The 42,874-nt window shown below is 68.1% G+C and carries 39 protein-coding genes and 2 pseudogenes (1 of these 41 only partly in view); 26 read left to right on the top strand and 15 right to left on the bottom strand.

Annotated elements, in window-relative coordinates:
* The 4 genes from ACH438_RS36180 to ACH438_RS36195 all read left to right on the top strand — a co-directional run.
* Positions 1 to 65, top strand: partial view of a hypothetical protein gene (locus tag ACH438_RS36180; protein ID WP_397013782.1) — the final stretch only. Its footprint begins 448 nt before the window's first position; the window shows 65 of its 513 coding nt (coding positions 449-513); the start codon falls outside the window, past its left edge; the stop codon is at positions 63 to 65.
* A gap of 147 nt (positions 66 to 212) precedes the next feature.
* Positions 213 to 1,736: an NCS1 family nucleobase:cation symporter-1 gene (locus ACH438_RS36185; RefSeq protein ID WP_397013784.1), complete on the top strand. Its 1,524-nt coding sequence runs from the start codon at positions 213 to 215 to the stop codon at positions 1,734 to 1,736.
* Positions 1,737 to 1,812: 76 nt separating this feature from the next.
* Positions 1,813 to 2,271 carry an RrF2 family transcriptional regulator gene (locus ACH438_RS36190; protein ID WP_397013786.1) on the top strand — a complete coding sequence of 153 codons (459 nt, stop codon included), beginning with the start codon at positions 1,813 to 1,815 and terminating at the stop codon, positions 2,269 to 2,271.
* A 9-nt stretch (positions 2,272 to 2,280) separates the two neighbouring features.
* Positions 2,281 to 3,501: a globin domain-containing protein gene (locus ACH438_RS36195; RefSeq protein ID WP_397013788.1), complete on the top strand. Its 1,221-nt coding sequence runs from the start codon at positions 2,281 to 2,283 to the stop codon at positions 3,499 to 3,501.
* 166 nt (positions 3,502 to 3,667) lie between these two features.
* On the opposite strand, the gene idi is transcribed toward ACH438_RS36195, so the two are convergent.
* The 4 genes from idi to ACH438_RS36215 are packed head-to-tail and all read right to left on the bottom strand — an operon-like array spanning position 3,668 to position 8,454.
* Entirely contained in the window at positions 3,668 to 4,270 is a 603-nt protein-coding gene (gene idi / locus ACH438_RS36200; RefSeq protein WP_397013790.1) for an isopentenyl-diphosphate Delta-isomerase, read from the bottom strand.
* Positions 4,267 to 5,172, bottom strand: a complete 906-nt coding sequence (locus tag ACH438_RS36205; RefSeq protein WP_397013792.1) for a geranyl diphosphate 2-C-methyltransferase — start codon at positions 5,170 to 5,172, stop codon at positions 4,267 to 4,269. The genes idi and ACH438_RS36205 overlap by 4 nt, the downstream gene beginning before the upstream one ends.
* 51 nt (positions 5,173 to 5,223) lie before the next feature.
* Positions 5,224 to 7,035 carry a family 2 encapsulin nanocompartment cargo protein terpene cyclase gene (locus tag ACH438_RS36210; RefSeq protein ID WP_397013794.1) on the bottom strand — a complete coding sequence of 604 codons (1,812 nt, stop codon included), beginning with the start codon at positions 7,033 to 7,035 and terminating at the stop codon, positions 5,224 to 5,226.
* 12 nt (positions 7,036 to 7,047) lie between these two features.
* Positions 7,048 to 8,454: a family 2B encapsulin nanocompartment shell protein gene (locus tag ACH438_RS36215; RefSeq protein WP_397013796.1), complete on the bottom strand. Its 1,407-nt coding sequence runs from the start codon at positions 8,452 to 8,454 to the stop codon at positions 7,048 to 7,050.
* A 561-nt stretch (positions 8,455 to 9,015) separates the two neighbouring features.
* On the opposite strand from ACH438_RS36215, the gene ACH438_RS36220 reads away from it, so the two are divergent.
* Both ACH438_RS36220 and ACH438_RS36225 read left to right on the top strand, forming a co-directional pair.
* Positions 9,016 to 11,937, top strand: a complete 2,922-nt coding sequence (locus tag ACH438_RS36220) for an AMP-binding protein (protein WP_397013875.1) — start codon at positions 9,016 to 9,018, stop codon at positions 11,935 to 11,937.
* Positions 11,938 to 12,049: 112 nt separating this feature from the next.
* Positions 12,050 to 12,808: an aquaporin gene (locus ACH438_RS36225; RefSeq protein ID WP_397013798.1), complete on the top strand. Its 759-nt coding sequence runs from the start codon at positions 12,050 to 12,052 to the stop codon at positions 12,806 to 12,808.
* On the opposite strand, the gene rffA is transcribed toward ACH438_RS36225, so the two are convergent.
* Both rffA and ACH438_RS36235 read right to left on the bottom strand, forming a co-directional pair.
* The gene (rffA, locus tag ACH438_RS36230) at positions 12,798 to 13,937 is read right to left on the bottom strand and encodes a dTDP-4-amino-4,6-dideoxygalactose transaminase (protein ID WP_397013800.1); all 1,140 of its coding nucleotides are present in this window, start codon (positions 13,935 to 13,937) and stop codon (positions 12,798 to 12,800) included. The genes ACH438_RS36225 and rffA overlap by 11 nt on opposite strands.
* A complete protein-coding gene (locus ACH438_RS36235; RefSeq protein ID WP_397013877.1) occupies positions 13,927 to 14,958 on the bottom strand; it encodes a glycosyltransferase in 1,032 nt (343 codons plus the stop codon). The genes rffA and ACH438_RS36235 overlap by 11 nt, the downstream gene beginning before the upstream one ends.
* 362 nt (positions 14,959 to 15,320) lie before the next feature.
* Here ACH438_RS36235 and ACH438_RS36240 point away from each other — a divergent pair, with 362 nt between their 5' ends.
* The 3 genes from ACH438_RS36240 to ACH438_RS36250 are packed head-to-tail and all read left to right on the top strand — an operon-like array spanning position 15,321 to position 18,260.
* The gene (locus ACH438_RS36240; RefSeq protein ID WP_397013879.1) at positions 15,321 to 17,513 is read left to right on the top strand and encodes a hypothetical protein; all 2,193 of its coding nucleotides are present in this window, start codon (positions 15,321 to 15,323) and stop codon (positions 17,511 to 17,513) included.
* Positions 17,510 to 18,028, top strand: a complete 519-nt coding sequence (locus ACH438_RS36245) for a GtrA family protein (protein WP_397013802.1) — start codon at positions 17,510 to 17,512, stop codon at positions 18,026 to 18,028. The genes ACH438_RS36240 and ACH438_RS36245 overlap by 4 nt, the downstream gene beginning before the upstream one ends.
* Before the next feature lie 10 nt (positions 18,029 to 18,038).
* Positions 18,039 to 18,260, top strand: a complete 222-nt coding sequence (locus tag ACH438_RS36250; RefSeq protein ID WP_397013804.1) for a Trm112 family protein — start codon at positions 18,039 to 18,041, stop codon at positions 18,258 to 18,260.
* Here ACH438_RS36250 and ACH438_RS36255 read toward each other — a convergent pair.
* From ACH438_RS36255 to ACH438_RS36265, 3 genes are read right to left on the bottom strand one after another with little or no spacing between them, the layout of a single operon-like run.
* Complete coding sequence (locus tag ACH438_RS36255) at positions 18,251 to 18,862, bottom strand: TetR family transcriptional regulator (protein WP_397013806.1); 612 nt, start codon at positions 18,860 to 18,862, stop codon at positions 18,251 to 18,253. The two genes, ACH438_RS36250 and ACH438_RS36255, sit on opposite strands and share 10 nt — an antisense overlap.
* Complete coding sequence (locus ACH438_RS36260) at positions 18,859 to 19,647, bottom strand: ABC transporter permease (protein ID WP_397013808.1); 789 nt, start codon at positions 19,645 to 19,647, stop codon at positions 18,859 to 18,861. The genes ACH438_RS36255 and ACH438_RS36260 overlap by 4 nt, the downstream gene beginning before the upstream one ends.
* Complete coding sequence (locus ACH438_RS36265; protein ID WP_397013881.1) at positions 19,644 to 20,378, bottom strand: ABC transporter ATP-binding protein; 735 nt, start codon at positions 20,376 to 20,378, stop codon at positions 19,644 to 19,646. The genes ACH438_RS36260 and ACH438_RS36265 overlap by 4 nt, the downstream gene beginning before the upstream one ends.
* 296 nt (positions 20,379 to 20,674) lie before the next feature.
* On the opposite strand from ACH438_RS36265, the gene ACH438_RS36270 reads away from it, so the two are divergent.
* Entirely contained in the window at positions 20,675 to 21,733 is a 1,059-nt protein-coding gene (locus ACH438_RS36270; protein WP_397013810.1) for an NAD-dependent epimerase/dehydratase family protein, read from the top strand.
* A gap of 3 nt (positions 21,734 to 21,736) precedes the next feature.
* On the opposite strand, the gene ACH438_RS36275 is transcribed toward ACH438_RS36270, so the two are convergent.
* Positions 21,737 to 22,354, bottom strand: a complete 618-nt coding sequence (locus tag ACH438_RS36275; RefSeq protein ID WP_397013812.1) for a TetR/AcrR family transcriptional regulator — start codon at positions 22,352 to 22,354, stop codon at positions 21,737 to 21,739.
* A gap of 98 nt (positions 22,355 to 22,452) precedes the next feature.
* Here ACH438_RS36275 and ACH438_RS36280 point away from each other — a divergent pair, with 98 nt between their 5' ends.
* On the top strand, positions 22,453 to 23,943 hold the full coding sequence (locus tag ACH438_RS36280) for an amidase (protein WP_397013814.1): 1,491 nt from the start codon (positions 22,453 to 22,455) through the stop codon (positions 23,941 to 23,943).
* A 334-nt stretch (positions 23,944 to 24,277) separates the two neighbouring features.
* On the opposite strand, the gene ACH438_RS36285 is transcribed toward ACH438_RS36280, so the two are convergent.
* Genes ACH438_RS36285 through ACH438_RS36295 form a run of 3 tightly spaced genes read right to left on the bottom strand, consistent with a single transcriptional unit; the run spans position 24,278 to position 27,631 of the window.
* On the bottom strand, positions 24,278 to 25,312 hold the full coding sequence (locus ACH438_RS36285) for a sensor histidine kinase (RefSeq protein ID WP_397013816.1): 1,035 nt from the start codon (positions 25,310 to 25,312) through the stop codon (positions 24,278 to 24,280).
* Positions 25,302 to 26,006 carry a response regulator transcription factor gene (locus ACH438_RS36290; protein WP_397013883.1) on the bottom strand — a complete coding sequence of 235 codons (705 nt, stop codon included), beginning with the start codon at positions 26,004 to 26,006 and terminating at the stop codon, positions 25,302 to 25,304. Before ACH438_RS36290 ends, ACH438_RS36285 begins: the two co-directional genes overlap by 11 nt.
* Complete coding sequence (locus tag ACH438_RS36295) at positions 26,006 to 27,631, bottom strand: hypothetical protein (protein ID WP_397013818.1); 1,626 nt, start codon at positions 27,629 to 27,631, stop codon at positions 26,006 to 26,008. The genes ACH438_RS36290 and ACH438_RS36295 overlap by 1 nt, the downstream gene beginning before the upstream one ends.
* A gap of 125 nt (positions 27,632 to 27,756) precedes the next feature.
* Between ACH438_RS36295 and ACH438_RS36300 the strand changes: the two genes are divergently transcribed.
* Genes ACH438_RS36300 through ACH438_RS36325 form a run of 6 tightly spaced genes read left to right on the top strand, consistent with a single transcriptional unit; the run spans position 27,757 to position 32,790 of the window.
* Positions 27,757 to 28,422 (top strand): glycosyltransferase family 2 protein, encoded by a 666-nt coding sequence (locus tag ACH438_RS36300; protein WP_397013820.1) that lies wholly within the window; start codon positions 27,757 to 27,759, stop codon positions 28,420 to 28,422.
* The gene (locus ACH438_RS36305; RefSeq protein ID WP_397013822.1) at positions 28,419 to 29,099 is read left to right on the top strand and encodes a DUF2064 domain-containing protein; all 681 of its coding nucleotides are present in this window, start codon (positions 28,419 to 28,421) and stop codon (positions 29,097 to 29,099) included. The genes ACH438_RS36300 and ACH438_RS36305 overlap by 4 nt, the downstream gene beginning before the upstream one ends.
* A complete protein-coding gene (locus tag ACH438_RS36310) occupies positions 29,096 to 29,809 on the top strand; it encodes a methyltransferase domain-containing protein (protein WP_397013824.1) in 714 nt (237 codons plus the stop codon). The genes ACH438_RS36305 and ACH438_RS36310 overlap by 4 nt, the downstream gene beginning before the upstream one ends.
* Before the next feature lie 17 nt (positions 29,810 to 29,826).
* Positions 29,827 to 31,041 carry a molybdopterin-dependent oxidoreductase gene (locus ACH438_RS36315; protein ID WP_397013826.1) on the top strand — a complete coding sequence of 405 codons (1,215 nt, stop codon included), beginning with the start codon at positions 29,827 to 29,829 and terminating at the stop codon, positions 31,039 to 31,041.
* Complete coding sequence (locus ACH438_RS36320; RefSeq protein WP_397013828.1) at positions 31,041 to 31,550, top strand: hypothetical protein; 510 nt, start codon at positions 31,041 to 31,043, stop codon at positions 31,548 to 31,550. Before ACH438_RS36315 ends, ACH438_RS36320 begins: the two co-directional genes overlap by 1 nt.
* A gap of 25 nt (positions 31,551 to 31,575) precedes the next feature.
* On the top strand, positions 31,576 to 32,790 hold the full coding sequence (locus ACH438_RS36325) for a low temperature requirement protein A (protein WP_397013830.1): 1,215 nt from the start codon (positions 31,576 to 31,578) through the stop codon (positions 32,788 to 32,790).
* 58 nt (positions 32,791 to 32,848) lie between these two features.
* Here the strand turns inward: ACH438_RS36325 and ACH438_RS36330 are convergent, their stop codons facing one another.
* Positions 32,849 to 33,568 (bottom strand): DsbA family oxidoreductase, encoded by a 720-nt coding sequence (locus ACH438_RS36330; protein WP_397013832.1) that lies wholly within the window; start codon positions 33,566 to 33,568, stop codon positions 32,849 to 32,851.
* Positions 33,569 to 33,750: 182 nt separating this feature from the next.
* Between ACH438_RS36330 and ACH438_RS36335 the strand changes: the two genes are divergently transcribed.
* The 6 genes and pseudogenes from ACH438_RS36335 to ACH438_RS36360 all read left to right on the top strand — a co-directional run.
* Entirely contained in the window at positions 33,751 to 34,932 is a 1,182-nt protein-coding gene (locus tag ACH438_RS36335) for an NAD(P)/FAD-dependent oxidoreductase (RefSeq protein WP_397013834.1), read from the top strand.
* 62 nt (positions 34,933 to 34,994) lie between these two features.
* Positions 34,995 to 35,924, top strand: coding sequence for an RNA polymerase sigma-70 factor (locus ACH438_RS36340; protein WP_397013836.1), 930 nt, complete (start codon positions 34,995 to 34,997; stop codon positions 35,922 to 35,924).
* Between the two features lie 146 nt (positions 35,925 to 36,070).
* Positions 36,071 to 36,403 carry a DUF3761 domain-containing protein gene (locus tag ACH438_RS36345; RefSeq protein WP_397013838.1) on the top strand — a complete coding sequence of 111 codons (333 nt, stop codon included), beginning with the start codon at positions 36,071 to 36,073 and terminating at the stop codon, positions 36,401 to 36,403.
* 30 nt (positions 36,404 to 36,433) lie between these two features.
* Positions 36,434 to 37,054, top strand: a complete 621-nt coding sequence (locus tag ACH438_RS36350) for a DNA-3-methyladenine glycosylase (RefSeq protein WP_397013840.1) — start codon at positions 36,434 to 36,436, stop codon at positions 37,052 to 37,054.
* A 68-nt stretch (positions 37,055 to 37,122) separates the two neighbouring features.
* Positions 37,123 to 37,251 (top strand): annotated as a pseudogene (locus ACH438_RS36355) (Clp protease N-terminal domain-containing protein); the annotation flags it as partial.
* An 87-nt stretch (positions 37,252 to 37,338) separates the two neighbouring features.
* Positions 37,339 to 37,779: pseudogene (locus ACH438_RS36360) on the top strand (Clp protease N-terminal domain-containing protein); the annotation flags it as partial.
* A gap of 25 nt (positions 37,780 to 37,804) precedes the next feature.
* Here ACH438_RS36360 and ACH438_RS36365 read toward each other — a convergent pair.
* A complete protein-coding gene (locus ACH438_RS36365; RefSeq protein WP_397013842.1) occupies positions 37,805 to 39,490 on the bottom strand; it encodes a 2-isopropylmalate synthase in 1,686 nt (561 codons plus the stop codon).
* Between the two features lie 177 nt (positions 39,491 to 39,667).
* Between ACH438_RS36365 and ACH438_RS36370 the strand changes: the two genes are divergently transcribed.
* The 3 genes from ACH438_RS36370 to tyrS all read left to right on the top strand — a co-directional run bounded on the left by ACH438_RS36370 (position 39,668) and on the right by tyrS (position 42,418).
* Complete coding sequence (locus ACH438_RS36370; protein ID WP_397013844.1) at positions 39,668 to 40,339, top strand: FadR/GntR family transcriptional regulator; 672 nt, start codon at positions 39,668 to 39,670, stop codon at positions 40,337 to 40,339.
* Between the two features lie 117 nt (positions 40,340 to 40,456).
* Positions 40,457 to 40,885 carry a DoxX family protein gene (locus ACH438_RS36375; protein ID WP_397013846.1) on the top strand — a complete coding sequence of 143 codons (429 nt, stop codon included), beginning with the start codon at positions 40,457 to 40,459 and terminating at the stop codon, positions 40,883 to 40,885.
* 246 nt (positions 40,886 to 41,131) lie between these two features.
* Positions 41,132 to 42,418 (top strand): tyrosine--tRNA ligase, encoded by a 1,287-nt coding sequence (tyrS, locus tag ACH438_RS36380; RefSeq protein ID WP_397013848.1) that lies wholly within the window; start codon positions 41,132 to 41,134, stop codon positions 42,416 to 42,418.
* Positions 42,419 to 42,874 lie beyond the last annotated feature (456 nt).

Raw genomic sequence — 42,874 nt, forward strand, 5'->3', positions numbered from 1 at the left:
TGATGGGGTGTATCGGCCCCGGATTGACCACCGGGACAGGCCATCTCAGCGCCGAGATGATGTGACCGGAAGCCACCCGGAACCGGCCCGTGTGAACCCCCGGAAAACGATATACGGATTCCGCAATGGGCGGGCAATGGTCGTGCAACGGAGGGGCAATAGCCTCTCCCTATGGTGATCCGGACATCACTGGAATTCGGATCGGATGCACCATGACCGATATCGTCACCCCCGCCGCAGCGTCGACCTCGGCGGACACGAAGGCCGCGGCCCCACCGCCGGCCTACGACCCACGCCTCACCAATGACGATCTGGCTCCCCTGAAGGAGCAGCGGTGGGGTTCATATCACATTTTCGCGTTCTGGATGTCGGATGTGCACAGCGTCGGCGGATACGTCACCGCCGGTAGCCTTTTCGCGCTCGGCCTGGCGGGCTGGCAGGTGCTGGCCGCCCTGCTGATCGGCATCACGATCGTATATTTCCTCTGCAATCTGGTGGCCGCGCCCAGTCAGCGGGCCGGTGTCCCGTACCCGGTCGTGTGCCGCAGCGCCTTCGGGGTGATCGGCGCGAACATCCCGGCCATCATCCGCGGCCTGATCGCGGTGGCCTGGTACGGAATTCAGACCTACCTCGCCTCGGCGGCGCTGATAGTGGTTGCGATCAAACTGTTTCCGGGTCTCGCGCCCTACGCGGTGGCGAGCCATTACGGATTCCTGGGCCTGTCGCTGCTGGGCTGGTGCGCCTACCTCGTGCTGTGGGTGATCCAGGCGGCGGTGTTCTGGCAGGGCATGGAGTCGATCCGCAAGTTCATCGACTTCTGCGGTCCCGCCGTCTATGTCGTCATGTTCGCGTTGTGCGGATACCTGATCCACAAGGCCGGCTGGGGTGCGATCAATCTGCAGCTCGGTTCGGTGAAGTACCACGGCTGGGATGCGCTGCCGGTGGTGCTGGGCGCCATCGCGCTGGTGGTGTCGTACTTCTCCGGTCCCATGCTGAACTTCGGTGACTTCTCGCGGTACGCCAAGTCGCTGGGGGCGGTGCGGCGCGGGAACCTGCTCGGCCTGCCGGTGAACTTCCTCGCGTTCTCGCTGCTGGTGGTGATCACCGCGTCGCTGACCATTCCGGTATACGGGCAGCTCATCACCGATCCGGTGGAGACCGTGGCGCGCATCGACTCCACCTTCGCGATCGTGCTGGGCGCCCTGACCTTCACCATCGCGACGGTCGGCATCAATATCGTCGCCAACTTCATTTCGCCGGCCTTCGATTTCTCGCATGTGAGCCCGCAGCGGATCAGCTGGCGCATGGGCGGCATGATCGCCGCGATCGGGTCGGTGCTGATCACGCCGTGGAATCTGTACAACAATCCGGATGTCATCCATTACACGCTGGAAGTCCTCGGGGCTTTCATCGGCCCGCTGTTCGGGGTGCTGATCGCGGACTACTACCTGGTGCGCAAGCGGACCATCGTGGTGGACGACCTGTTCACCATGTCGGAGTCCGGAAGGTACTGGTACCGCAAGGGATTCAATCCGGTGGCGGTCATCGCGACCGTGGTGGGCGCGGCCTTCGCGGTCTTCCCGGTGCTGGCGACGAGCCTGTACGGGATGAACACCGCCGCGCAATACAGCTGGTTCATCGGATGCGGGCTGGCGCTGGTGACATATGTCGTGATCGCCAAATATTTGCCGGGTATGAATTCGCAGTCGAATAAGACTGTGGCGCCGGTTACATAATCCGCACGGGGGCGCGTATTAAAACGCACACCGCCGAAATCTGCTTTTCCCAGTCGGAATTAGTACCGTAGGAGACATGCAGCTCTCCCGGTTCACAGATCTCGGATTGCGCGCCCTCATGCGACTGGCCGTCAGTAGTGGCGCCGAGGAACGAGTCACCGTCAAACTCATTGCCAGACAGGTGAACGCCTCGGAGAACTACGTGGCCAAGGCGGTCTCCAAACTCGCCGAACTCGGGTTCGTGGAGTCCCAGCGCGGACGTACCGGCGGCATCTTCCTCACTGCCGCCGGCCGCACCACCACCCTCGGAAAGATCACGCGCGCCCTCGAGGGCGACTGCGAGGTCATCGAATGCGCCGGCGACAATCCCTGCCCGCTCGCGGGTGCCTGCAATTTGCGGGGCGCCCTCGGGCGGGCCCAGGAGGCCTTCTACGCCGAGCTCGATCGCTACACGATCATCGACGTGGTGGATCAGCGGACCGTGGATTTGCTGTACCTGCCGCACATGCCGACGGCCGCATTCGCAAACGAATAGGAGATCCCCATGACGCTCGCACCGGATTCCGCGCTGCCCGCGGCCTTCGAATTGGAAGCCGAGCACGCCGAAGTCATCCGGGCGACGCTACCGCTCGTCGGGGCCCGGATCGACGACATCACTCCGCTCTTCTATCGCAAGCTGTTCACGGCGCACCCGGAGCTGCTGCGCGACCGCTTCAATCGCGGCAACCAGCAGCAGGGCGCACAGCAGCGGGCGCTCGCCGCGTCCATCGCCACCTATGCCACCCACCTGGTGGATCCGGCCCTGCCGCATCCGCGAGAGTTGTTGTCCCGCATCGGCCACAAGCACGCCTCGCTGGGCGTCACCGCCGCCGAATACCGGATCGTGCACGAGCATCTGTTCGCCGCGATCGTCGAGGTACTGGGCGCGGAGACGGTCACCGCGGCGGTCGCCGCCTGGGATCGTGTGTATTGGCTGATGGCAACCACTCTCATCGACTTCGAGCAGTCGCTCTACGCGGGGGCCGGCGTCGAGGCCGGGGACGTGTTCCGGGAAACCCGGGTGGTGCAGCGCATCGACGATCCGTCCGGGGTGGCGGTATTCGTGGTGGAATCCGCGGATGCCGAGCGGTCACTGCCGGAATTCGTGCCCGGCCAGTACGTCTCGGTCGGCGCGGACCTGCCCGACGGCGCCCGTCAGCTGCGGCAATACAGCCTCACCAACCGTTCCGGCGGCGGCCGGCTGGCCTTCGCGGTGCGAAAGGTGGTGGCGGAGGCCGGGACTCCGGCCGGGGAGGTCTCGACCTGGCTGCACGACACCGTCGGCGTCGGCGATCGGCTCCAGATCACCCTGCCGTTCGGTGATCTCACCATCGACCCGGCGGCCACTACGCCGCTGGTCCTGATCTCCGCGGGTATCGGCATCACCCCGATGGCCGGCATTCTCGAATACCTGGCCGCGGAGTCGCCCGCCCGGCCCGTTCTCATCCTGCATGCCGACCGGTCGGCCACCACGCACCCGCTGCGCGAACGCGTCACGGATCTGATTGCGGGCCTGGGCAATGCGGAAACGCACGCCTGGTACGAGGAGGACCTCACCGGCCTGATGGACCTGGCCGGAATCGAGCTCCCGGCGGACGCGGACTACTACCTGTGCGGTGGCAGCGGTTTCCTGCAGTCGGTCCGCACGCAGCTGAATGCCGCCGGAATCTCCGGCAACCGAGTGCATTTCGAGCTCTTCGCGCCCAATGACTGGCTGCTCGACTGACTGGCTGCCCGACGCGGCCGTCTGACCGGCAGGCGTCGCAGCTGTTCGAAACCCCTGTAGGCCGGGAGCCTGTGCGGCGCCCTTCATGGCGCATGCCCGTACAGGCTCCCGGCCTTCGTTCCGGGCAGTGGTCGCGGCCGCCCGGGACTGCTCGGGGTCCGGTGGATCAGGCCGGAGCGTGGCCCGTATTCGGGCGCGGGGTCCGGCCGGACGCGGCGATCACCCTCAGCACACCGCCCAGCCACGGGGTGTAGCGCTGCGGGTAGGCGGCCACCGCGGGGGCCAGCGAGGCGGGGTCGATCCAGGCGATCTCCTCGACCTCGGCCGGATCGGGTGCGGGAGTGGCGTCCGTCAGCCGGCCGATGAGCACGTGGTCGAATTCGTACTCGACACGGCCGGTGCTCAGGTCGTCGGCCTGATAGGTGAACTTGCCCACCTCGGTCAGTTCGGCGGACAGGCCCATCTCTTCCTGCAGGCGGATGGCGGCGGCCTCGGCGACATCCTGGCCGGGTGCGGGATGCCCGCAGCAGGTATTGGTCCACAGCAGCGGGAATCGGGTCTTCACGGCCGCGCGCTGCTGCAGCAGCACCCGGCCCTCGGGATCGAACAGCAGCACCGAGAACGCCCGGTGCAGGCGTCCCGGTGCGGTGTGCGCCGCCGCCACCGGCAGCGAGCCGACCGGTCGGCCCTGCTCGTCCACGAGCTCGACGAGCAGGGTTTCACGGTCGACCGCCGGGGTGGCGTCGGATGCGTCGATAGTGCCGGTCACTTGCCCACCTTATCGGCGGCGATCAACAGGTACTGGAAACTCCCCTCCTTGTAGGAGGTCAGGAAGGGCTTCTCCACACCCGTCGCGAGCTCGGACTTCGTGCGCATTTCCCAGTACGGGATGGTGGCCGCGGTGAGGTCGGTCACGGCGGCGGGCACCAGGCCGTTGGCGGCCAGTGCGGCGAAGTAGCGGCTGCGCGGATGGATATTGCAGCCGTAGTGGGCGTCGATCCAGCTCACCGAGGCCGAGCGGGCGCCGAACAGATCGTTCGAGCAACCGGTGATGCAGACGTACCGTCCGCCCGGTTCGAGCAGTCGCGAGAACTCCGCGAACAGCTCGAAAAGATCGACGTACATGGTGGTTTCATTGGTCCAGATGCCCCGCCGGGAACCCGTCTCGAAACCGGTGTCGAGCATGTTCGCGAAGTGGAACTTCACCTTGTCCGCCACCCCGCGGTCCGCCGCCTGCGCATTGGCGAAGTTCACCTGGTATTCGGAGATGGTGACGCCGTCCACGCCGCAGCCGAACCGCTGATTGGCCATGAAACTCGTTCCGCCGCGGCCGGATCCGCCGTCCATGAGCCGGTCGCCGGGGCGGACATCGCCGAGGCTGTCCAGCAGCAGATCGGCCTGTGCGGTCTCCAGCCGGTGCAGATCCGCGACGATGCGCTCCTGACGGGTCGCCTCGGGGCCTTCCAGGACCGACCAGTCCGGCTCGCCGATGCCGTAGTGATGGTGGTAGAGCCCGTCCACCTCACCGAGTTTGGTGTTCACCCGGTCGTCGTTGGGGTTGTTGTTCCAGTAGGCGGCGACCGACTTCTGATAGTCGGTCTTCAGGACGCCGCGGGCGGGGGCCTCGGTCGTGCCGGCTTCGGAAGTGCCGTCGGAGTGGAGCATGGTCATGCGAGATCATCCTCTCGATCGCGGATAGAGACAGCGGAACCCGGCCGGGGCTCAGGTCCGCTCGTTGTAGCGGCGGCTGTCGGCGTGCCAGGCGCGATTGCCGCCCATCCAGGCCCACAGGCCGCCGAGGAAGCGGCGTAGTTCGGGGGAGCCGGTGGCGGCGAGCACGCTCGCCTCGGCCTCGAAGCGGTGCACCAGTTCGTCGTGGACCTCGGCGGTGCGCTGCACGGCCTCGCGGCGTGAGCACTGTTCCTCGGCGGCCAGCACCGTCGGCAGATTGAATTCCCTGCCGTCGGAGAGGTCTTCGCGGGCCATCGAGTAGAGGTCGTTGACCATCTGGCTGGCGAGCGCGGCGGTGGTGGTCACCTTGCGCACCCGGGGATCGGTGTATTCGGCCGCCGGGAGTTCGTAGCCGCCCACCGCGTCGAGCGGGGCCATGCACGGCAGGAAGCTGTGCGGCTGCCGATTCAGCAGGTACTCCCAGACCGGTGGCATGCGGCCCGCGGTGCGCCAGCCGGCCTCCGCGCCGAGCGCGATGAACCAGCCGCCGATCTCGGTCCGCAGCCGCGCCACCTGGGTGGGCGAGGCGAACTGGGACAGATGCTCGAAGGAGGTCCGGAAGGCCCGCAGAATCGGATCGCTCTGCAGCGCCTTCTCCACCTGCGCCTGATACCGGGCCGGTAGGAACACGGGATCCATTGTCGCGGCGGCCAATTCGAGCCGGGGCCCGAGTTCCGCCGCCGCGGTGGACTTGCTCCCGTCCGGTGCGATATCGCTGGCATCCTCCTCGCAGTAGTAGTCGTCCACCGACCACTCCGACACCGCGCACTTGGCCACCGCCAGTAGCCGATCCGCGTCATCGCAGTCCGGATGCGCCAGCATGATCAACCGCCCGAAGTCGGCCTTCCGCAATTCGTCCAGCCGGCCCTCGTACAGCCCGATGGCCTGCGCCCAGGCCAGAATCCCCTCGTTCACCGCCGCCGCCAGCACCGGATCGTCCCGCACCGGCGGCGGGCAGTACAGCGTGGGAATGACCTGCTCCTTCGCCTTCCGCCGCGTGAAGGAGGTCCCGATCCCGCTGGGCCCGTGCGAAACCTGCCGCCCGGTCCCGTTCGCCGTACTCGGCGCCACCGCACTCGGCGCCCCCGGCGCGACGGCCACCGAGGTGGCGACCGCCGGAGCCGCAGCGTCCGCCTCGACCACCGTGTCGGCGCGGGCTGCCGGGGACGTCGGTGCAGCCGGCGCGTCCTGGATCGGCTGGTTGGGCCGCCGACAGTGCGCCGAGGTAGTTCCGAGACCGTTGGGCCCCTGCGGCATTCGCCCCGGCCGCCCGGGTGTGGCCGCACCGGTAGGGGATGCGGCGCTGCCCGGGACGGTCCGCCCGCCCTCGGAGCTACCGAGTCCGGTCGGTCCGGCGGGCGTCGAGCGCCGCGCCGCAGCACCCGATGATGCTGCGGGAGCAGAGTTTTCGGGCGGCGCCGCGGGTAGGCCACCGGAACCGAGGCCCCGGGGGATCGGGCCCTGGGGTCCGCGGGCGGGAGGTGCGGCGTGGACCGGTGCGACCGCGCCGCCGGAGGGGGAGGGAGGTTGGGCTGCCTGCTGGGCGATCTGAGCGATGGCCTCGAGAGTGGGGAGGGATGGGGTCACGGCGGGGGCGCCGAGACCTCTGGGGCCGAGCAGGCGGGGGCCGTGCGACTCGGTGGTATCGGACTCGCCGGGTCGTGAATCATCGAGTGCGGCAGGGCGTTTCGTACCGAAGAGCACTGCCGGGACGGTGGGATCCAGGTTGGTCAGGAGCGCGGCGACAGCCGCCGCCACCTCGTGGGTGGCGGGCGGCGCCGCGGCGCGGGAGAGCACCGACATGGCCTGCTCCGATCAGTCGGACTGCCGGGCGACCAGGACGTTGTCGAGGATGCCGAGCGCGTCGGGGACCAGGACGGCGGCCGAGTAGTAACAGGAGACCAGGTAGGAGATGATCGACTGGTCGTCGATGCCCTTGAACCGCACGTTCAGGCTGGGCTCGTACTCGTCCGGAATTCCGGTCTGCCGCAGGCCGATCACGCCCTGCTCCTTCTCGCCGGTGCGCATGGCGAGAATCGAGGTGGTCTGGGTATCGCTGACCGGGATCTTGCTGCACGGGTAGATGGGGACGCCGCGCCAGGCGGGCACGCGATGCCCGTCGATCTCCACCGGATCCGGGTAGAGGCCACGCTTGTTGCATTCGCGCCCGAACGCCGCGATCGCCTTGGGGTGGGCCAGGAACAGTTTGGTGCTGCGCCGCATGGCGAGCAGCTCGTCCATATCGTCCGGGGTCGGCGCACCGGACTCGGCGTAGATGCGCTGCTTGAGATCGCAGTTGTTGAGCAGCCCGAAGTCCTCGTTGTTCACCAGGTCGTATTCGCGGCGCTCGTAGAGGGCTTCGATGGTAAGCCGCAACTGCTGTTCGATCTGATCCATCGGGTCGTTGAACAGGTCCGCGACGCGGGTGTGCACCCGCAGCACGCTCTGCGCCAGGCTGAGCTCGTATTCGCGGGGCTGGGCGTCGTAGTCGACGAAGGTGCCTTCGAGCAGTGGTTCCCCGGAATGGCCGGAGGAGACCCGGATTTCGGCCTCGCCGTGTTTGTTCTGCGGCTTGGGCGGTGCGGCGGCGATGGCGTCCAGATGCCGCTGCAGTGGCGGAATGTCCTCCAGCAGCCTGTTGAGCGCCTCGCGGGGGAGCACGAGCATGGTGGTCGGGGTGACCGTCTTGACCGTCACCGGCCAGAGCACGTCGCCGTCGGTGAGGGTTTCATCGCCGAAGAAATCGCCGCCGGCCAGCATACCGAGCTTGGTGGTCTCACCGTATTCGCCGGTGCCGATCTTGGAGAGCTTGCCGTGCACGATCAGCATGACCTGGTCCATGGGGTTGCCGAATTCGGCGACCACGGTGCCGGGATCGAGGTCGCGCTGTTCGAAGCGCCGGGCCACGGTCGCCAGGATCTCTTCGTCGTCGAAGGTCCGCAGCTGCGGCAGTTCCTGCAGTTCCAGGGGAATGACCCGGGCATGCGGGCCGTCGATGATGAATTCCACCTCGCCGTTGCCGACCGTATGGGTGAGTCGCCGGTTGACGCGGTAGATACCACCTTTCACCTGGCTCCAGGGCAGCGCACGGGTCAGCCACCGGGAGGTGATGCCCTGCATCTGGGGTTCGGATTTGGTGGTGTGCGCCAGCTGATGGGCGGCGGCGGTACTGAGGGATTTGCGGTGATTGGTTTCGGTCTGGATGGGGGATTCGATGGTCATGCTGCGGTCCTCACCTCTAAGGGCCACCGCGATTATCAGCAAAAGCGGTGGAGTCCATGGCGAAACAGCAGGCCCGTCCGGGTCTGCAAGAGCTGAATGAGTGAGTGAAAGAACAAGCGCGACAGTGCGTTCCAGCGATACCGATGGTAGTTCCGCTCGTTGTACGGCCGCAGTAAAACGCATAAACATGATGGCCAGTACATTGCTGTGAGTCCCGCTGTGGACTTTGCCGCCTCGCACTCGCGGAATACCAAGGCGCGCGGTGGGTCTCGGCAACTCGATGATGACCGGGGGAATGTTGTCTCGGATGGGTGGATTCGCAGGTTCACACGATTTTCGCCGAACAACCGGACGGTCGGATCTGCTTGCTGATTGCTACGTTTGAGAAGGCCGATCGGTCTGTATCCGGTAGCCCTCATGGTGCTGGTCACAAGCCCCGCGAAGTAAGCTGGCCTTATGGCAAGCTCATCGGGACGCGTCGGGGCGGATGACGCTGGTCACGAGCAGGGTGAGGCTGGGAGCAAAGCCGTGAAATTCAATACGAGGTCCGTGGTGGGTCCGATGCAGCGCCTGGTGGCGACGGCCCAGAACGGACTGGAGGTGATCCGGTTCGGGGGACTGGCTCACGACATCGAGTCCTCGCCGTACGAGGTCACCGAGCGCAAGCGCATGTACCGCCTGCGGCACTATTTCCCGGACGACACCACCGCCGATCGGCCCGTCGTGGTGCTGGTCCCGCCCATCATGGTGAGCGCCGAGATCTGGGACGTGAATGCCGCGGACGGGGCCGTCGGCATGCTGCACAGCGCCGGAATCGATTGCTGGGTGGTCGATTTCGGCTCACCCGCCACCGAGGAGGGCGGCTGGGACCGCGACCTCGCCGACCATGTGCTCGCCGTCAGCAGCGCCGTCGACACCGTCACCGAGCTGACCGGGCGCGCCGTCCATCTCATGGGCTACTCGCAGGGCGGCATGTTCGCCTATCAGACCGCGGCCTACCGCTACGGCAAGGGCGTGGAATCCATCGTCACCTTCGGCAGCCCGGTGGACGCCGTCGCCGGCATGCCGTTCGGGCTGCCGCACGGCCTGGTCTCCGACGCCGCCGACTTCCTCACCGACCATGTGCTGAACCGGTTGCCGATCACCGATTCCATGGTGCGCCTGGGCTTCCAGGCCCTGGACCCGGTCAAGACCGCCCGCGCCCGGCTGGACTTCCTGCGCCAGCTGCACAACCGCGACGCCCTGCTGCCCAAGGAACGCCAGCGCCGCTTCCTGGAGGGCGAGGGCTGGCTCGGCTACCCCGGTCCCGCGCTCACCGATCTGCTGCAGCAGTTCGTGAAGCACAATCGAATGATGCTGGGCGGCTTCGTGATCCGCGATCAGCTCATCTCGCTGGCCGAGCTGAAGTGCCCGATCCTGGCCTTCGTCGGTGAGGTCGACGATATCGGCCAGCCCGCCGCCGTGCGCGGCATCGTGCGCGCCGCACCCAACGCCGAGGTGTACGAAGCCAGTTTGATCGCAGGGCATTTCGGCCTCGTCTCCGGTTCCACCGCCACCCGCCAGACCTGGCCGCTGGTGCGCGACTGGGTGAACTGGCAGTCCGGCCGCGGCGAGCTGCCCGAGCAGATCCAGCACATGAGCCTCGAGGTGGCGCGCAAGGGCCCCAGCTCCGGCTTCACCCGCGCGGTGCACGCGCTCGGCAGCCTGGCCGAGGCCGGCACCAGCCTGGGCAAGACCATCGAGGGCGTCGCGGGACAGACGCTGCGCGGCACAGTCGAACTCACCGGCGAGGCCGCCCGCGCGCTGCCCCGCCTCACCCGCCTCGGCATGATCCAGCCGCACACCCGGATCTCGCTGGGCCGGCTGCTCGGCGAGCACGCGCGGAACAATCCGTCGCGGGAATGCTTCCTGTTCGAGGATCGCGTGCATACCAACAAGGCGGTGAACCAGCGCATCGACAATGTGGTGCGCGGCCTCATCTCCGTCGGCGTGCGCCCGGCCACCCGGGTCGGCGTGGTCATGGAGACCCGGCCCAGTGCCCTGGTCGCCATCGCGGCCCTGTCCCGGCTGGGCGCGGTCGCGGTGCTGCTGGCGCCGGGCAGTGAACTGTCCAAGGTGGTCGAACTGACCGGGGCGCGACTGCTGCTCGCGGATCCGGAGAACCTGGCGGCCGCCGTGGCCACCGGGCATCGGGTGCTGGTGCTCGGCGGTGGATCGCGCGACGCGGGCACCGATCACCTCGGCATCCCGCACGGCAGCGATGTCGTCGATATGGAGCAGATCGACCCGGACGCGGTCAGCCTGCCCGCGTGGTACCGGCCCAATCCGGGCCTGGCGCGTGAGCTCGCGTTCATCCTGGTCACCGGGACGGGCGATCACTTCGACGTCAAATACATCACCAATCACCGGTGGGCGCTGTCCGCGTTCGGTACCGCGACCGCGGCCGACCTGGACCGCAACGACACCGTGTATTGCCTTGCGCCGCTGCACCATTCCTCTGGACTATTAGTCAGCTTGGGTGGCGCGGTGGCGGGTGGCAGCCGCATCGCGCTGGCGCGTTCGCTGGATCCGGCGCAGTTCGCCGAGGAGGTGCACCGGTACGGCGTCACGGTGGTCACCTACACCTGGACCATGATGCGCGACATCCTGGACGCCGACAACTTCCCGAACGGGCATCCGCATCCGATCCGGTTGTTCATCGGTTCCGGTATGCCCGCGGGATTGTGGCGGCGCACCCAGGAGCGGTTCGACGCCCGCGTGCTGGAGTTCTACGCCTCCATCGAGGGAGATGTGGTGCTGGCCAACGTGTCCGGCATCAAGATCGCCTGCAAGGGCCGGCCGGTGCCCGGCACCGCGCGCGTCGAGCTCATCGCCTACGACCCGACCACCGACGAGATCCTGGTCGACGATTCGGGTTTCGCGCGCCGCTGCGCCGACAACGAGGTGGGGTTGCTCATCGGCACCGCTTCCGACACCGTCGACCTCTCGGCCGGCGGCCTGCGCGGCGTCTTCGCGCCCGGCGACTCCTGGATGCCCACCGAGAACCTCTTCCGCCGCGACAGCGACGGGGACTACTGGCTGATGGACCGGCGCGACACCGTCATTCACACGCCGCGCGGGCCGGTCTACACCCAGCCCATCGTGGACCTGCTGAACGACATCACCGCCGTGGACATGGAGGTCGCCTTCGCGGTGCCGGTGCGCGACCGCATCCTCGCGGTGGCGGCGGTGAGCGTCCGTGACGGTTTCACCCTGGCGCCCAAGGATGTCAGCGAGGCCGTGCGCGCGCTGCCGCCGGCGCAGCGGCCGGACATCGTCTACGTGGTCGACGAGATCCCGCGCAGTTCCACCTTCCGTCCGTCCACGCGGGCGGTGCAGGCCGCGGGCCGCGCCGAACCCGACGACCGGACCTGGTGGTACAACCGGGAATCCGAGGCCTACGAGGTGCTCACCCCCGAACTGGTCACCCGCCTGTTCGCCTGATCCGGTTGAACCGGCGGGCCCGCCGATCCGTGTAGTGGTGTGTGGGTGAGGCTGAAAAGCCTTATCCAACATCATATTTCCGGATCGACTTACCTCGAAGGGGGTAGGCGGGATGACGCAGGGCACACGCACGGAAGTTGCGGAAGACGTCGATCGGGACGAGGTTCCGATCCTGCGCAGAGTACTGACCGAGGGGGTCGGTACTTTTGTGCTGGTATTCGCAGGTGTCGGGACGGCGGTACTGGCCGGCGGCAGGGTCGGGGCGCTCGGGGTCTCACTGGCATTCGGATTCACCCTGCTGTGCCTGGTCTACGCCATCGGCCGGGTGTCCGGGTGCCATATCAATCCGGCGGTGACGCTCGGTCACCTGGCGCTGGGCCGCATTTCGGTCGTGGCCGCGAGCCTGTACGTGGCCGCACAGGCGGCCGGCGCGCTCCTCGCCGGACTGCTCGTCTACGCGATAGCCGGTGGCCTGCCCGGATATCACCGCGCGGACGGATTGGCCGCCAACGGATTCGGCGAATACAGTCCAGCCGCGAAGGGCGGGCAGGACGGGTACGGGCTGTGGGCCACGATCACGGTCGAGGTGGTGCTGACCGCGCTACTGGTGTTCGTGGTGCTGTCGGTGACCGAACAGGTGGCCGATACCGCGCTCGCCGGGCTGGCCATCGGCATCACCCTGGCCGTGACCAATCTGGTCGCCATCCCGGTCGACAATGCCTCGATCAACCCGGCCCGCAGTCTCGCCTCGGCGCCGTTCCAGGACGACGCCCTCGGACAGTTGTGGGCCTTCATCGTCTTCCCGCTGGTCGGCGGGGTGATCGGCGCGCTGGTCTACGCCGCCGTGCACGGCCGCCCGGTCAGACGGTGAAGGAGGTCACCCCGTCCACCACGCGCGCCAGCTGCTCTGCGGTCAGTCCCGGCCAGAGCGGCAGGCGCACAACGGTTCCGGAGAACTCCGCGCTGCGCGTGCACGGCACCGGAGTACGACCCAGTTTCAGCCCTGCCGGGCTGGAATCCAGTGGTACGTAATGGAACGGGGCCACGATGCCGCGCTGCGCCAGATGCGTGATGAGGTCGTCGCGGCGGTGCTCGTCGGGCACCCGCAGGTAGTAGAGGTGCGCCGTGTGATCGCGATCCGCCGGCACCGTCATGAGCCGGACATCATTGCGGCGCGCCCACTCCGGGAGCGCGGCGGCGTAGGTGTTCCACACCCGGTGCCGGTTCTCCTGGATGGTGTCGAACTCGCTCAGCTGCGCGTCCAGCACCGCGGCGTTCAATTCGCTCGGCAGGTAGCTGGAGCCGATGTCCTGCCACGAGTACTTGTCCACCGCGCCGCGCAGGAACCGCGCCCGGTCGGTGCCCTTCTCGCGGATGATCTCCGCCCGCGCCATCAGGATCTCGTCGGTGAGCAGCACCGCGCCGCCCTCACCGCAGTGAATGTTCTTGGTGTCGTGGAAACTCAGCGCGCCGATGGTGCCGATGGTGCCCAGCGGGCGGCCCCGCCAGCGGCCACCCAGGCCGTGCGCGTTGTCCTCGATGATGGCGATGCCATTGGCGTCGGCGAGGCGCTGCAGGCCCTCCATGTCCGCCGCCACGCCGCCGTAGTGGATCACCATGATGGCCTTGGTGCGCGGCGTGATGAGCTGCGCCACCGACTCCGGGTCCAGATTGCCGGTGGATAGGTCGATATCGGCGAAAACCACTGTGGCGCCGCGCAGGGCCATGGCGGTGGCGCTGGAGGTGAACGCGAAGCTCGGGACGATGACCTCGTCGTCCGGGCCGAGTTCCAGCAGCAGCCCGGACATTTCGAGCGCGTGCGTGCACGAGGTGGTCAGCAGTGCGTACGGCGCCCCGGTGACCTCCCGCAGCTTCGCCGTCGCGGCCGCGGTGAACGGGCCGTCGCCGTGACTGTGGTCGGAGGACAGCACCGCTTCCACATTGGGCAGCTCACGCGCGGCACGGAACGGGCGGCTGAAGATGATGCGGTCAGTGCTCACCCGGGTCTGTCCCTCTCATTGCTGCGTCGTATTCGATTTCACGGTAGCGGTTTTCGCGCGGTTCGGGCCGCGGCGTGGGCGAATCCACTGTCAGGTATAGCGGTTTGCCCACCAGGACGTGCAACGCCACACCGAGATATTCGGCGATCAGGCCCAGCGAGAACAGCACCGCGCCCGAACACAACAGCAGCACCGTCATGAGCGAGGCCCAGCCCTCCGGATCGGAACTGCTGTCGGTCAGCGCCTGATACACCACCCACGCCGCCATGATCCCGCCGACCACGGCGAGCGTGACGCCCAGCAGGCTCACCAGGCGCAGGCCGCGAGTTCCGCTGCACAGCACCATCTTCCAGAACAGCGAGAACAACCGGCGGTAGTTGTAGCCGGAATCCTCGCGGCCCTCGGCGCGCAAGGTGACCGGCACCTGCGCGACATCGCCCACCACCCAGGTGAGCGCCACATCCAAATACACTCCGTTGGAGGCGACTCCGGCCAGCTGCCGCGCGATATCGCCGCGGATCAACCGGTAGGACTCGAAGCGGGTGGAGTCCGGGAACGCGAACAGCGTGGCCAGCACCACCTTCGCGCCGCGCGAGGTGATATTGCGCAGGAAGCCGTGCGGGCGGGTGTTGCTGGGCTTGGAATACACCAGGTCCGCGCGCTGGTCCAGTGCCGCGTCGAGGAATTCGCCGATGAACGCCGGATCGTGCTGCCCGTCCTCGTCCATGGTGACGGTCCAGTCGCCGTGCGCGGCGGCCATGCCGGCGATGGTGGCGGCGTCCTGCCCGTAGTTGCGGCTCATCCACACCACCCGCACCTGCGGATAGGTTTCGGCGAGCTCCTGCAGCACCACATCGGAGCGGTCGGGGCCGTGGTCGTGCACCAGCACGATGTCGTCCACTCCGAAGAGCACGCCGTCCGGTGTCGTGACCGGTCCGCCCAGTTTGTCCAGCTCGGCAACGAGCGCGGCAATGGTCTCCTCGCCCCGGTACACGGGCACGACAACGGACACGGCGTGCACCCGCCCGGGGACGGGGGCGCCGCGTCGATCGGTCTCGGACCGAGGGGTGCGGGCAGACGGAATCGGCATCAGCTCAATCGACTTTCGAGGACGGTGCGCGCCGGAACTCCTCGCTGAACAGCAGAGTTCGAGCCGCGGTGAACTTTAACACGCTGCAGGTCGCGACAATCGGGTCGCGGGCTGATCATGGCCACATCATTCCTTACGTCCGGAATCTCCCAACGGACTGGGACAATGCCATCCGGCGAAACGCACTGTAGGGTCTGGAACTCGTGGTGGAAAGCTCAATTTCCGAGGTGGTCGGGGCCACCGAATCCGAGGCCGATGAACGGGCGGCGCGGCGTGCAGTGAACCGCTGGGGCATGATCACCGTCGCCGGTGTCGCGCTCGGATACCTCGCGGTCGTGCTGGCAAATGCCCGGCACTTCTTCACCGATGACACTGAATCCCAGTACACCGGGCTCTGGGTGTTCTTCGGTCGTGCCTTCCGCGAGGGGCATTTCCCGCTGCTCATTCCCGAGCAGTGGATGACCGGCAATTACACCAATGAGGAAGCGGGACTTTTCAATCCGCCGCAGCTGCTGATCGACCTGATCACGCCCTCGGTGCCGAACCTGGCGGTGTACGCCACCCTCGTCAAACTCGTCTTCGCGATCATCGCCGGCCTCGGCGTGTACCGCGTCTGCCTCGTATACGGTTCCCGGCCCGAATGGGCCGCGGTCGCCGGTGTGGCCATGCCCTTCACCGGGTTCTTCCTCTTCTTCGACGAGGCCAGCTGGTACACGGCCATGACCGGCACCGCGTGGATGATCCACGCCTGGGCCTCCTCGGTGCGGTATGCCCGCGGCAAGGGCGGCCCGATCCCGGTCTTCCTCTACCTCTACCTCGCGATCACCGTGCAGTACGTGTTCCCGGCGGTGGAAGCGGTATTGATGCTGCTGGCCGTCGCGGTGGGCGAAGTGGTGCTGCGCGGGAAGGCATCCTGGCTGCCGCTGCTGCGCTTGACCGCCGCCGCGGGCTGCGCGGGTCTCGCCGGTCTGGCGACCTTCCTGCCGAGCATGTTGTCGGCACAGGTGAGCTGGCGCGGCAATTCGCAGATCAATAACGACATGTTCCTGACCGTGCCGTGGTCGGAATCGCTGAATGCCAGCCTGCCGAGCACGATGCCCGCGTTCCAGTCGTGGTGGGGATATGTGCAGCCGCTGCCCATGACCTATATCGCCTGGTTCCTGATTCCGGCATTGGCATTCGTGGACTGGGCCGCGGCGCGGGCGCGGTGGAAGGAATTCGTCTCCATCTCGCTGTTCGCGCTCATGGCCCTGATGTGGACCGCGGGGCCGGGCACCGTCGGGCCACTACGCTGGCCCGCGCGCGTACTTCCCATGCTGGCGCTGGGTCTGCTGGTGCTGGTGTGTGTACTGCTCGGGCGCTTCGGCACGGTACGCAACTGGCGTAACCGGGGCATTGCCGCCGGGGTACTGATCCTCGCGCTGTGGGTGCGCACCTTCTCCGCCGACCCGCACGATGTGCTCTGGCATGTGCTGTCAGCGGTCATCGTGGCGGTCCTCGGTGCGGCGGTGGTGTGGCTGGGGCGCACGCGCGGCGTCGCAGCGGCGGCCGCGCTGACCCTGGCCGCCGTCATACCGATCGCCTATTTCCAGGTGCGGTCCGTGCAGCCTACGCCCATGTCGTGGAACCTGCCCGCGAACCGGGAAGACGCCAAACAGGTTTTCCCGAAGTTCGCCGACGGCACCACGATTCAGCTTTCCGACCGCGGTCTGCTGCAGCCCGCGGACAAGAGCCTGCAGGGCGCGTACGGGTCGCTGGTGTGGGGCAACTACGCCAAGGACCTGGAACGCAACTACGTCAACGGCTATACGCCCAACGGGCACTACTACTTCGGCCAGATGCTCTGCATGATTTGGGACGGCAGCGTCTGCCCCGACGCCTACCGGCGCATGTTCGCGCTCGAACCGAGCACCGGCCGCACCCTCGCCGACCTCATGAAGGTCGACCGGGTCGTGTTGCAGAAGGCCATGTTCCCCGACGCCGGCAACCAACCCGCCCCGGACGGCTGGCATTTCGTGGACGTGCCCGGGCACGAGAAGTACATCTGGGTGCTGGAGCGTGACAACGGCCCGATCTCCGCGGTGAACGGCCGCATCGCCGATACCCGCAACGTCACGGCGAACTCGTTGTCCGAGACCGACACCACCAGCCGCGTGCGCGTCAGCTCCGACACCGGCGGCCGGCTCATCTTCTCCCGCCTGGCCTGGCCCGGCTACCGCCTCACCCTGGACGGTAAGAGCGTCCCCTTCACCACCGTCTCGAAAGTCTTTGTCGCCGTGGACATCCCCGCGGGCACCAAGGGCGCGATCCTGGACCTGACCTGGCGTCCGCCGGGCTGGAAGATCGGCATCGGCAGCGCCGCCGCCGGTCTCCTCGGCCTCTGCCTGCTGCAATACCTCTGGTTCCGTGGCCGCCGCCCCGACGAAGACCACGCCGACCCGGTCAACCCGGAATCGACCCGAGAATTGGTGGATTCCCTCTCGTGACAACCACCGACAACCCGAGCAGCGCGGCCTCCCCGCCGGCCGGCACCGAGATCCCCGCCGAGTCCGGCCCCGCCGGCCCGCTGCTCCGGCTGGTCCGTCGCCAGGAAGTGGCCTACGCCTTGGTCGGCGGCTTCAACACCGTCCTCGGCATGGTCCTCACCGTCATCTGGCTGACCGTCCTGCACGGCGTGGTCTCGGAAAACGTGGCCGCCGCCCTGTCGGTGGCACTGGCCTACTGCGTCAGCATGGTCATAGCCTTCGTCCTCCACCGCACCTTGGTATTCCGAGTCCGCGGCCACCTCCTGCGCGACTTCATCGCTTTCGTAGGCGTGAACCTGGTGGGCATGCTCCTCAACATGGCCCTCCTCCAGGGCGCGGTCTCCCTCCTCCACGCCCCCGACAAGCCCGCCGCCGTCGTGGTCATGGCCTTCGTAGCCATAGCCAGCTACTTCGGCCACCGCCACATCTCCTTCCGCCGCACCCACGATGCACCCCCTGCCACCGAGGCCCGGTAGTTTGTCCCCCATGTCGGACGAAACCTTGGACGCCACCCTCCTCACCCTCCTCGCCTGCCCCCAGGACAAAGGCCCCCTGACCCTCGTCCACACCGAATCCGGCACCCAAACCCTCTACAACCCCCGCCTCCACCGCGCCTACCCCATAGACAACGGCATCCCCGTCCTCCTGGTGGACGAAGCCCGAGACGTCCCCGAAGCAGAACACACCTACTTCCTCACTCAGCCCTGATCGGGTAGGTCGCCGGTGAAGTAGCGCTGGAGGGTGGGACCCACCAGCGCTACCAGCTCTTCGAGGGGCATGGAGGCGATGGGTTCTATCTGCACTATCTTGCGCGCCACCAGGATTCCGGCCAGTTGGGAGGCGGCCAGGACCGAGCGTTTTGCGCCGGTGCCGGGGGGTGTGTCGACTCTGGGCTGGATTTCCTTGAGGACTATGTCGAGGATGAAGGTGCGGGCCAGGGCCGGGTCGGCGGTGCCAAGGACCGATCGGAAGGCCGCGATGGCTTGTACGCCCAGGGGGGAGTCCCACACGCCTACGACCGCGCGGACCAAGGCCTCGCCGAGGTTGTCCGCCGGGACTGTGGCCAGCTGTGCCAGGACTATTCGCGGGTCGATGGGGAGTTGGAGCGCGGCGGCCAGCAATTCGGCCTTTGTGCCGAAGTAGTGGTGTACCAGAGCAGGATCCACGCCGGCGGCGATGGCGATGGAACGGATCGAGGCCTTGTCGAAGCCCACTTCGGCGAACCGCACCCGGGCGGCTTGGAGGATTGCCTCCCGGGTGCCGGAGTTGCCGGGGCGGCGGCCGCTGCGGGCGGTGTTGCCGGAGGTCACGCGGTGCGCCGCCGTAGGGTTGCGGCGCCGAGGATGAGGGCTACGGCGGCGAAGGCGGCTACTACGGCGAGGTCTCGCCACATCAGGGCGGTGGCGCCGGTGTGGGTCGAGACCTGTTGCAGGGCATCGACCGCGTAGCTGAGGGGGAGGACGTTGCTGATGGCTTCCAGCCAGCCGGGGAGCTGGCCGCGCGGGACCAGCAATCCGCAGAGGAAGAATTGCGGCAACACGATCACGGGCATGAACTGTACGGCTTGAAACTCGGTGCGCGCGAAAGCACTTGCCAGCAGGCCCAGGGCTACGCCGAGTACCGCGTCGAGGATTGCGATGAGTACCACCAAGGCCGGGCTGCCCGCCGAATTCAGTCCGAGGAGCCAGAAGGCCACCAGGCAGGCGACCGCGGCTTGCGCCGCGGCGGCGACCGAGAACGCGCTCGCATACCCGGCCAGCAGATCCAGTTTGGCGATGGGCGTGGTCATGAGCCGTTCCAAGGTGCCCGAAACCCGTTCGCGCTGCATGGCGATCGCGGTGATCAGGAACATGACCACGAACGGCAGGATGCCGAGCATGGTGATGCCGATCCGGTCGAACAGCCGCGGCTGGCCCGGGAATTCCGGATAGTTCTTGTACACGAAGTAGAGCAGCGCCATCAGCGCCGCGGGCACCACGAGAATCATGGCGATGGTGCGCCGATCGGTGCGCAGCTGCCGCAGGATCCGGAGCGTGGTGGCGGTGTAGCAGCGCAGCGGCTGCGGCCCGGCCGGCCGCGAAAGGGTGGCGGTCACAACTCTTCTCCCATCCGGATGAGCTTGAGGAACGCGTTCTCCAGGCTGGATTCGCCGGTATCGGAACGCAGTTCGGCGGGGGAGAGCTGGGCCAGCAGCCGCCCCTCCCGCATGAGCAGCAGTTCGTCGCAGTGCTCGGCCTCGTCCATGACGTGACTCGAAACCAGCAGCGTGCGGCCTTGTTTCGCGAGCGCGTGGAACTGCTCCCACAGATCCGCGCGCAGCACCGGATCCAGCCCGACGGTCGGTTCGTCCAGCACCAGCAGTTCCGGATCGGCCACCAGCGCACAGGCCAGCGACACCCGGGTCCGCTGCCCGCCGGAGAGCTGATTGCCGCGCTGCCGCGCGTAAGCGCCGAGCCCGACCGCCGCCAGCGCGGTCTCGACCTCCGCGGCCGAAGCCCCGTACAGCGCACCGAAATACGAGACGTTCTCGGTGACGGTGAGATCGTCGTAGATGCTGGGCGCCTGGGTCACATACCCGACCCGCTGCCGCAGCCCCTTCGACCCGGCTTCCTCGTCGAGCACGGTCACCGTGCCCTTTTCGATGATCTGCGTGCCCACGATGCTGCGCATGAGCGTGGTCTTGCCGCAACCGGACGGCCCGAGCAGCCCGGTGATGCTGCCGCGCGGAACGGTCAGCGAAATGTCCTGGAGTACCTGATGCCCGCCGCGCCGCACTTCGAGGTGCGCGATGGCGATGGCGGGCGGGGCAGTGGTCGGCGCCGTCACGGTCACCCTCAATTCATCGAGTGTTGAATTCACTACGTGATGAATTGTGCGCCCGGACGCCGGAGGAGGCAAGACCCGCCACGCCGGAGATCGGTAGCGCCTTCGCCCATATGTACATGGGAATATGCGCATTAAGGCATGTTTGTCCGGATCTGTCTGACGAAACCGTGACAAACCCGGCCGAATCGGCCAGTCGGCCAGTATTGACGCCGCGGACCGCCGAGAATCGCCGGAGTACCCGGACCCGCCGAGCGCTCGCCGGCCGAGCGGGATCTTCGCCGCCAAGGAGGCCGTATATGCGCGTATTGCTCACCGGCGCAGCCGGATTCATCGGCTCGCACATCCACCGCACGCTACTGGACGCGGGCCACGAGGTGACCGCCCTCGACCTCATGCTGCCCGCCGCCCACGGCCCCGACGCGGAGCCCCCGGCCGGCGTGGACCGCGTCGACGTCCGCCACCCGGAAGCCCTCGACGCCCGCCTGACCGGCATCGACGTGGTCTGCCACCAGGCGGCCGTGGTCGGCGCCGGCGTCAGCGCCCAGGACGCCCCCGCCTACGCCAGCCACAACGACCTCGGCACCGCCGTCCTGCTCGCCGCCATGGATCGGGCACAGGTCCGGCACCTCGTCCTGGCTTCGTCCATGGTCGTCTACGGCGAAGGCCGGTACATCACCGCCGACGGCACGGAAGTCGCCCCGGGCCCGCGCATCCCCGCCGACCTCGACCACGGCCTCTTCGACAACTACGCACCCTCGGGCGAGCCCCTCACCTGGGCCCCCATCGACGAGGACGCCCCACTGCGCCCGCGCAGCCTCTACGCCGCGGCCAAAGCGGCACAGGAGCATTACGCGTCGGCCTGGTCCGCGGCCACCGGCGGCACCGTGACCGCGTTGCGATACCACAATGTCTACGGCCCCGATATGCCCAGGGACACACCGTATTCCGGCGTGGCCGCCATCTTCCGTTCATCGCTCGAGGCGGGCGAATCACCCCGGGTATTCGAAGACGGCGGCCAGACCCGCGATTTCATCCACGTCCACGACATCGCCGCGGCCAATCTCGCGGCCATCGAACGCCCGCTCGGCGCATTCACCCCGCTGAATATCGCCTCGGGCCACCCGATCACGATCGCGGAAGTGGCCACCGTGCTCGCCACCGCACGCAATGGCAAGCCACCGGTCGTGACCGGCGACTACCGTTCCGGCGACGTCCGCCACATCGTCGCCAGCCCCCAACGGGCCAGGCGCGCACTGGGTTTCACCGCCGCCATCACCCCGGAACGAGGTCTGACGGAATTCGCCACCGCACCCTTGCGCGCCACCGCTGCGGCGGGAGCACCCACCTGGCGCTGACCCTCAGGCCCCACCGTCCACCGAAACGCGTTCGCGCATGAGGAATTCCACGGTCGCCGCGAACGCCTCATCCACCCGCTCCCGATCCCCGGTGGTGATCAGATCCAGCTGCAGGCCCCGCACCTGCGCGAGAATGAATGTCGCTGTCCGGGAAACGGTTTCGGCGGGCCAGTGATACCGCAGCAGTTCCCGTTCGATGACGGTCAGCCAGTCCGTGACGAGCGCCGACACCGGGTGATCCGGTGTGCGCGCGGCCGTGGCGACCAGTTCGAACAACACCAGGAACTGTCGTTGCTCCCGCGGCCGGCAGAGATGCTGCCACGCCGCGTGCAGTAGTTCCGCGGGCGAGTCCACCGCGCGCAGTTCCTCGCTGAGCAGCCGCTCCTCGAAGTCGGCGCGAATATGCTCGAGCACCTCGGCGATCAACGCTTCCTTGGTCGCGAAATGCCTGATCAGCGTCGCGTGACTGACCCCGAGCGCTCGCGCTGCCGGTCGCAGCGACAGCTCCCGCACCCCATTGTCGAGCACGTATTCGGTGGCGGCGGCGAGTAGTTCCGGCCGGCGATGCTGGAAGCGCAAGGTCCGGCCGTCGATCCTGGTTTCCGCTTCTGGAGCCCGCATGTGCGAGATATTACCGTTCCAAACGGTTACGTAACCGACTGGTACGGCTATTCTCGGGAAGTGCGGCGGGACAGCGCGCCGGCGAGTGAGGAGACGATATGAGGTACGACGAATACCGCGCGTACGACGCGGTCGGCCTGGCGGAACTCGTCGCGAAGGGCGACGTGCACCCCACCGAGCTGCTGCAACTCGCACTCGACCGCACCGCGCAGGTCGATCCCTCGCTGAACGCGATCAGCCTGCTCATGGAACAGAACGGTAAGGAACTCGCGCAGCGCGCCGACCTCACCGGCCCCTTCGCGGGGGTCCCGTTCCTGATCAAGGACCTCGGCCAGGACTACGCCGGCTACCCGACCTCCGGCGGCACCGGACCCCTGCGCAAGGTGCGCGCCACCCGCAACAGCATCGTCGTACAGCGCTGGCTGGATGCCGGCCTCGTCGTCTTCGGCAAGACCACCACCCCCGAATTCGGCAGCAAGGCCATCACCGAGACCCGGACCTTCGGCGCCACCCGCAATCCGTGGAACACCGACCGCACCCCGGGCGGTTCGTCCGGCGGTTCCGGCGCGGCCGTCGCCGCGGGCGTCGTTCCCATGGCCGGCGCCAGCGACGGCGGCGGCTCGATCCGAATTCCCGCCGGCTGCAACGGTTTGTTCGGTCTCAAGCCCGGCCGCGGTGTCGTGCCCAGCGGTCCGGTCTTCGGCGATCCGCTCTTCGGCGCGGTGAGCGAGGGCGTGCTGTCCCGCAGCGTCCGCGATACGGCGGCCATGCTCGACGTGCTCAGCCCGCCCGACCCGGGCGCCCCATACGCGGTGCCCCGCCCCGATCGCCCGTACCGCGATGCCGTCACCGAACCGCCCCGGCGCCTGCGCATCGGCTTCACGCATGCCGCACCGCAGGGCACGCCCGTCGACCCGGAGGCCGTGCGCGCCGTCGAACAGGTCGCGGCTCTCCTCGAAAGTCTCGGTCACACAGTCGAACCCATCACCCTGGATATCGACGGCCGCCAGCTCGCCTTCGATTTCATGACCGTGTGGACCGCCTCGGCCGCCGCCGAACTCGAGCAGGCCTGCCGCGTGGGCCACGCCTCGCCGTCCGATTTCGATATCGACACCCAGGTGCTGGCCGCCGTCGGCCGCGGCGTCCCGGCCCCCGAACTCATGGCGGCCCATGCCCGCTGGAACACCTACACTCGCGCCCTCGCCGACTTCCACGCCGGTCACGACCTGCTGCTGACCCCCACCCTCGCGGAACCGCCCCTGCGCATCGGCCAGAACCGCACTCCCGCACCGGCGGAAACCCTGCTCCCGCCGCTGCTCCGGATCGGCGCCGGAAAAGTCCTGGCCCGCACCGACTTCTACCGCAACCTGGTGACCGCCAACCTCGCCGCGGTCCCGTTCACCCAGCTCGCCAATATCACCGGCCGTCCCGCCATGAGTGTCCCCACCCACTGGACCGCCTCGGGCCTGCCGCTGGGCACCCAGTTCGTGGGCCCTACGGGTTCGGAATACCTGCTGCTGCAACTGGCGGCCGAACTGGAGACCGCGCAACCCTGGTTCGACAAGCACCCGCCCGAGCCGAAGGCCTGATCGGCGAGAACGGGCAACGGCCCGGAAGCTGCGGGGCTTCCGGGCCGTCCAGTGCTCCGGGCGTCGTGCACGTATCCGACGCCCCGTGCCACGCTTCGGCCGGCGCCCGCGGAGGCGGCTGGAGTCTGAGATAGCCACACCCACGGAGCATCCTTGGTAGACGCAACCACGGCACGCCCCACGGCGCCCGGAGCAGACCGGCATCGAATCAATTGAATCTCAGTCGGTCCCAACGAGTGTCGCGTCATGGCAGGCGCACCACCACCATCGCGGCGGCAGATGGCACATCCGGTCTGCGAGTTGGCGTTACTGGTCGGTCAGGAGAACGGGGCGATCACGTCTCCCCATTGGCGCCGAGCAACGGCAGCCGGACCTCGAAACTGGCGCCGTCCTCCCGATTGCGGGCGCTGATATCGCCACTGTGCGCGGCCACCAGACCAGCGGCGATGGCCAAACCCATGCCACTGCTGCTGCCCAGCCCGTCGGCGCCGGGCGAGCGCGCGGTACTGCCGCGATAGGCGACCTCGAAGATGCGGGGCAGGTCGGCCTCGGAGATCCCGGGCCCGGTGTCGTCCACTCGGGTCCAGGCGTGCCCGTCCTCGGCGCCCGCGGAGATATCGATGCGGCCGCCCGGGGGAGTGTGCGCGATCGCGTTGGCCACCAGATTCGTGAGCACCCGGCCCAGCGCGCGATCACTGCCCGCCACCACGATGCGGTCGTCGGGCTGTCGCGCGGACAGTTTGATGTGCGCCTTCTCCGCGGTGGGCTGATTCGCCGCCAGTACCTCGTCGATGAGTTCGCGCAGATCCACCGGTTCCATCTGCAGGCGCAGCGCACCGGCATTGATCTTCGACATCTCGAACAGGTCGTCCACCATGGCCGAGAGCCGATTCGTCTCGCGCACAATGCGATCCGCGTACCGCGCCACATCGATCGGACCCGCCACGACCCCGTCCTGCAGGGCCTCACCCATGGCGCGAATACCCGCCAGCGGGGTGCGCAGGTCGTGGCTGACCCACGCCACCAGTTCCCGCCGCGACCGTTCGGCCGCCCTTTCCTGTTCGAGCATCTCCCGCTCCCACACCATGGCCCGCGCCTGTTCCCGCCCGAGCAGGATGGCCGCCGGCACCGTCACCGCGGTCACCACCGCGAGAACCACTGCGGTGCGCATGAAGTCGTGCGTGAACATGAGCCCGCTCACCGCCACCACGCCCGCCAGGGTGGCCAGCGTCGGAATCAGCACCAGCACAGCCATACTCGTGGTCATGGTGCGATTCCTGGTGTAGCGCAACAGGAGCGCGCCGATCACCACCACCGGCAGCGAACCCGCCAGCGCATAGCCGATGAGGGACGGGGTATCAGTCGGCACCGTTGGCCTCCTCGGTGGAATCGGCCCGGCCCCAAGCGTATCCGCGACCCCACACCGTCTCGATGCGATGTGCGGCGCCCAGTTTCGCGCGCAGGCGTTTGATGTGCACGGTGACCGTGGACAGGTCTCCGAAGGACCAGCCCCACACCTCCGACAGCAGTTCGCTGCGGCTGTACACGCGTTGCTGATTGGCGAGCAGGAAAGCGAGCAGATCGAATTCGCGGGCGGTGAGCTCCACCGGTTTCCCGGCGGCGAGCACCGTCCGGGACCCGCGGCGCAGCTCCACTTGATCGCCGCGCAGCACTTCGTCCACCGCGGGCGCGGGATGCGCGCGCCGCAGCACCGACGCGACGCGCAAGGCCAGCTCGCGCGGACTGAACGGCTTGGTCACGTAATCGTCGGCCCCGGCCTGCAATCCGATCACCCGGTCGTCCTCCTCACCGAGGGCGGTGAGCAGGATGATCGGCATATCCGGATGCGGCCCGGACCGCACCGCGCGGGTCAGATCGATCCCGTCCGGTGGCGGCATCATCACATCCAGCACGGCCAGGTCGATCTCGTTGCGTGCCAGCACCGCCGCCGTCGACGGCCCGTCCGAGGTCTCGATCACCGTCAGCCCGTCGCGTTCGAGGTACCGCCGCACCACTTCCCGCACCACGGGGTCGTCGTCCGCCACCAGAATCCGCATCACCATCACCAATTCGTCAGTATGAAGTGATTGACGAGCAGCGCCCCCACCGCCTGCACCGCCAGCCACACCCGAACATCCCGCCGCGGCAGCAAGGCCGCCCCCGCCAGCATCCACACATCGAACGGCAACCAGATCCGCTCCGTCTCAGCCTTGCTCAACCCGCTCAGATCCGCCAGCAGGACAGCGGTCGCGGCCGCTCCGGCCACCAGGGCCGCGGGCGTTACCGCCGTCCGCCACCCGGCGAAGCCCGCTTCCAGCCGAGCCTTGAGCCCGGGGGCAGCCATGGCCGCGGTACGGGAGCCGAACTCCGGCGCCACCGCACCGGAACCGCCGGCGCCGCTCGAAGTTCGGGCGGTCGTGCCGGAATCGGTGTGGCCCGATCCGGCGGTCGCGCCGCCGTGCGCCGCGGGGCTCGCGGATATCCCCTGTGAGACAAGGGCTCTCGCACCGCCCTCTGGTCGCGTCGGCTCGGGAAGGTCGGCGACCTGGCGCGATGCCCGCCACAAGGCGGGTAGGTGCAGGCCGCCGGCTACGCGGTGCGCGGCGGCGAGCGGAGCCAGGCCGAGGGCGCAGATCGTGGCGGCGAGATTTCCCCACACCCAGTAGGAGTAGGGGCGTTCGCTGGCGATGCCTTGGTAATAGCGTTGCACCACAAGGTGATAGCCGTCGAGCCACCAGAATCCCGATGCGGTGAAAGCGCCGACCACGATCAGCATGCCGAGGGCCACGGGCAGCGCGGGGCGCAGGGAGCGGGCGATCAGGACCGCCAGCGCGGGAACGGCAATCAGGACCAGGCCGTAGTTGAGGTACAGGGCGAAGCCGAAGGCCGAGCCGGACAATGCGGAAACCGCGATCCACCCGGTGTGTTGCCGGGTCGCGAGGGCGAGCAGAGCTATCGCCCAGGCACTCACGCCCGCGAAGAGCGCGTCGGCGGAGACCGCTATCCAGATCACCGCGGGAGCCAGGGCCAGGAAAGGCGCTGCGGCGCGGGCATTCCGCTCGGAGCCGAGGGCCCGCAGCGCGACCATGACCGCGGCCGCTGCGCTGGTACCCACCACCGTGCACAGCACCGCTGCCCACGCGCCGCCGCCGAGCCCGATCCGGTCCATCAGCACGAACACCAGCAACGCGCCCGGCGGATGCCCCGACACGTGCGTGGTCCACGAATCCGGCTGGAAATCCAGAATGCGGCCGGAGAATCCGCGCAGCATGGCGCCGATATCCTGCACGCCGCCCACCTCGTGCAGGTATTCGTCGCGGGTGGTTAGCCGTCCGGCGAAGCCGCGCTGCCACCCGTCCACCATGGCCAGTGCGAAGGCCCACGCCAGCGCGGTCAGCCAGGTGACGAGCAGCAGCCGTCGCCAGGGCAGGCGTGCCGCGGCGGTCGGCCCGTAGGCCACGACGCCTAGGGCGATCGCGATGGCCGGGCCTGTGCCCCACCCGATATGCGGCAGCCAATCGCCGAAGATCGGCGCGGCGCCCGCGTACAGGTGGTCCCGCCATCGTTTGCCCATGAATAGCGGTATCAGGAACGCTGCGGCCACCAGCAGGGCTGCGCCTGCCGCACACAACACATCTGCCCGGCGTGGCCGACCGGGCAGATCAAGGGTCACGGGAGCTTTCGGCACGCCCTCACCCTAGGCCGCCGTCACCCCCGGATCCCTGGATATCGGGCATCCGTACAGGTCTCGTCATACTTTCGTCATCGGTGTCTTCGGGTCCGATCGGGCCTCGCGGGCCTACGGTCATCTGCGTGACCCCAAGCAACGAGCAATCGGGTGTGACCGTCGTGATCCCCTGCCGCGACGAAGCCGGCGCCCTACCCGGCGTACTCGCGGCAATCCCCGACGGATATCGAGTCATCGTGGTGGACAACGGCTCCGCCGACGGCACCGCCGATGTGGCCCGCTCCGCCGGCGCCGCCGTGGTCGCCGAACCGGTCCCCGGCTACGGCAGCGCGGTGCAAACGGGCATTCACGCCGCGAGCACCTCCATCGTGGCCGTCCTGGACGGCGACGGATCCATGGATCCCGGCGAATTGCCCGCCCTGGTCGCCGAACTCGGCCCCGGCGTGGACATGGTGGTGGGCCGCCGCCGCCCCGAACACGTCGCCGCCTGGCCCTGGCATGCGCGCCTGGGCAATCACCTGGTGGCCGCGCGCCTGCGCCGCCGCTACGGGCTGCCCGTGCACGACGTGGCCGCCATGCGGGTGGTGCGCCGCCAGCGCCTGCTCGCCCTCGGCCCGCTGCACCCGCGGTCCGGCTACCCCCTCGAACTGCTCATCGCCGCCGCCCGCTCCGGCTGGCGGCTGGTCGAACGCGACATCACCTACCGCCCGAGGACCCATGGCGTATCCAAGGTTTCGGGCTCCGTCCGCGGCACCGTCCGCGCCGCACGCGACTTCTGGAGCGTCCGATGAACCTGCCCGTCACCCTCCTCGTCATCGCCAAGGCCCCCATCGCGGGCTTCGCCAAGACCCGCCTCACCCCACCCTTCAGTCCCACCGACGCCGCCCGCCTGGCTGCCGCGGCCTTGCTGGACACCCTGGACGCCATGCGTGAGGCCGGTGCTCAGCACTGCGCCGTCGCCTGGGTCGGCGACCTCGATCGGGCCGAGAACTCCGCTGAAATAGCCTCGGCGCTAAAGCATTTCGAGGTATTTCCGCAGCGCGGTGAGGATTTCGCCGAGCGGCTCGCCAATGCTCACGCCGACGCCGCCCGCTTCGGGCTACCCGTCCTCCAGATCGGCATGGACACACCCCAAGCCGGCCCGGCCCTGCTGGCGGCCTCCGCCGCGCAACTCCTCGACACCGGCGAGGCCGTCCTCGGCCCGGCCGCCGACGGCGGCTGGTGGGCGCTCGGCCTCCCCGGACCGGAACCCGCCCGCGTCCTCTGTAGCGTCCCCATGTCCACCCCGGACACCGGCCGCCTGACCCGGAAGGCCTTGCGCCAGACCGGTCTTCGCGTCCACACCCTCCCCACCCTCACCGACGTCGACACCTATGCCGACGTCCTCACCGTCGCCGCGCAATCCGACGGCCGCTTCACCGCCGCCGCCCGTCCTCACCTCTTCACCCCCGCGGAAGTGCTGCTATGAATCGCCGACCCCCGACCCTTTCCGCCGAGCGGCGCTGGGTGCCCGCCGGGCTGCGGCCGCACGGCCGGGGGCCGACCGGCGCCCCCGATCTGTACGCGCGGGCGCTCGTCGGCGGTGACTGCTGGATCCGGGGAGGGGACGGATCGCGGCGGCCCATGCGCGTCTCGCGATGGCTCGGCGCGGACACACCCGAGGACGAGCATGTCGATCATGTGCTGACCTGCTGCTGTGACGGCCCGACCGTCGACCTCGGATGCGGGCCGGGACGATTGACCACACGCCTGCTGCGGCACGGCGTGGCCGCGCTCGGCGTGGATGTGTCGCCCATGGCGGTCGCCATGACCAGGTTCCGGGGCGCGCCCGCGCTGCACCGGGACCTGTTCGGGCGGATGCCGGGAGCCGGGCGCTGGGCCTACGCCATTCTCGCGGACGGGAATCTCGGCATCGGCGGCGATCCGGTGCGGCTGCTGCGGCGGACCCGGGAACTGCTCGCACCGGACGGTGTCGCGATCGTCGAATTCGCGCGCGCGGGAACGGGTGTCACGGTGGATCGGATCCGGCTGGAATGCTCGACCCGCGTGGGGGAGTGGTTCCCCTGGGCCCGGGTGGGCGTCGAACGCGCCGAATCCGTTGCCGCCCCGGCAGGTCTGCGCGTACTCACCACGGCGACCGTTTCGGAACGCCCCATCGCCTGGCTGGCGCGGTCATGAACCGGGTCGGCTCGCTCATGAAACGACGGGAACCGGAACAGGAACAGGAATCGCTGCTCCCCGGTGTGCTGACCGAGCGGATCAGTCCGGCGCGCTCGACCACCGTCGCCGCCTGGTCGGGGATGGCGCTCGGGGTCGGCGTGCTGATCCTGTTCGTGACGGGCATGATCAGCCACCTGATCCAGCATCCGCCCGGATGGTTCTGGTGGCCCGCGCATCCGGTGTGGCTGTACCGGGTCACGCAGGGCGTGCACGTGACCGTCGGCGTCATGATGATTCCGCTGCTGCTGGTGAAGTTCTGGTCGGTGTACCCGCGGTTCTTCCTGAAGGAACCGATCCGGCCGCGTGAGGCGCTGCCGCGCGTCCTGGAACGACTGTCGGTGGCGGTGCTGATCGGCGCGATCCTGTTCCAGATCGTCACGGGCCTGTTCAATACCGCGCAGTTCTACCCGTGGAAGTTCTTCTTCACCACCACCCATCACGCCATGGCGTATGTCGCGGTCGGCGCGGTCATCGTGCATGTCGCGGTGAAGATCCCGGTGGTTCGCAACGTATTGTCACGTGACCCGAAGCCTGCCGAAGCCGCTGCCGATGCTGCCGAGCCACGAGATGCCTTGCCGCCCAGTGCTACCCGGCCGCCGGGCCTCTCCCGGCGTGCGATGCTCGCGGCCGCCGGCGCCGGCACCGTGGTCGCCGGACTCGCCGTCGCCGGTCAGTCGGTGCCGTTCCTGCGCTGGGTCTCGGTCCTCGCGCCACGCAGCGGCCATGGGCCGCAAGGAGTTCCGATCAACCGGACCGCTGCCGCGGCTGCGGTCACCGAGACCGCGCGGTCACCGCAGTACGCCCTGATGGTGCGAGTCGGCGGACAGCGACGCGGCTTCTCCCGCGCCGAACTCGAAGCCCTGCCGCAATCCGACAGCGCGCTGCCCATCGCCTGCGTCGAGGGCTGGAGCGCCCAAGGCCACTGGTCCGGAGTCCGCCTGCGTGATCTGCTGTCGGCCGTCGGTGAATACCGTGGCGGCGACGTGCGTTTCGTCTCGCTCGAAACCACCGGCATCTACGGGTCCTCGGTGCTCCCGCACTCCTGCGCCACGGATGCCTCCACCCTGATCGCCCTGCGCCTCAACGGCGAGGACCTGACCCTCGACCACGGCTACCCCTGCCGCCTCATCGCCCCCAACCGGCCCGGCGTCCTGCAGACCAAATGGCTGAAATCCATCGAGGAGCTGTGATGACGGTCTTCCGAATCCTCCTGGCCCTCAGCGGCATCGGCTTCGCCGCGTACGGCATCGACCTGCTGCTGCAGATGAACACCACCGACCTGAAATCCATTGCGACCTGGTTCATCGGCGGCATCCTCGCCGAGAACCTGATCTACGGCCCCGCCGCCGCGGTGGTCGGTCTACTGGGACACCACCTGCTCCCGGCCCGCTGGTGGAAAGCTTCCGCCATCGGCGCGATCTGCACCCTCAGCCTGCTGCTCCTCGCGGTCCCGGTGCTGGGCCGCGCGAACGCGGTTCCCGGCAACCACACCATCCTCGACCGCAATTACCCAGCCGGCCTGGCCCTTTCGCTGCTCACCGTCTGGGTGGCCGTCGCCGTCTACCTGTTCATGACTCGCCCGCACCGGGTCGCAGCTCGCCCGGTCGCGACGGCTCCGCCCAAGGTGCCTCCGGTCCCGCCCGAGGTGCCCCCGGCCCCGCCGCAACCCGCCGAACCGTCCGGGCAGCAGCGCGAATGACCGGTCACGGCCCTACGCTCTGGGCGTGACCAGTGATATTCCCGGCGTGAACGAGGATCAAGCCGAAGGCGGCCAGGTTCGCGCGTCCACTCTGGAACTGTTTTTCGACCTGGTGTTCGTCTTCACCATCACGCAGTTGACCCACGCGTTCATCCATCACCCCGGCTGGCAGGAGCTCGGCCAGGTGGCATTGATGTTCGCCATCATCTGGTGGATGTACAGCGGGTACGTGTACCTGACCAACGAGGTCGCGCCGAACAGCAGTTCGCGGCGCACCTTCCTGCTGATCGGCATGTTCGGTTTCTTCGTCATCTCGATCGCCATCCCGCACGCCTTCACCGGTAGCGGGCTCGCCTTCGGCCTCGGCTATGTGCTGGTCACCGCCGTGCACACGGCAATGTTCGTGACGGCGGGCGGGAAGTCGGCGGCGGCCGCCATGCTGCGCATCGGACCGCTCAATGTCCTGTCCGCGGTACTCGTGCTGAGCGGCGGCATCGCCGACGGCTGGCTGCGCGGACTGCTGTGGGGGCTGGCCATTCTGGTGCAGATCCTGTCGCCGTATCTGAGTAACCCGGACGGATTCGTCATCCGCACCAGCCACTTCTGTGAACGCCACGGGCTGGTCGTCATCATCGCGATCGGCGAATCCGTGGTCGCCATCGGTGCGGGGCTGACCGATATGGATCTGACCGTCGGATTGGTCGCGACGGTCGCGGTGGGCCTCACGCTCGGATATGTGCTGTGGTGGGCCTACTTCGGATTCGACGACGAGCGCGGCGAACATGCCCTGGCCGCCTTGTCCGCGCGCGCCCGGCTGCGGGGAGCGGTCAACGCCTACGGTTATTCGCTCTACGTCGTGCTCGTGGGCATCATCCTGACCGCCGCGGGTATCTCCATGACGATCGCGCACGGTACTCAGCCCGCCAGTAAGGCCGCGGCCCTGGCTCTTTCGGGCGGCGTGGCCGTGTTCTTCCTGGGCCAGTCCGCATTTCGGCTCGCTCTCGGCCTGCCGCGTGCCTGGAACCGGTTGCTCGCCGCGGTATGCGTCTTGCCGACCACGCTGATCGGTACCGCCTGGGTCGCATGGGGACAGCTGATCGTGCTGGTCGTGGTGGCCTATGCCTTCGTGATCGCCGACGATCTGATGGGCATCAGCTCCGGGGATCGCAGCACGTACATCCCGCGCGTCACCCCGTTCGGCCGCCGGGTACTGGGCTCGCACGTCCCCGGGAATCAGTAGTCCCCGCACAAAACAGGCCCGCCGGTAGTAGCCGGCGGGCCTGCTTATGCGTCGAAGCTCAATTCCGTTCGGGCAGAGCGCATCCGTCCGGTCCGCAGGTGTCGGCTTCCGCCACGATCTGCAGTTCCGGTTCCTGATCGCTCCACGCCTGCTGCAGCGCCTGCGCGAACACCTCCGCCGGCTGCGCGCCCGACACCCCGTACTTGCGATCCAGTACGAAGAACGGCACGCCACGCGCCCCGAGTCGTGCCGCCTCGGCCTCGTCGGCGCGGACCGCGTCGGCATAGGCCTCCGGATCGTTCAGCACCGCACGGACTTCCGTCTCGTCGAAGCCCGCACCGCCCGCGACCTGCACCAGCCGGTCGGTATCCCCGAACAGCGGCGCGTCCTCGGCGAAGTTGGCCGCGTACAGCGCATCCAGCAGCGCTTCCTGCCGGCCCTGCGCCAAGGCGTAGTGCAGCAGCCGGTGCATATCGAAGCTGCTTCCGAAGTCACGGCCCTCGATCCGATAGGTGAGCCCCATCGCCTCGGCCTGTGCGCCGATACCGCGCTCGTTGGCGGCGGCCTGCGCCTCGCTGATGCCGTACTTCTCCGCGATGTGCGGCACCACGGCATCGCTGTGGTCCCGCGGCAGCGTCGGATCCAGTTCGAAGGACCGATGCACCACCTGCACGCCGTCGCGGTGCGGGAACGCCGCGAGGGCCTCCTCGAACCGCCGCTTGCCCAAATAGCAGAACGGGCAGTTGATGTCTGTCCAAATTTCGACCTGTACGGCCATCACACCTCACACTCCACGACGCTGTTTCCGCAGGCCGGAGACCCGGCCACCCCAATCCCAACCGCGAGAAGCGACCGAATGTTCCGCAGTGATCCAGGTCATAGCCGCGGAGTTGTCACGTTTGCGGGGGCTGCCCTGTCCCATAGCCGACCGACAAGGAACCCACACCCACGGAGACCGTCATGAACGCCACCACCGCCCATCGGATCGTCATCCTCGGCGCCGGCTACACCGGAATGCTCACCGCTGTCCGCCTCGCCCGCCGCACCCGCAATCAGGATGTTCACATCACTCTGGTGAACCCGTCGAACCGCTTCACCGAACGGCTGCGCATGCACCAGGTCGCCGCCGGACAGGAACTGGGCCACTTCGACATTCCCGCGACAATGGCCGGCGCGGGCGTCGAATTCCATTGCGCCGCAGCCACTGCCATCGATCCGGAGAATCGCACCGTCACCCTCGGCGACGGCGACATCCTGACCTACGACACCCTTGTCTACGCCCTCGGCAGCGCCACCGACACCGGCCGTGTCGCGGGCGCCACCCAACACGCCTGGACTCTCAACGATCCGCGTGCGGCACATCGGTTCTCGCAGCGCCTCACCGAGATCGCGACGGCCGGTGGCACCGTGACCGTCGTCGGCGGCGGACTGACCGGCATCGAAGCCGCCACTGAGGTCGCCGAGTCGCACCCCGGCCTGAACGTCACCCTGATCAGCGCCCAGGAGCCCGGCTGGATGATGGGCGACAAGGCCCGCGCGCACCTGAACAAGGCGTTCGACCGCCTCGGCATCACCCGCAAGATCGGCGTGAAGGTCGCCAAGGTGCTGCCCGACGCCGTGCGCCTGGGCACCGGTGAGCTCGTGCCCGCCGACCTGACGCTGTGGACCACGGGTGTGAAGGTGCCGCAGCTGGCCGCCGAGTCGGGCATCGAGGTCGACGCCCGCGGCATGATCGTCACCGACCCCACCCTGCGCTCGGTCTCGCACCCCGAGATCCTCGCCGTCGGCGACGCGGCCGTCATCCGGCAGCCCTGGGGTGAACTGCACGGCACCTGCCAGAGCGGGATGGCCTCGGCCGGATACGCCGCCGACACCCTGGCCCGGCAGTTGCGCGGAAAGACCTTCGGGCCCTTCCGCTTCGGATACATCCACCAGCCGGTCAGCCTGGGCCGCAAGGACGCCGTCATCCAGTTCACCAATGCCGACGACACCCCGCGCCGCTGGTACCTGAAGGGTCGCGCCGCCGTCTTCTACAAGGAGAGCGTCAGCGCCAGCCCGTGGCCGAGCTTCAAGATGCACCGCCATATGGCACCGCCGGTCAAGTTCTCGAACGGTGGCCGCGCCACCCGGGCGACCGCATGATGCGAACACGGCGCGCCGGGTTCCGGCGCGCCGCTCGCCCGCACCCGCAACACTCTGTAGGTATGAGCTCCATGCAGGACCGTAAGACCGAATCGCCGATCGACCCCTTCGCCGAGCACCGCAGGCTGCTGTTCGCCACCGCATACCAGATGCTCGGGACGGTCACCGACGCCGAGGACATCCTGCAGGACGCCTGGATCAAATGGCATGAGGTGGACCATGATTCGGTCCAGCACCCGAAGGCGTACCTGGTGCGCACCGTCACCAATCTCGCCCTCAACCGGCTCACCTCCGCTCGCGTCACCCGCGAGAGCTATGTGGGCCCGTGGCTGCCCGAACCCTTGCTGACCGCGGCCGACGCCGCCGAGGAAACAGAAATGGCGGACACCGTGTCGACCGCAATGCTCGTGGTTCTCGAAACCTTGAACCCGGCCGAACGCGCGGTCTTCGTACTGCGTGAGGTCTTCGGCTACTCGCACGCCGAGATCGCCGGATTCCTGGACAAACCCGAGACCACCATCCGCCAGATCTCGCACCGCGCCCGCAACCACGTCCAATCCCGCCGCCCCCGCTTCGACACCGACACCGCCGCCCGCACCGAGATCACCGCCAAGTTCATGGCCGCCGCCCAGGGCGGAGATCTCAACGCGCTCATGGAAATCCTCGCCCCCGACGTCACCCTCTGGAACGACGGCGGCGGCAAGGTCACCGCCGCCCGCCGCCCCCTCTACGGCCCCGACCACGTCGCCCGCTGGCTCCTCGGCGTCATGACCAAACCGGTCTCCGCCGGCATCCGCCTCGAATCCGCCATGGTCAACGGCGAACTCAGCCTCCTAGCCATCCTCGGCGACTACCGCGTAGGCGCCCTCACCTACGACATCCGCAACAACCACATCGAAAACATCCGCTTCCAGGTCAACCCGGACAAAGTCACCGCCCTGCAACCCACCCCACAATCCCCACCAGCCACCCCGCACCCCCTAGCGGAATGACGCCCCGCGCCACCCGACCGACGCCCCGTGACAACTCGCCGCGACGGCCCGGGCGAACACCGATGGCAGTGTTAGCTTTTCCCGGTTCAATCCGGGGGAATCGAGTTCGCACCACCGGAAATCGCTCTGCTGTATGGGATTCGACATTGAATAGTGGACACGGTCGGCACACCGGAAATTCGCTACCCGGCGCTACCAGGAACGCACTACTGCGCAGACTGCTCCCGGCGTTGTTCGCCTTGGTGCTCGGCGCCACCGGATTCGCCGCCGCCCCGGCCACCGCGGCCCCGATCCTGCACGCCGCCTCCTGCGCGGCAAGCGAATACCAGAACGTCGACGGCGACTGCGTACCCCGCCCCGAACAGGCCCCCACCCCGCCCGACGGCGCGACCGCCCAGTGCCGCGACGGCGCCTACAGCTTCAGCCGCCACCACACCGGCACCTGCTCCGGCCACGGTGGCGTCGCCCAATGGCTCTAGCGCGACCGCGTTCCGGGACAATGGGATCTCGTGAGTGCCGAAGAGCTGGCCGTGGAACCCCTGGCCGCCGCCCGCCGACTGCTCGGCGCGACGCTGTGGTCCGGGACGGTCGCCATGCGGATCGTCGAGGTCGAAGCGTACGGGGGAGACCCGGCCGGGCCCTGGCATGACCCGGCCGCGCACTCCGGTCGTGGGCGGACACCGCGGAACGCGGTCATGTACGGGCCACCCGGAGTGTTGTACGTCTACTTCAGCTACGGCATGCACACCTGCGTGAACGTCACCACCGGCCCGGACGGCATCGCCAGCGCGGTGCTGATCCGCGCCGGCGAGATCACCGCGGGCCTCGACCTCGCGCGCACCCGCCGACCCGCCGCGCGCACCGACGCCGACCTCGCCCGCGGGCCCGGCAATGTGGGCAGCGCACTCGGAATCACCTTGGACGACTATGGAATTCGGCTCTTCGAACCCGAATCGAAGATCCGGCTGGAACTCGGACCGCTCACTCCGGAATCGGCGATCTCCGCCGGGCCGCGCGTCGGCGTCAGCCTCGCCGCGGACCGCCCGTGGCGCTTGTGGCTCACGGAATCGCCTGCGGTATCGGCGTATCGCCGCAGCCCGCGCGCCCCACGCCTGGAACGCCCCGCGTAACACCCCTGCGCGTCACCGGGAAAGGGCTACCGTGGGTAGGAAGCGGATTGCCTGCCATGGGGGTTGCCATGTTCGAACGCTTCACCGACACCGCTCGCCGGGTCATCGTCCTGTCCCAGGAGGAAGCCCGCCTGCTCGGGCACAACTGGATCGGGACCGAACACCTCCTGCTCGGCCTGGTACACGGCGACGATCCGGTGGGCGCGAAGGGACTGGCCGGCCAGGTCGATCTGGCCGACGCCCGCGAACGAGTACGGCTGGCGGTGGGCGAGATCGCGGAAGAGGCGCCCGGCGGGCATATCCCGTTCACCCCGCGCGCCAAACACGTGCTCGAAATGTCCCTGCGCGAGGCACTGCAATTGGGGCACAGCTACATCGGCACCGAACACCTCCTGCTGGCCCTCATGTCCGAACACGATGGACTCGGCTCGCAGATCCTGATCGCCATCGGCGTCGACGAAGAGGAGACGAGAGCCCGGACCCTGGCCCTCGTCCTCCCCGCCGGCGCCTACGCACCCCCGCCGCCCTCACCTGAACCCCCGCTGCGCCGCCGCCTCGCCGCGTTGGAACAGCGCGTCTGGCGAATCGAACGCCGCCTCGCTGCCGTCCCCGGCTCCGATCCGGCCGACACTCTCCGTGACCTCACCGGCCTGGAAGAGCGGATCGCCGACATCGAACGCCGCCTCGACGCCGCCGCCAAAGACCCCGGAGAAACCTCCGCCTGACCTGCGGTACTGCGGCGGGTCGGGCTCACACCCGTACCGGCGCGGCCTTCCACAGCCGGTTGCCCGCTGCGACGACGGCCGCAGCCGCTGCGCCGGAGGCGGATTCGTGGCTGCCGAATGCCCAGGCCACGCCTTGTCCAGTGCGGTATTCCAAGTACGCGGCTGCTGCTCTTGCGCGGTCGGCTGTCCGGTGAGTGTCGGCGGTCTGGCGGGTGATGCTCAGAATCTCGATGGCGTACCCGCGTTCGGCCAGCGCCCGCACCACATCCTCGACGGCTGCCTCGTCGCGGATACCCAAGTCCCGCACCGTGATCGGCCCGGAATCCGGCGCGTACACCTCTGTGAACAGCGACCAGAGCATCGCAGCCGTCACCTCGGTCCCGGTCCGATCGGTGTGCCGCTGCACATGCCGCGCGAAATCGATCTGCAGTCGCCGCGGCAATTCCAGCCCGTACTCCTCCTGCAGCAGATAGGCGATCCCGCCCTTGCCGGACTGTGAATTCACGCGGATCACCGCATCGTAGGAACGCCCGACATCGGCCGGATCGATCGGCAGATACGGTACCTCCCAGGTGATTTCGCGCTCCGGAACGCCCAGTTGCGCGGCCCGGGCCCGATGCGCCGCGAACCCCTTCTTGATCGCGTCCTGATGCGTACCCGAAAACGCCGTATACACCAGGTCTCCCGCGTACGGATGCCGTTCGGGCAGCGGCAGTCGCGTGCAGTACTCCACGGTCCGGCGGATCTCGTCGATATCGGAGAAGTCGACCATCGGATCCACGCCCTGCGCATGCAGATTCAAGGCCAGCGTCGCCAGATCCACGTTCCCGGTGCGCTCACCGTTGCCGAACACGCACCCCTCCACCCGCTGCGCGCCGGCCAATACCGCCAGCTCCGCACACGCGACGCCGGTGCCGCGGTCATTGTGCGGATGCACCGACAGCACCACGCTGTCCCGCCGCGCCAGGTTCCGGTGCATGTATTCGATCTGATCCGCGTACACATTCGGGGTCGCGACCTCGACGGTGGCGGGCAGGTTCAGCGTGACCGGCCGCTCCGGCGTGGCATCCCACAGCGTGGTCATGCGATCGCACACGTCCAGGACGAAATCGGGCTCGGTCAGCATGAACACCTCGGGCGAGAACTGGAACCGCACATTCGGCATCTCGCCCGCCAGTTCCAGGATGTCGCGCCCACCGGCGGTGATCAGCTCGGCGACCTGCTCGGCCGAGGAACCCAGCACCAGCTCCCGCCAGATCGGCGCGGTGGCCGTGTACATGTGGATGACCACGTTATTGGGGATGCCGCGAATGGATTCGACGGTCCGCTCGATCAGATCCCGCCGCGCCGGCGTGAACACCACGATCGTGACATCCTGCGGCGCCAGCCGTTCCGTGCCGATCAGCCGCACGAAATCGAAGTCGGTCTGCGAAGCGCTGGGATACCCGACCTCGATTTCCTTGTAGCCCATGGCCACCAGCATGTCGAAGAACCGCCGCTTGCGGTCCGGGTCCATGGGCTCGGCCAGGGCCTGATTGCCGTCCCGCAGATCCACCGGCACCCACAGGGGCGCGGTGGTGATCCGGTTCGCCGGCCACTGCCGTTCGGTCAACGGCACCGAAACACGCTGGTACACATCGCGATACCGCTGCGACGGCATGCGCGAGGGCTGCTGGGGATTCCAGTCGAAGGGGGAAACAGGAGAAGACATCGGCTGCTGTGCTCTTTCGCTTCGGAAGTGTTGACCGGCGCAGCACAGCTACCCGCGAGCGGGGAGCCGGTCGATCAGGCCCCGCTGCGGCAGCGAAGGAGAAGCAGCACGCCTTGTCCCATGTGGCCTAGACTAGAGGGAAACAACTCCTCAGACAAGTAGAGAGGTCGAGCAAACATGGCGCAGGTCCAGAGGCATCCGCTCGCCGCCCAGGCGGCCGAGGTGCTACTCACCCGCATTCGCTCGGGGGAGTGGGAACTGGGCCACAAACTGCCCGGCGAAACCACTCTCGCCGCCCAGCTCGGCGTCGGCCGCTCCACCCTGCGCGAGGCCATCCGCGAACTCGCCGGCCGCGGCGTCCTCGAAAGCAGGCAGGGCGCAGGCGTTTTCCTCACCGCCCTCGACGTCACCGAGGACTGGGACACCGTGCTGCGCCGCGCCGACATCCTCACCGTCATCGAGGCCCGCATCGCCATCGAAGCCGAGGGCGCCGCCCTCGCCGCCCGCCGCCGCACCCCCGCCGACCTGCGAAACATGCTGCGCGCCCTGGCCGCCCGCGCCGAGGCCGGCGATGCGGTGGAAGCACTGGTCGACGCCGACACCGCCTTCCATCGCACGGTGGTCGCGGCCGCGCACAACGACATCCTCATCGAGATGTTCAACGCCTTCGTCCCGCGCTCGCGGCACGCCATGATCGACATGCTGCGCATCCGCCCCACGCTCGACAAGCACGCCGACCACGATGCGCACGAAGTCCTCTACGACGCCGTCCGCGCCCGCAATCCCGAGGCCGCCGCCACCGCCAGCCGCGTCCACCTGAACTCACTGAAGGCGGCCTTCGACGGTTGATCGAAAAACTTTCCGGGCGAGCGATGAGTTCTCGCGACGACCTCCGTCTGAATGGTTGAGCGCGTTCGAGAACGAACACAAGACACCGAATCAGCATGCCCCGGAAGGACTTTCGACATGACCGCCATCGCCGCCGCCCCGCAGACCCTCGCCGCAGCCCACCCCGCCAAGATCCGCAACCGCGTCCTGTGGACCGTGCAGATCGTGCTGGCCCTCTTCTTCATCATCGCCTCGGGCGGCCCCAAGCTCTTCGGTCAGGCCGACGCCCTGCGCACCTTCCACGCCATCGGCTGGGGCGAATGGTTCCGCTACTTCACCGGACTGGTCGAGATCTCCGGCGGCATCGGCCTGCTGGTACCCCGCCTCAACGCCCCCGCCGCGGCCGGCATGTCCATCACCATGATCTTCGCCGCCGCCACCCAGGCCTTCGTCCTCGGCTCCCCGGCCCTGGCCCTCTTCCCCCTGATCCTGGTCGGCGTCTTCACCTGGATCGCCTACGAGCGCCGCGCCTCCTTCTCGACCTTCACCGACCTGGTGCACCGCTGAAAATCGCTCGACCCCACGTCCGCCGCCGATGACAATCGGCGGCGGACAAAGTCGTGTCCGCAGGGGTGTTCCGAACGCGCTCGAGTTCGACCCCACCGCGACAACTGATTTCGTAAGGTTCGGGGTAACTCGCCGGGGACCGGGAAATGGTTTTCCGGCCCCGCCGTCGGCCGCATGTGGGACACGTGACGGCACCCGAGCCGGGCGCCGAAGTCGCGGGGAGGCGGAATGGCAAGATGGGATGGCGTGAGCAGCGACATCATCGACGAACTGACCTGGCGCGGGTTGATCGCGCAGTCCACCGACCTCGACGCCTTGCGGGCCGAGATCGCGAAGGGCCCGATCACCCTCTATGCCGGGTTCGACCCGACCGCCGCGTCGCTGCATGCCGGACACCTGGTTCCCCTGCTGGCGCTGAAGCGCTTCCAGCGCGCCGGCCACCGCCCGATCGTGCTGGCCGGTGGCGCAACCGGACTCATCGGCGACCCCCGCGACGTCGGCGAACGCACCATGAACTCCACCGACACCGTGGCCGAATGGGCCGGCCGCATCCGCTCCCAGCTGGAGCGTTTCGTCGACCTCGACGACGCCCCGAACGCGGCGATCATCGCCAACAACATGGACTGGACCGGCCCGCTCAGCACGATCGACTTCCTGCGGGACATCGGCAAGCACTTCTCGATCAATGTCATGCTGGCCCGCGACACGGTGAAGCGACGCCTCGAGGCCGACGGCATGTCCTACACCGAGTTCTCCTACATGCTGTTGCAGTCCAACGACTACCTGCAGCTGCGCCGCAAGCACGACTGCCGCCTGCAGGTCGGCGGCTCGGATCAGTGGGGCAACATCATCTCCGGCGTGGAACTCAACCGCCGCATCGACGGCGAGCACGTGCACGCCCTGACCGTCCCCCTGGTGACCTCGGCCGACGGCAAGAAGTTCGGTAAGTCCACCGGCGGCGGCAGCCTCTGGCTGGATCCGGAGATGACCAGCCCGTACGCCTGGTACCAGTACTTCGTGAACACCGCCGACGCGGATGTGGTCCGCTACCTGCGCTGGTTCACCTTCCTCTCCCGGGAGGAACTGGAAGAGCTCGAGCAGGCCACGACCGAACGCCCGCACGCCCGCGAGGCGCAGCGTCGCCTGGCCGCAGAGATGACGACCCTCGTGCACGGCGAGGCGAACACCGCCGCGGTGCAGCTGGCCAGTCAGGCACTGTTCGGCCGCGGTGAACTCCGCGATCTCGACGAATCCACCCTTGCCGCGGCGCTGGCCGAGTCCGCGGTGGACGGCAAGGTCGCCGCGGCCGACCCGAACGCGACCATTGTCGACCTGCTGGTTTCGTCCGGTCTGTCGGAGAGCCGCGGTGCCGCCCGGCGTGCTGTCAATGAGGGTGGCGCGGCCGTGAACAACGAGCGCATCTCCGATCTCGAGTGGACGCCGTCCGATGCGGACTTCCTGCACGGCCGCTGGCTGGTCCTGCGTCGCGGCAAGAAGAACTTCGCGGGTGTCCGCCGGGCCGGCGATCGCTAGCAGCGCCGGGTCGATAGCGGAACAAGATCGTCATGACCTGGGCCACACCCCGGTGGTCCAGGTCGTCGATCGCCCCGATCCGCAACCTCCTGACCAGCGCAGACGCGCCGGTGACCAGCGGATTTGACTCAGCGTTTTCCGCCACGTAACTTATTCCAGGTCAGAGCGACACGGACACCGACCGGGACCGAAACCCCCAGCTCAGCGGCTGGATTTCGGACCAGGGAAACGAGGTTGGACGAGGAGCGCCTGGCGCGAACACTCCAGATCGAAACTGGTCCTTGACTCTGTCGAGGCTTGCGGTTAGGCTGGAAAAGTTGCCTCGTTGGACCTCCGATCAAATAATCCGGTGGATCTGACGTGTGCGTGTGTTCTTTGAGAACTCAATAGTGTGTCGATGAATGTCAGTGCCAAATATTTTATTTGGTTCCGATTCCTCACCCCCCGTGTGAGGGT

This window comes from Nocardia sp. NPDC020380, from assembly GCF_044386975.1.
GTDB lineage: Bacteria > Actinomycetota > Actinomycetes > Mycobacteriales > Mycobacteriaceae > Nocardia.

Excerpts from the sequence above, each read along its gene's own strand:
- ACH438_RS36220 (WP_397013875.1), top strand. The coding sequence starts at position 9,016 with ATGCAGCGCCTGGTGGCGACGGCCCAGAACGGACTGGAGGTGATCCGG.
- ACH438_RS36310 (WP_397013824.1), top strand. The coding sequence starts at position 29,096 with ATGAATCGCCGACCCCCGACCCTTTCCGCCGAGCGGCGCTGGGTGCCC.
- ACH438_RS36335 (WP_397013834.1), top strand. The coding sequence starts at position 33,751 with ATGAACGCCACCACCGCCCATCGGATCGTCATCCTCGGCGCCGGCTAC.
- ACH438_RS36225 (WP_397013798.1), top strand. The coding sequence starts at position 12,050 with ATGACGCAGGGCACACGCACGGAAGTTGCGGAAGACGTCGATCGGGAC.
- ACH438_RS36270 (WP_397013810.1), top strand. The coding sequence starts at position 20,675 with ATGCGCGTATTGCTCACCGGCGCAGCCGGATTCATCGGCTCGCACATC.
- ACH438_RS36215 (WP_397013796.1), bottom strand. The coding sequence starts at position 8,454 with ATGACCATCGAATCCCCCATCCAGACCGAAACCAATCACCGCAAATCC.
- ACH438_RS36205 (WP_397013792.1), bottom strand. The coding sequence starts at position 5,172 with ATGACCATGCTCCACTCCGACGGCACTTCCGAAGCCGGCACGACCGAG.
- ACH438_RS36330 (WP_397013832.1), bottom strand. The coding sequence starts at position 33,568 with ATGGCCGTACAGGTCGAAATTTGGACAGACATCAACTGCCCGTTCTGC.
- ACH438_RS36370 (WP_397013844.1), top strand. The coding sequence starts at position 39,668 with ATGGCGCAGGTCCAGAGGCATCCGCTCGCCGCCCAGGCGGCCGAGGTG.
- ACH438_RS36315 (WP_397013826.1), top strand. The coding sequence starts at position 29,827 with ATGAAACGACGGGAACCGGAACAGGAACAGGAATCGCTGCTCCCCGGT.
- ACH438_RS36190 (WP_397013786.1), top strand. The coding sequence starts at position 1,813 with ATGCAGCTCTCCCGGTTCACAGATCTCGGATTGCGCGCCCTCATGCGA.
- ACH438_RS36185 (WP_397013784.1), top strand. The coding sequence starts at position 213 with ATGACCGATATCGTCACCCCCGCCGCAGCGTCGACCTCGGCGGACACG.
- ACH438_RS36375 (WP_397013846.1), top strand. The coding sequence starts at position 40,457 with ATGACCGCCATCGCCGCCGCCCCGCAGACCCTCGCCGCAGCCCACCCC.
- ACH438_RS36210 (WP_397013794.1), bottom strand. The coding sequence starts at position 7,035 with ATGTCGGTGCTCTCCCGCGCCGCGGCGCCGCCCGCCACCCACGAGGTG.
- ACH438_RS36240 (WP_397013879.1), top strand. The coding sequence starts at position 15,321 with ATGATCACCGTCGCCGGTGTCGCGCTCGGATACCTCGCGGTCGTGCTG.
- ACH438_RS36280 (WP_397013814.1), top strand. The coding sequence starts at position 22,453 with ATGAGGTACGACGAATACCGCGCGTACGACGCGGTCGGCCTGGCGGAA.
- ACH438_RS36290 (WP_397013883.1), bottom strand. The coding sequence starts at position 26,006 with ATGGTGATGCGGATTCTGGTGGCGGACGACGACCCCGTGGTGCGGGAA.
- ACH438_RS36195 (WP_397013788.1), top strand. The coding sequence starts at position 2,281 with ATGACGCTCGCACCGGATTCCGCGCTGCCCGCGGCCTTCGAATTGGAA.
- ACH438_RS36305 (WP_397013822.1), top strand. The coding sequence starts at position 28,419 with ATGAACCTGCCCGTCACCCTCCTCGTCATCGCCAAGGCCCCCATCGCG.
- ACH438_RS36365 (WP_397013842.1), bottom strand. The coding sequence starts at position 39,490 with ATGTCTTCTCCTGTTTCCCCCTTCGACTGGAATCCCCAGCAGCCCTCG.
- ACH438_RS36340 (WP_397013836.1), top strand. The coding sequence starts at position 34,995 with ATGAGCTCCATGCAGGACCGTAAGACCGAATCGCCGATCGACCCCTTC.
- ACH438_RS36250 (WP_397013804.1), top strand. The coding sequence starts at position 18,039 with ATGTCGGACGAAACCTTGGACGCCACCCTCCTCACCCTCCTCGCCTGC.
- ACH438_RS36320 (WP_397013828.1), top strand. The coding sequence starts at position 31,041 with ATGACGGTCTTCCGAATCCTCCTGGCCCTCAGCGGCATCGGCTTCGCC.
- ACH438_RS36275 (WP_397013812.1), bottom strand. The coding sequence starts at position 22,354 with ATGCGGGCTCCAGAAGCGGAAACCAGGATCGACGGCCGGACCTTGCGC.